Below are 51,595 nucleotides of genomic sequence, written 5' to 3' on the forward strand. Positions count from 1 at the left end.
CGCCCTAGGCTCGCCGGCATGGGACTGAGCCTCGCAAAAGCCACGCCGGTGGAGCGCCGCGCCCGCCGCCAGCCGCGCCGGCGCCACCGCTCCGGCGATCAACTATTCGATCGCCGGCCAGCTGGGGCATCTGTTGCAGCCGCTCCTGCAGCCCATAGGGTTCAATTGGCAAATGACCGTGGCCCTGATCCCGGGCTTCGCCGCGCGCGAGGTGGCCGTCGCCGCCCTCGGCACCGTCTACGCGATCGGCAACGCCGACGCTGCGCCCGGCACGCTGGCCACCCTGCTCGCCCACCACTGGTCGATCGCCACCGGCCTGTCGTTCCTGGCCTGGTACGTCTTCGCGCCCCAATGCGCCTCCACCCTGGGGGTCGTGAAACGCGAGACCAACAGCTGGCTTTGGCCGCTGGTCATGCTGGTCTACATGACGGGCCTGGCCTACCTCGCGGCCTTCATCGTCTACCAGGCGGCGGTCGCCCTGGGCGGAGGCTCTTAACCCCGTCGTAAATTCCGGCGCCCTAGGCTCGCCGGCATGGGACTGAGCCTCGCAAAAGCCACGCCGGTGGAGCGCCGCGCCCGCCGCCAGCCGCGCCGGCGCCACGACCTCGCCAAATGCATCCGCGAGACCCTGCTGGCCCTGGGCGGCGAGGCGCACCGCAAGACGGTGATCGAGCAGCTCGCCCGCGAGTTCGGCCTCGACCCGCGCCACGCGCCGGCGGAGCTCGAGATCTCGGTGATCCGCGCCTACGAGGCCGTCCTGCACGACGAGGTCCAGCGCGCGGCTTTCGGTTTCCACCTGCCCTTCGGCGCCGGCTCCCACCGCTGGGGCGTCAAGCTCGGCGAGGTCGAGCTACCGAACTGAGGACCCAGCCTGCGGAAAGCCGTCAGGGGGCGGCGCCCTACTGCAGCCCCGCTTCCCCCGCGAGCCCCGTCGCCGCCGCCTGCAGCCGCCCGAGCAGCCGCTTCAGCAACGCCACTTCGTCCGGCGCGAGGCCGGCGATCAGCGCCGCCTCGTAGGCCAGCGCCAGGGGCGCGATCTCGCCGTGCAGCCGCCGGCCCTCCGCCGTCAGCGTCAGGAGGTGGCTGCGCCCGTCCGCCTCATGGTCCGAACGCCGCGCCAGCCTGCGCCGCACCAGCCCCTGCGCCGCCCGGCTGACCGTCACCTTGTCCATCACCGTGCGCGCCACCACGCCCGCCTGGGCGGCCGCCCCGTCCTCGGCCAGCACGCACATCACCCGCCACTCCGGCACCGTCAGGCCGAAGCGGTCGTCATAGGCCCGGGCGATCAGCCGGCTCACCGCATTGGAGGCGGTCGACAGGCGATAGGGCAGATAGGCGTCCAGCACGAGGCCCGAGGCGGGCGCGTCGTCCTGCGGCGGCTGCAGGTTCATGAGTCCGCGACATCCTGTTCGATGGCCCCGAAGATCGAGTGGCGGCGCCCGTCGCGCATTTCAATGCGCACCCGGTCGCCGGCCTTGAGGAAGCCCGTCCTGGGCGCCCCGTAGGCAAGCGTCTCGACGGTGCGCAACTCAGCGAGGCAGGAATAGCCCACGCCGCCCTCGGCCACCGGCCTGCCGGGCCCGCCGTCGTCGCCGCGATTCGAGACCGTGCCGGAGCCCACGATCGTCCCGGCCGACAGCGCCCGGGTCCTGGCGGCATGTGCGATCAGCGTCCCGAAGTCGAAGGTCATGTCGACACCGGCGTCGGCGCAGCCCAGCTCCGTCCCGTTCAGCTCCATCTCCAGCGCCCCGTGCAGCTTGCCGTCGCGCCAGCCCTCCAGCTCGTCCGGCGTCACCGCCACCGGCGAGAAGGCCGAGGCGGGCTTGGACTGGAAGAAGCCGAAGCCCTTGCCGAGCTCCTCGGGAATCAGGTTCCGGAGCGACACGTCGTTGGCCAGCATCACTAGCCGCACCGCCGCCAGCGCCGTCTGCCGGTCCGCCCCCTGCGGCACGTCGCCGACGATCACCGCCACCTCGCCCTCCAGGTCGCAGCCCCAGGCGGGATCGGCCAGCGGGATCGGGTCGCGCGGCCCCAGGAAGCCGTCGGAGCCGCCCTGGTACATCAGCGGCTCGGTCCAGAACGAGGCCGGCGTCTCCGCCCCTCGCGCCCGGCGCACCAGCTGCACGTGGTTCACATAGGCCGAGCCGTCCGCCCACTGGTAGGCCCGCGGCAGCGGGCTCGCCGCGTCGTGCTCGTGGAACCGCCGGCGGGGCGCGCCGCCGGTCTCCAGGCTGACGGCCAGCGCCCGCAGTTGCGGCTCGTAGGCCGCCCAGTCGTCCAGCGCCGCCTGCAAGGTGGCCACGATCGGCTGGGCCTCCACGCACCAGGCCAGGTCGTGGGAAACCACCGCCAGCCGTCCGTCGCGGCCGCCCTTCAGCGAGGCCAGCTTCATTCACATCCTCCCATGTCCGCCGGGTCAGTGGACCGCGCGCGGCAGCTCCCGCATCAGTCGCACGCCCTGCTCGTAGTCGCGCGGCTCATACACCACCACCTCGACCACGATGTCGTAGCCGGGCTCGTCCTTCCACAGGTAGTTGCGTTCGAAGCAGACGTCGCGCCCTGCCGGCGTGTAACCCTCGTAGATGTCGCCCCAGGGCGTCACCGCCGCGATCCGCGCCCAGCCCAGGTCGCAGGCCCGCTCCATCTCCTCCAGGGCGGCTTCCTCGAGATCGGCCTGCAGGTCGGCCTGGGCCATCTCAGGCAGCCTCCATCGCCGCCTCTTTCCTCCCCTGTCCCGCAGAGGACGGGGGAGGTGGCGCGCCCCGCAGAGGGCGTGACGGAGGGGACGAGCCAAGGCGCAGAACCCGCGCCGCCTCCACCACTCGCTCTTCGGCGAGTGGTCCACCTCCCCCGTCCTCTCCGGGACGTGGGAGGAAAGAGAACACTGGCGACCTCAGGCTCACGCCGGGCCTCTCCAGCTGTCCACATAGCCCGCGTCTTCCACGCCCAGGGCCGCCTCCCCCACCTCCAGCGGGTCACGGGCGTCGACCATCACCGCATATTCGTCGGTAGCGGGCTTGGGCTGGTGCAGCATGCTCTTCAGCGCCTTCGGATGTGGGCCATGGGTGAAGCCGGAGGGATGGAAGGTGAGCATTCCGGCCTCAATGTGGTCGCGGCTGAAGAAGTCGCCGGCGTGGTAGAACAGCACCTCGTCATAGTCGTCGTTGTTGTGGAAGAACGGAACCTTCAGCGCGCCGGGGTCGGTCTCGAAGGGCCTGGGCGTGAACGTGCAGACCACGAAACGGTCGGAGACGAAGGTCGTGTGCACCGATGGCGGCAGGTGGTAGCGGTGGCTGGCCACTGGCCGGAAGGCCGACACGTTGATCCGCACCGGCGCCAGGTCCCCGTGCCAGCCCACGGCGTCGAGCGGATTGTAGCCGTAGGTCGCCCACGAGACCTGGCCGCGTTTCTTGATCTCCACGGTGAACTCGCCGGCCTCGTCCTGGTGGGCGCGGAACGCCGCGTCCATTTCAGGCACGTCCAGCATCGCCGGATCGAACAACGCCTGGCCGCCCAGCAGGCCCTTGTCCGGCAGGCTGAAGTGGGCGTTGGTCGCCTCGATCGTCAGCAGCGACGTGCGCGCCGCAGGCCGCAGCCGCCACATCTCGCCCCGCGGCAGGTAGAGGTAGTCGCCGGTCGCATAGGCGATCCGGCCGTGGTCGCAGAACAGCTCGCCCGCGCCCTGGTGCACGAAGAGCAACAGGTCGCCGTCCGCATTGCGCGCCAGGTCGGGCATGGGCGCGGCCAGCGTCCAGAAGCCGATCTCAACCGCCGCATTGTGCAGCACCACGCCGGCGCCCCAGGGCGATGCGGACGGCGCTGCGAGCTTCTTCAGGTCAAAGGCGCGCGGCCTGAGCGGCCCCTCGAACTTCGTCCAGCCGGTGGGCGGCCGCTGATGATAGAAGAAGGTCGCGGGCCCGAAGAACCCCTCCTTGGACATCTCGCGCTCGTAGGCGCCCTCGGGCAAATCGGCGTGCGCCTGGCGCGAATGGCGGCCTTGGGCGGCGCGCACGGGGATGAAGTTGTGGCGGGTCATCAGGGTTCGTCCTTGTAGATCGCCACGCTCGCGGCCTCCCCCTCGGCGGCGCGCGCCCGGTACATGCCGGTGGTGTTGAAGCTCCAGGCTGTCCGCCCGTCCGGCCCCACGACGATCACCCCGCCGTCGCCGCCCAGGGCCGTCAGTTCCTGCTGCACCACCTGGTCGGCGGCGGCCTGCAGGCTGAGGCCCTTGTACTGCACCAGCGCGCAGATCTCCCGGGCCGCCGTCAGCCGGATGAAGTACTCACCCGTCCCCGTGGCCGAGACCGCGCAGGAGGCGTTGGACGCATAGGTGCCGGCTCCGATGATCGGCGAGTCCCCCACCCGGCCCCAGCGCTTGGCGTTGATCCCGCCGGTGGAGGTGCCGGCCGCCAGGTTCCCGCGCCGGTCGAGGGCCACGACCCCCACGGTGCCGTGCTTGCCCTCGTCGTGGGCCAGCGCCGCCGCCGCGGCCGCCGCGGCCGCCGCGGCCGCCGCGGCCGGCGCGCCCTGGGGCCTGGGCGGGATCGGCAGCTTCTCGGCCTGCAGCGTCTTGACCAGCGCCCGCCAGCGGGCTTCGGTGAAGAAATAGGCAGGGTCGGCCTGCTCCAGGCCCTGGGCCTTGCCGAACGCCTCGGCGCCCTCGCCGACCAGCATGACGTGGCCGGAATGTTCCATCACCGCCCGGGCCAGCGCGATCGGGTGCCTGGTGTGCGTCACCCCCGCCACCGAGCCCGCCGCCAGGGTCGATCCGTCCATGATCGCCGCGTCCAGTTCGTTGCGGCCCTCGGCGGTGAACACCGCCCCGCGGCCGGCGTTGAACAGCGGGTCGTCCTCCAGCAGCCGGATCGCCGCCTCCACCGCGTCCAGGGCCCCGCCCCCGCCGTCCAGCACCTTGCTTCCAGCCTGCACCGCCCGGGTGAGGCCCGCCCGGTAGGCGGCCTCCTGCGCGGGGGACAGGTCGCTGCGGCTGATCGCGCCCGCCCCGCCATGCACGACGATCGTCCAGGCCGGCCTGGACGCCGCCTGGGCCTGGGCGTGCTGCGCCAATCCCGTCAACAGAACCGCCGCCGCCAAGCCCGCCAGTCCACGCATCAACCCTCCTTCGCCGGCAGCACCCCGCGGCGAATCTGGTCGAGTTCGATCGACTCGAACAGCGCTTTGAAGTTGCCCTCCCCGAAACCCTCGTTGCCCTTGCGCTGGATCAGCTCGAAGAAGATCGGCCCGACCATGTTCTCGGTGAAGATCTGCAGCAGCAGCCCCTGGCCCTGGGTCGGCGCCCCGTCCAGCAGCACCTTGTCGGCCCGCAGCCGCTGCAGGTTCTCGCCGTGTCCCGGGACCCGGGCGTCAAGCTGCTCGTAATAGGCGTCCGGCGTGTCCTGGAAGCGCACGCCCCCCGCCTGCATCGTCTCCACCGCCGCGAAGATGTCGTCGGTCCCCAGCGCCACGTGCTGGATCCCCTCGCCGCGGTAGTCCTTCAGGAACTCCTCGATCTGCGAATGGGCGTCCCGGCTCTCGTTCAGCGGGATGCGGATCTTGCCGCAGGGGCTGGTCATCGCCTTGGAGACCAGGCCGGTCTGCCGGCCCTCGATGTCGAAGTAGCGGATCTCGCGGAAATTGAAGATCCGCTCGTAGAACTCCGCCCACTTGCCCATGGCGCCGCGGAACACGTTGTGGGTCAGGTGGTCGATGTAGGTCAGGCCCGCGTTGCGCCGCGCCAGCTCCGCCCCCGGGATCGGCACGAAGTCGACGTCGTAGATCTCCTGCGCCCCATAGCGGTCGACCAAGTAGAGGTTCGAGCCGCCGATCCCCTCGATGGCCGGGATGTTCAGCTCCATCGGCCCCGCCGGACCGCTCACCGCCTTGGCGCCGCGTTCCACCGCCAGCTTCAGCGCCAGGGCTGCGTCCTTCACCCGGAACGCCATGGCGTTGGCCGAGGGCCCGTGGACCTGGCGGAACTCCGCGGCCTGGCCGGCCGGCTCCATGTTGAGGATGAAGTTGATGTCGCCTTGCCGGAAGCGCAGCACGGTCTTCGACCGGTGACGGGCCACCGCAGTGAATCCCATCAGCTCGAAAAGGCCCTTCAGCCGCTCCGGCTCCGGCGAGGTGAACTCCACGAACTCGAAGCCATCGGTGCCCAGGGGGTTCTCGAACAGGTCTTCGCGGCGGGCGGCGGGTGCAGCGGCGGTCATGGCGGCGGTCTCCATTCCCCCAGGATATGGTAACGGATGAAACTATTTTCCGGAAGGCGGCGGGCGAGACAAACCGCCGCCCGGCCTGCTAGCAGAACGTCCAACCCGCCGCCGCTGGATCGCCGATGCTCCGCAAACTCTACGACTGGGTGCTGGCGCTGGCCGCCTCGCCCCGGGCGCCCTGGGCGCTGGCCGCCGTCTCCTTCGCCGAGAGCTCGTTCTTCCCGATCCCGCCGGACGTGATGCTGGCGCCGATGGTGGCCGCCCGGCCGCAGCGCGCCTTCATGTTCGCCGGGATCTGCACCGCCGCCTCGGTGCTGGGCGGGCTGCTGGGCTACGCCATCGGCGTTTTCCTGGAACCGCTCGGGCAGGCGATCCTGGCCGTGTTCGGCCACCCCGAGGGCGCCCGGGAGTTCCAGGCCTGGTTCGCCAAGTACGGGCTGGGCGTGATCCTGATCAAGGGCCTGACGCCGATCCCCTACAAGCTGGTGACCATCTCCGCGGGCCTAGCGCGCTTCGACTTCTTCACCTTCGTCTGGGCCTCGGCCCTGACCCGCGGGGTGCGCTTCTTCGTCGAGGCCGCCATCCTGAAGGTCTACGGCCCGGCCATCCTGGCGGAGGTGGAGAAGCGCCTGACCTTCTACGTCCTGCTGCTCGTGGCGGTGCTGGTCGGCGTGGTCGTGCTTCTGAAGGTCTTGGGCTGAGGGGGCTTTTCGGGTCAAATCGCCGCCGATGGACCAACTCGCGCGCAATCCGCCCGCCGACAACCTGCTGCTCGCGCGCTGGCGGCTCTGGGCCCTGGCCGCCTCGGCGGCCATGCTGGCGATCGCCCACGGCTTCCAGACCTTCGGCGGCTACGCGCCCTGCACCCTCTGCCTGCGCCAGCGCGAGGTCTACTGGCTCGCGGCGGCCGTCGCCGCGGCCTCAATGGTCGTCGTCCGCCTGTCGGGCGGGTGGCGCTGGCGCACGCCCTCCGGCTGGCTGCTGGCCCTGGTGTTCCTGGCCGGCGCCGGCGTCGCCGTCTACCACGCCGGCGCGGAGTGGAAGTTCTGGCCCGGCCCCACCGCCTGCTCCAGCGCGGGCGGACCTGTCAGCGCCGCCGACCTCAAGGCGCTGATGGTCGGCGCGAGGATCCACGGCCCCGCCTGCGACCAGGCCCCCTGGGTGTTCGCCGGCCTCTCGATGGCGGGCTGGAACGCGGTGATCTCCCTGGGCCTCGCGGCGCTCAGCGTCGCCGCGGCCTTGTACGAGCAGGCTCGGCGATGATCGAAAAGCCCGCCCCCCCCCGCCCCGGCCAGGGCGCCGCCGCAGCAAGGCTGGCGGAGATCCTGCGGGTCGACCACGCCGGGGAGTTGGGCGCCGTCGCCATCTATCGCGGCCAGCGCGCCGTCCTCGGCGAGGCCCGTGGCCATGAGCGCCTCGCCGGCCAGCTCGCCGACATGGAGGCGCATGAGGCCGCCCACCTCGCCCGCTTCGAAGCCCTGCTCGCCGCCCGCAAGGTGCGGCCCACCGCGCTCACCCCGCTCTGGCGTCTCGCCGGCTTCGCGCTGGGCGCCGGCACGGCGCTGATGGGCGACAAGGCGGCGCACGCCTGCACCGAGGCTGTCGAGACGGTGATCGAGGAGCACTACGCCGGCCAGATCGCGGAGCTGGCGGGCCGCGAGCCCGAGCTCGCCGCCGAGCTGTCCGCCTTCCGCGACGACGAACTGGCCCACCGCGACATCGCGCTGGCCGAAGGCGCCCGCGACGCCGTCGCCTACCCCGTCCTCTCCAGGCTCATCCGCCTCGGCTGCCGCGCCGCGATCCGCCTCAGCGAACGGATCTGATCGGAGCCTAGCCGCCCTCTCTAAGGGGGAATTTCAACCTGCTCCGCAGGCGAACGGGCCGCCAGCCGCTCGGCGACAGATTGCAGCACCGGCGACGCCGGGCAAGTCCGCAGCATCCGGCGAAGCGCCTCGTCCAGGGCGGACATTCTCGCAAGCCGGCGGTCGTTCTGATGCATCACCGCTCCAGGACCAGGCCGGCCTGAACGCCGGACCCGATAAAAAACCCGCTCGATAAGGCCGCTTCGGCCGGTCGATGGTGCGCAGAACTCGGCAGTGTGCGGAAAAGTTCGGTTTCCCGGCGTGATCGAACGACGGTTTTTGCACCGGCCGCGCTTCGCTCTCGCTGCGAGTCCCGCGCACCTGAACCGCCGGGCCGCGTCCGCGACCGCGCGATCCTGTTAAGCCGTTCGCCTGTGGCGCGAGTCTTGCCCGACTTTCCTGCGACGGCGGTCTCGCCGTCTCAATGGGAGACAGATCATGGGCATGTCCCTCAAGGAAGCGAACACTCGCGCCGTCAAGGAGGCCGAGGAGCGCGTCAAGCGCCACGGCCGCCGCGCGCCGGACCAGTGCATCGATGAGTACCTGTCGCTGTCCGCCGGCCATCCGCGGCGTCAGGAGCTCACCCGGGTGATCGCCGTCCTCAGCATGATGTAGCGCCCGCGAGCCCGACAGCCGCCCGGTCGGGACAGGCGCCGCGGAAATCGCCGCCCGCGCCGAAAAATCGGGCCCCCGCTCCCCGCGGGGCGGGGAGGGGCGTCCGACCCTGGACAGGGGGCCCCGCGGCGGCCACGCTCGCGGGGTGATCCAGGACTCGAGCCCCGCACTCCTTCCCGCGCCGCCGCGGCTGCAGCGCGCCCGGGGCCAGGGCCGCTTGGCGGTGGCCGCGGCCGAGGGTCCGACCCGGCTCGCCCGTCTCTATCAGGACGGCTGCGCCAAGATCCGCCTGCCGCGCGACGCCGCCGCCCGCGGCCTGGAGGCGGTGCTGATCAACACCGCCGGCGGCCTCACCGGCGGCGACCGCCTCGACTGGCGGGTGGAAGCCGGCTCCGGCGCCGTCCTGACCGTCACCACGCCCGCCTGCGAGAAGGTCTACCGCGCCCGCGACGGCCGCGCCGAGGTCTCCGTGTCGCTGCAGGCCGCCGCCGGCGCCGACCTCGCCTGGCTGCCGCAGGAGACCATTCTCTTCGATGGCGGCGCCCTGTCCCGCCGGCTGGAGGCGGATCTCGCCGCCGACGCCCGCCTGCTGGTGGTGGAGGCCGCCATCCTTGGGCGCACCGCCATGGCCGAGACCGTGCGAACGGGCCTTCTGCGCGACCGCTGGCGCATCCGGCGCGAGGGCCGCCTGGTCTTCGCCGACGACCTGCGCTTCGAGGGCCCGGTGGCGGCGATCGCCGACCTCGCCCCCATGCTCGGCGGAGGCCGCGCCTTCGCCTCGATCCTGTTGGCTGCGCCCGACGCCGCGGCGCTGCTCGAGCCCCTGCGCCGGGCCGTCGGCCCACAGGGCGGCGCCAGCGCCTTCGACGGCAAGCTGTTCTGCCGCCTGGCCGCCGCCGACGGCCTGGTCCTGCGCCGCGCCCTGGTCCGCGCCCTGGCGGCCCTGCGCCACGGCGATCCCCCGCCGCGCGTCTGGCGGACCTGAGAGACCCCGAATGAACCTCACGCCCCGCGAAAAGGACAAGCTGCTCATCGCCATGGCCGCCCAGGTGGCGCGCCGGCGGCTGGAGCGCGGCGTCAGGCTCAACCATCCCGAAGCCGTCGCCCTGATCACCGACTTCGTGGTCGAGGGCGCCCGCGACGGCCGCACCGTCGCCGAGCTGATGGAGGCCGGCGCCCACGTGGTCGCCCGCGCCCAGGTGATGGAAGGCGTCGCCGAGATGATCCACGACGTGCAGGTCGAGGCCACCTTCCCCGACGGGACCAAGCTGGTCACCGTCCACGAACCGATCCGCTGAGGAGCCGACTCGATGCCAAAGCCGCTGCGCCGACTGAGGGGGTTCCTCGCCACCCTCTTCGTCCTCGCCCCCGCGACCGCCTTCGCCCACCCGGATCATCCCGGCCACGAGGCCCTGGGCTTGGACGCCGGCTTCCTCCACCCCTTCACCGGCTCGGACCATATCCTGGCCATGGTCGCCGTGGGCCTCTGGGCGGCGCTGCGCGGCGGCCCCGCGCTCTGGGCCTGGCCGGCGGCCTTCGTCTCGGCGATGGCGGTGGGCTTCGCCTTCGGCCAGGCCGAGGCCCTGGCCTTCTCCGTGGAGCCGGCGATGCTGGCCTCGGTGATCGTGCTGGGTGCGCTCACCGCCGCCCAGGCGCAGGTCCCGCTGGTCTGGGGCGCGATCCTGATCGGAGCCTTCGGTGCGGCGCACGGCTACGCCCACGGGACAGAGGCGCCGGGGGCCGGTGTCGGCTACCCCGCAGGCTTCGCCCTGGCCACCGCCAGCCTGCACCTGGCGGGCCTCGCCGCCGGCCTGGCCCTGCGCCGCTTCGGCAAGCCCGAGGTGATCCGGCTGCTGGGCGCCGGCGCCGCGGCGGGCGGCCTCATCCTGGCGGTCGCCGCATGATCCCCGGGGAAGTCATCCCCGCAGCCGGCGAGATCGAGCTCAACGCCGGCCAGCCGGTGGTCACCCTGGTCGTGGCCAACACCGGCGACCGGCCGATCCAGGTGGGCAGCCACTACCACTTCGCCGAGACCAACCCGGCGCTGGCCTTCGACCGCGCCGCCGCCCGCGGCCTCAGGCTGGACATCGCCGCCGGCACGGCCGTGCGTTTCGAACCCGGCCAGTCCCGCGAGGTCGCGCTCGTGCCGCTGATGGGGGCGCGCCGGGTGTTCGGCTTCCGCCAGGCGGTGATGGGAGACCTCTGATGGCGCGCATCTCCCGGGCGGCCTACGCCGACATGTTCGGTCCCACCGTCGGCGACCGGGTGCGGCTGGCCGACACCGAGCTGTTCATCGAGGTGGAGCGCGACCTCACCACCTACGGCGAGGAGGTGAAGTTCGGCGGTGGCAAGGTGATCCGCGACGGCATGGGCCAGTCGCAGGCCTCCCGCGCCGAGGGCGCCGTGGACACCGTCGTCACCAACGCCCTGATCGTCGACTGGTGGGGGATCGTGAAGGCCGACGTCGGCCTGCGCGACGGCCTGATCTTCCGCGTCGGCAAGGCCGGCAACCCGGACACCCAGGCCGGCGTCGACATCGTCATAGGTCCCGGCACCGAGGTGATCGCCGGCGAGGGCAAGATCCTCACCGCCGGCGGCATGGACGCCCACATCCACTTCATCTGCCCCCAGCAGATCGAGGAGGCTCTGATGAGCGGCGTGACCTGCATGCTGGGCGGCGGCACGGGGCCGGCCACCGGCACCAACGCCACCACCTGCACGCCGGGCCCCTGGCACCTGCAGCGGATGCTGGAGGCGGCCGAGGCCTTCCCCATGAACCTGGCCTTCGCCGGCAAGGGCAACGCCAGCCTGCCCGCCGCCCTGGTGGAGCAGGTGGCCGCCGGCGCCTGCGCGCTGAAGCTGCACGAGGACTGGGGCACCACGCCGGCCGCCATCGACTGCTGCCTGGACGTGGCCGACCAGCACGACGTCCAGGTGATGATCCACACCGACACCCTCAACGAGAGCGGCTTCGTCGAGGACACTATCGCCGCCTTCAAGGGGCGCACCATCCACGCCTTCCACACGGAGGGCGCCGGCGGTGGGCATGCGCCGGACATCATCAAGCTGGCCGGGCTGGCCAACGTCATCCCCTCCTCCACCAACCCGACCCGGCCCTACACCCGCAACACCCTGGCCGAGCATCTCGACATGCTGATGGTCTGCCACCATCTGGACCCCTCGATCCCCGAGGACGTGGCCTTCGCCGAGAGCCGCATCCGCCGCGAGACCATCGCCGCCGAGGACATCCTCCACGACCTGGGCGCCTTCTCGATCATCTCCTCCGACAGCCAGGCCATGGGCCGGGTGGGCGAGGTGCTGATCCGCACCTGGCAGACCGCCGACAAGATGAAGCGCCAGCGCGGCGCCCTGCCCGGCGACGGCGCGGCCGACAACGCCCGGGTCAAGCGCTACATCGCCAAATATACGATCAACCCCGCCATCGCCCACGGCATGGCCGGCCACATCGGCAGCGTCGAGCCCGGCAAGCGCGCCGACCTGGTGCTCTGGTCGCCGGCCTTCTTCGGGGTGAAACCCGACCTCGTCCTGTTGGGCGGGACCATCGCAGCCGCCCCCATGGGCGACCCCAACGCCTCGATCCCGACGCCGCAACCGGTTCACTACCGCCCGATGTTCGCCGCCTACGGCCGGTCGGTGACCCGCTCGGCCGCCGTCTTCGTCTCGAAGCTTTCCCTGGACCGGGGGATCGGCGAGCGCCTCGGCCTGCAGAAGACCCTGCTGCCCGTCGAGAACACCCGCGGCGGCCTCTCCAAGGCCTCGATGATCCACAACTCGGCCACCCCGGTGATAGAAGTGGACCCCGAAACCTACGAAGTCCGCGCCGACGGCCAGCTGCTCACCTGCGAACCAGCTGAGGTGCTGCCGATGGCCCAAAGGTATTTCCTGTTTTGATGAGCCGCCCTCTCTTTAACGTCATGGCCGGGCCTGTCCCACGGCTGTCCGGCCATGACGTTTGGGAATGTTGAATCCATGAGCCGCATCGCCGAAGTCCTGCCTGCCGGCGCCTGGGGCGAGGCGCCCGCCGACCGCGTGGTGCTGGACTATGACGGCCGCCACCGCCGCCGCATCATGCTCACCGGCGCCTCCGGCCGCGAGTACCTGCTTGACCTGGCCGAAGCCCGCCACCTCAGAGACGGCGACGGGCTGAAGCTCGCCGAGGGCGGCGTCGTGCAGGTGGTGGCCCGTCCCGAGCCCCTGCTGGAGATCCGCGCGGCCAGCCCCGAGGCCCTCGTCCGCCTGGCCTGGCACATCGGCAACCGCCACCTGGCCGCCGCCGTCCGCCGCGACCACATCCTGATCCGCCGCGACCACGTCATCGCCCACATGCTCGAGCACCTGGGCGCCCGGGTCGCCGAGGTCGACGCCCCCTTCGACCCTGAGGGCGGCGCCTACGACGACCATGCTCACTAAAAAACCCGCTCATCCCCACGAAAGCCGGGACCCAAGCCGACTTCCCAAACCTACTCAACCCTCAGCTTGGGCCCCGACTTTCACCGGGGTGAGCGGGGATGGAAACACCCACCTCCTGCGCCTGCTCACCTGGCTGTCCCCCGCCTTCCCGGTCGGCGCCTTCGCCTATTCCCACGGCCTGGAGCAGGCGATCCGCGACGGCGCGGCAGCCGACGCCGGCCGGCTGCGCGCCTGGATCGCCGCCCTGGTCGAGTACGGCTCCGGCTGGACCGACGCAGTGCTGTTCAAGGCCGCCTGGACGGCCGCGGCGAGCCAGGACGACCTCGCCCTGGCCGACGTCGCCGAACTCGCCGCCGCCCTCCCGGCCTCCCTGGAACGCCGCCGCGAGACCCTGGCCCAGGGCGAAGGCTTCCTCGCCGCCGCAAGGCCATGGACCACCGTCCCGCCGCCCCTCGCCTACCCCGTCGCCGTCGGCGTGGTGGCCGGCCGCCTGGCCGTTCCCCTGGAACCGGCCCTTACCGCCTGGCTGCACGCTTTCTGCGCCAGCCAGGTCAGCGTCGCCGTCCGCGCCGTGCCGCTCGGCCAGACGGACGGCGTCGCGGTGATCGCGGCCCTCGAGCCGGTGATCCTCGCCGCCGCGGTCCGCGGCGCCCTCTCCACGCTGGACGACCTGGGCTCGGCGGCCATTATCTCCGACATCGCCGCCATGCGGCACGAGACCCTGCAACCGAGGCTCTTCATCTCATGAACAGGCACGGACCATTGCGCGTCGGCGTCGGCGGCCCTGTCGGCTCCGGCAAGACCACCCTGGTGGAAAAGCTCTGCAAGGCCATGCGCGACCGCTGGAGCGTGGCCGTCGTCACCAACGACATCTACACCCAGGAGGACGCCCTGATCCTCACCCGCCTGCAGGCCCTGCCCGAGGACCGCATCCTGGGCGTCGAGACCGGCGGCTGCCCGCACACCGCCATCCGCGAGGACGCCTCCATCAACCTGGCCGCGGTGGCCGAGATGAACCGCCGCTTCCCCGACCTGGACGTGATCTTCATCGAAAGCGGCGGCGACAACCTGGCCGCCACCTTCTCGCCCGACCTCGCCGACCTGACGCTCTATGTGATCAGTGTCTGCCAGGGCGAGAAGATCCCCCGCAAAGGCGGCCCGGCCATCACCCGCTCCGACCTGCTGGTGATCAACAAGACCGACCTCGCCCCCTACGTCGGCGCCGACCTTTCCGTCATGCAGTCCGACGCCGCCAGGGCCCGCGGCGAGCGCCCCTTCGTGTTCTCCGACCTCACCCGGCTGAAGGGCGTCGACGACATCGCCCGCTTCATCGCCAAGGCCGGCGGCCTGGCCGAGCCGATGGGCGAGGTGGCTTAGCGGATCACGCGCCCCATCAGCCTCAGCCGGCTCACCCCGCCGTCGGGGATGATGTTCAGCCGCACGAAGCGCACCGGCCCGATCTGCGCCAGGTCGCGGAACGCATGGATCTGGTCGGCCGAAAGCTTCGCCTCCGGCAGCAACATCGGCCAGGCCTCGGATTGGGCGGCCATCTCCTCCGGCGTCCCGTGCGCCCGGGCCGTCGCCTGAAGGAAGCAGCGGTCGGGATAGTTGCCCTTGAAGTGGGCCGTATCCACCACGGCCTCCTCGATCCGCCCGAAGGCGCCCAGTTCCAGCACCGCCCAGTCATGGCCCGGCTCACGCCGGCGCCGCGTCTCCCAGCCGTCGCCCATGTCGGCTCCGCGGCCCGGTGCGGTCAGGTTCTCCACCCGCCCGAAGTGCTCGTCGTTGGCGATGACCCCCCGCCCGCCGTTGGCCATGGCCAGCAGGTCGACCACCTCGTCCACACCCACCTGCGACCAGTCCTTGGCCACCCGCCCCCAGACCCGCAGGCGCGCGACGCCGCCGTCCGGGAAGATGTGCAGCCGCACGTGGGTGACCGGCTGGTCGTGCTCGATGGGGACGTAGACCCGGTCGTCGCCCTTCAGCTCCAGCCGAGACGTCAGCCTGGTCCAGGCGGCGTCCTCGGCGGGAACCATGTCGTCCGAGACGCAGGCCTCCAGTTCGGCGCCAGGCGGGTAGTTGCCGGTGAAGTGGCGGGTGTCGATCTCGAACCCCGCCACCACGCCCGGGACCCCCAGCCGCACCACGCACCAGTCGTGGCCGGGGACCCGCTTGCGCCGGCTCTCCCAGCCGTCCATCCACTTGCCGTTCTCGTCGTACTTGCCGGGGACGAACACCGGCTCGGCCGGCGAGATCAGCCGCGCCTTGTCGGCGAAGAAATCGTCGGTGGCGTAGACCACCTCCGAGCCCAGCCGCAGCTGGGCCAGGTCCACGAAGCGGCGGCGCAGGTCGTCGAACATCATCCCTCCGCAAACAGGTCGGCGATGCGGAAGCCCGCTATTCTGTGGATCTCGGCCATCGCCGTCTCGAACTCGGTCCCGGGATCGTTGGCCAGCCTGGCCTCGAAGGCGGCCAGGATGTCGGCCCGGGCCGTCCCCTTCACCGCCACGATGAAGGGGTGGCCAAAGCGGGCGCCATAGGCGGCGTTCAGCCGCTGGAAAGCCGCGAACTCCGCCGGCGTGCACTGGTCGAGGCCGGCGCCGGCCTGCTCCTTCACCGAGGCCTCGGCCATCCGCGTCCGGCCGGCCAGCTCCGGGTGGGCGCGGACCAGCGCCAGCCGCAACTCCGGCGGCGCGGCGTCCACCGCCGCCCGCATCGCCGCCGCCAGCGCCGTCCGGTCGTCCAGCGCCCCGGCCTCCACCTGCGGCCACACGGCCTCCGCCGCCCAGGGCGAGCCCTCGTAGACCGGGCCGAAGCGGGCGAGGAAGGCGGGGTGCGAGAGCGCGCTGGGGATCATGCGCCCCCCCTTTCCTCCCCTGTCCCGAAGAGGACGGGGGACCGCCCGCCGAAGAGCGGGTGGTGGAGGGGGCGCGGACCTGGCGCGGTGCATTGGCTCGCCCCCTTCGACACGCCCTCGGAGTTCATCCTCGGGCCGGCCACAGGCCGGACCCGGGGAGGGCGCGCCACCTCCCCCGTCCTCTGCGGGACAGGGGAGGAAAAGGCGCCGCCGCTACGCATGCGGATGCCGCGCGCGCCAGTGCCGGGCGATGTCGATCCGCCGGCAGAACCAGACATCGTCGTGGCCGAGCGCATAACGGATGAACCGCTCCAGCCCGGCCATCTTTCCCGGCCGCCCGACGATCCGGCAGTGCAGTCCCACCGACATCATCTTCGGCCGCTCCGCCCCCTCGGCGTACAGCACGTCGAAGGCGTCCTTCAGGTAGGAATAGAACTGCTCGCCGGTGTTCAGCCCCGTGCCGGCGAAGCGCATGTCGTTGGCCTCCAGCGTATAGGGCACGATCAGCTGCGGCTTTCCCTCCACCTCCGTCCAGAACGGCAGGTCGTCCGAATAGTCGTCGGCGTCGTAGAGGAAGCCCCCCGCCTCGGCCACCAGCCGGCGGGTGTTGGCGCTGGTGCGGCCCGTGTACCAGCCCAGCGGCCGCTCGCCGGTCACCCGGGCGTGGACCTCGATCGCCTTCTGCAGGTGCGCCCGCTCCTCGGCCTCGGGGACGTTCTGGTAGTTGATCCAGCGCCAGCCGTGCGAGGCGATCTCGTGGCCGGCCTTCAGGAAGGCCTCCACCACGGCGGGATTACGCTCCAGCGCCATCGCCACGCCGAACACCGTCGCCGGCACATGGTGGCGCTCGAACAGCCGCAACAGCCGCCAGACCCCGGCGCGGGAGCCGTACTCGTAGACCTGTTCCATGCTCATGTGCCGCGCGCCTGGGACCGGCGCGGGGTTGATCAGGTCGGAGAGGAAGGTCTCGGCCCCGCCGTCGCCGTGCAGCACGCAGGCCTCCCCGCCCTCCTCGTAGTTCAGCACCATCTGGACGGCGATGCGGGCGCCGCCCGGCCAGTCGGCATGGGGCGGGTTGCGGCCGTAGCCAATCAGGTCGCGGGGATAGTCGCCGGTCATCGATGATCGCTTATCAGGCTTGCGGCCGGCCCCAGCCTCGCAGCCGGCCGGTCAGGTTGCAATTCCCCAGGCTTGGGCGGACTCTGGGCGCATCGTAGCCGATGGAGCCTCATGAGCGGCCTGACGACCCACGTCCTCGACACCATGCACGGCCGGCCGGCTGCGGGGATCGCCCTGCGCCTCCTCAAGGGCGGGGTGGTGGTCGCGGAGGCCCGCACCAACGCCGACGGCCGCTGCGACGCGCCGCTGCTCGACGCAGAAACCCTGACCCAGGGCCGCTACCGCCTGGAGTTCGAGGTGGGCGCCTACTACCGCGCCCTCTCCGTCGCCCTGCCCGCCACGGCCTTCCTGGAGACCGTGGCCATCGAATTCGGCGTCGACGACCCGGCCGGGCGCCACCACGTGCCGCTGCTGGTCAGCCCCTACGCCTACTCCACCTACCGGGGGAGCTGAGGTGGCCCGCGGCGTCATCCGCTTCCTGCTGGACGGCGAGGTGCGCGAGCTCGTCGGCGTCGACCCGACGCTGACGGTGCTGGACCTGCTGCGCCACCACCTGCGCCGCACCGGGACCAAGGAAGGCTGCGCCGAGGGCGACTGCGGCGCCTGCACCGTGGCGCTGGCCGAGCTAGGGGGCGAGAAGGTCCGCATCCGCGCGGTCAACGCCTGCCTCCTCTTCACCCCCATGCTGGACGGCCGCGCCCTCTTTACGGTGGAGAGCCTGGGCCGGCCGGCCGCCCTGCACCCGGTGCAGCAGGCGATGGTGGACCACCACGGGTCGCAGTGCGGCTTCTGCACTCCGGGCTTCGTCATGTCGCTCTACGCCCACCAGCGGTCGAGCGGCCCGACCGACCAGGCCGGCCTCAAGGAAGCGCTGGCCGGCAACCTCTGCCGCTGCACCGGCTACGGGCCGATCCTGGCCGCCGGCCGGACGATGGGTCCCGATCCCGACGCCGCCGCCCTTCCCGAGCTCGCCGCCGCCCTGCGCGCGGTCCGGCCCACGGAGCCGCTGGAGCTCGACCACCGCGGCCGCCGCTTCCTCGCCCCCCGCACGGCCGACGCCTTCGCCGCCGCCTTCGCCGCCCATCCCGACGCGACCATCCTGGCCGGCGGCACCGACGTGGGCCTGTGGGTCACCAGGCAGCATCGCACCCTGCCCACCGTCATCTCGCTGGGCGAGGTCTCCGACCTGCGCGCCGTGGCCGACGACGGCGCGTCCCTGCGCATCGAGGCCGGCGCCCGCTACGCCGACGCGGCCCCGGCGCTCGCCGCCCTGCACCCGCAGTTCGCGGGCTTCCTCGCCCGGCTGGGCGCGGTCCAGGTGAGGAACCTCGGCACGGTCTGCGGCAACATCGCCAACGGCTCGCCCATCGGCGACATGCCCCCGGCCCTGATCGCGCTGGGGGCCACACTGCACCTGCGCCGCGGCGGCGAACGCCGCACCCTTCCGCTGGAGTCCTACTTCCTGGCCTATGGCCGCCAGGACCGCCGCCCGGGCGAGTTCGTCGAGGCTGTGACCATTCCCCGCCCCGCGCCCGAACGGATCGTGCGGCTCTACAAGCTTTCCAAGCGCTTCGACCAGGACATCTCCGCCGTCTGCGCCGGGATCTCCGTCGCCTTGCAGGACGGCCGGGTGGACGACGCCCGCATCGCCTTCAGCGGCATGGCCGCGACGCCGAGGCGCGCCCACGCCTGCGAGGCGGCGCTGATCGGCCGACCCTGGACCGAGGCCGCCGTCCGCCTCGCCGCCCGGTCCCTCGCACTGGACTACCAGCCGATCTCCGACATGCGCGCCTCGGCCGCCTACCGCCTGCAGGCCGCGCAGAACCTGCTGGTCCGCGCGGTCCTGGAAAGCGGCGACGCCCCTGTCCAGGTGGGCCACCTGGAGCCGGTCGATGGCTGACTCCGGCGCCCCTGTCCGCGCGGGCCCCACGGTCCACGTCCCCATCGCCCACGACAGCGCCGAAAAGCACGTGGCCGGCGAAGCGCGCTACATCGACGACCTGCCCGAGCCCGCCGGCCTGCTGCACGTCTTCGTGGCCCAGAGCGCCCGCGCCCACGCCCGGATCGTCCGCCTGGACCTGTCCGCCGTCCGAGCCGCCCCCGGGGTCGCCTGCGTCCTGGCCGCCGCCGACGTGCCGGGCAAGAACGACATCAGCCCCATCGCCGGCGACGACCCGATGTTCCCGGTGGAGGAAGTCCGCTACGCAGGCCAACCCCTGTTCGCCGTCGCCGCCGAGAGCCTGCCCAAGGCCCGCGCCGCCGCGGCCCTGGCGGTGGTGGAGTACGAGGATCTCCCCGCCCTCCTCGACATCGCCGCCGCCCGCGCGGCCGGCTCCACCATCGAGGCCAGCCAGACCATGCGCCTGGGCGACGCCCGCGCCGCCATCGCCGCTGCGCCCCATACGGTCTCGGGGACGCTGGCCATCGGCGGCCAGGACCACTTCTACCTGGAGGGCCAGGTGGCTCTGGCGGTCCCCGGCGAGGACGGCGACCTCTTCGTCTGGTCCTCCACCCAGAACCCCACCGAGACCCAGCACATCGTCGCCCGGGCGCTGGACCTGCGCGACCATGCGGTGACGGTGGAGGTCCGCCGGATGGGCGGCGGCTTCGGCGGCAAGGAGACCCAGTCGGTCCACTATGCGGCCATCGCCGCCCTGGCGGCCGCGAAGACCCGTCGCCCCGCCAAGCTGCGCCTCGACCGCGACGACGACATGGTGATGACCGGCAAGCGCCACGACTTCCAGGTGGACTGGCAGGTGGGCTTCGACGGCGAGGGCCGGCTGGCCGGCGCGGCCTTCGACTTCGCCTCCCGCTGCGGCCATTCGGCGGACCTGTCCGTGGCGATCAACGACCGGGCGATGTTCCACGCCGACAACGCCTACTGCCTGCAGGCGGCCGAGATCGTCTCCCACCGCCTGCGCACCCACACGGTCTCCAACACCGCCTTCCGTGGCTTCGGGGGTCCGCAGGGGATGATGGCCGTCGAGCGGGCGATGGACGCCATCGCCCTCAGCCTCGGCCGCGACCCCCTCGACGTGCGCCTGGCCAACCTCTACGGCGTCGCCGGCGACCGGACCCCCTACGGCCAGACCGTCACCGACAGCGTCGCCCACGAGCTGATGACCGAGCTGGCCGACGCCTGCGCCTACCGCGCTCGCCGCGCCGCCGTCACCCGTTGGAACGCGGAGAACCATTGGCTGAAGCGGGGCCTGGCGCTGACGCCGGTGAAGTTCGGCATCTCCTTCACCGCCACCCACCTGAACCAGGCCGGCGCCCTGATCCATATCTACACCGACGGCTCGATCCACCTGAACCACGGCGGAACCGAGATGGGCCAGGGGTTGATGGTCAAGGTGGCCCAGGTGGTCGCCGACGCCTTCGCCGTCCCCCTCGCCCAGGTGAAGGTCAGCGCCGCCCGCACCGACAAGGTGCCCAACACCTCGGCCACCGCCGCCTCGGCCGGCAGCGACCTGAACGGCATGGCGGCCCGGAACGCCGCCGACGCGATCAAGGCCCGGCTCGCCGCCCTCGCCGCCCAGGTGTTCGACTGCGCCATCGAAGACGTGGCCTTCACCCCCGATGGCGTGCGGGCCGGCGCGCAGGTGGTCGGCTTCACCGAGCTGGTCCGCCGCGCCTATTTCGAGCGGGTGTCGCTGTCGGCCACCGGCTTCTACCGCACGCCAGACATCCACTACGACCGGGCGACCCACCAGGGCCGGCCGTTCTACTACTACGCCTATGGGGCCGCGGCCTCCGAGGTGGCGGTGGATGCGCTCACCGGCGAGAACCGTGTGCTGCGGGTGGACATCCTCCACGACGCCGGCCGCTCGCTGAACCCGGCGGTGGACCTGGGGCAGGTGGAGGGCGGCTTCATCCAGGGCATGGGCTGGCTCACCACCGAGGAACTGGTGTTCGACGCCGCCGGCCGCCTGGCCACCCACGCCCCCTCCACCTACAAGATCCCCGCCGCGGGCGACCGGCCGCCGATGTTCAACATCCGCCTGTGGGACAAGGGCGAGAACCGCCAGCCGACCATCGGCCGTTCCAAGGCGGTGGGCGAGCCGCCGCTGATGCTGGCGATCTCGGTGTTCTCGGCGCTCACCGACGCGGTCGCCAGCGTCGGCGGGCGCCAGGTGATGCCGAACCTCGACGCGCCGGCCACGCCGGAACGGGTGCTGGCCGCCATCGAAGACCTGCGCCGGAGGGCCGGCGATGTCTGAGCGGACGGCGCGCGCCGGAAGGAACGGGGATGCACACATTCCACTGCGGCGACCGCACCCTTTTTCCTCTCCTGTCCCGAAGAAGACGGGGCAGGTGGCGCGCCCTCCTCCATCCACTCTCCTGCGGATGGTCCCCCTCCCCCGTCTTCTTCGGGACAGGGGAGGAAAGAAGCGCGGCAAGATATATGAACCCGCTGGCCCGCCTCCCCTCCAGGGGGAAGAGAGCTACGCCGCGGACGCTCGCCATGTCTGAGTGGATCGCCCAGGCCGTGCGCGCCGTGCGCCGGGGCGAAACCCTGGTTATGACCGCCGTGGTCGGCGTGCAGGGCTCCACCCCCCGGGAGGCGGGCGCGCGGATGCTGGTCTGGCCGGACAGGTTCAGCGGCACGATCGGCGGCGGCGCGCTGGAGCGCCAGGCCCTGGACCAGGCCCGCCGGCTGCTGGCGCAGGACGAACGACGCCACGCCCTGCAGGACTATCCGCTGGGCCCGCTGCTCGGCCAGTGCTGCGGCGGCCATATGCGGCTGCTGGTGGAGCGGCTGGACGCTTCCAGCCTGCCCTGGCTGGAACAGGCGCTGGCCGCCTGCCAGGGTGGCGCGCCCTTCCGCCTGCAGGCCGAGCTGCGGGATGGCGAACTCCGCCGCTCCGTCGCGGCGGCCGAAGGCGGCGCGCCGCCCGACGGCCCGCGCACCCCCATCGGCGAGGTGCGCCTGCTGGCCGAGACGATCATGCCCGTCCGGCCGCGCCTGGCCATCTTCGGCGCCGGCCACGTCGGCCAGGCCACAGCGCGAGCCTTCGCCCCCCTGCCCTTCGACCTCGCCTGGCTGGCCAGCCGCGAGGACCTGCGCCCGGAGACCGGCGCCGCCCGCGCCCAGCTGATGGACGAGGACGCCCTGGAAGCCTGGGTGGCGACCGCGCCCGCCGGCGGCCTCTACGCCATCTTCACCCACAGCCACGACCTGGACTACCGGCTGGCCCGGGCGGTGCTGCGGCGCGGCGACTTCGCCTATCTCGGCCTGATCGGCTCGGCCACCAAGCGGGCGCGCTTCGAGCGGCGCCTGCGGGTGGAGGGCTTCGGCGACGCGGACTTCGCCCGGCTGACCTGCCCGTTGGGCTTGCCGGGCCTGAAGAGCAAGGCGCCGGCGGTGATCGCCGTGGCGCTGGCCGCCCAGCTCCTGCAACTCACGGCCCCGGACGCGGAGGCCCGATGAGCTTCGACTTCGGGGGCTGGGCCAATCTGGCGATCCGCTGGCTGCACCTGACGGCGGGGATCGCCTGGATCGGCTCGTCCTTCTACTTCATGTGGCTGGACAGCCATCTCAGGCCCGCCGCCGCCGTGCGCCAGGGTGTGGCCGGGGAGCTTTGGGCGGTCCATTCCGGCGGCTTCTACCAGTCGCAGAAGTTCATGCTGGCCCCGCCGGAAATGCCGGCGGAGCTGCACTGGTTCAAGTGGGAGGCCTACACCACCTGGATCTCCGGCTTCCTGTTGCTGTCGCTGATCTTCTACGTCGGCGCCGACCTCAACCTGATCGACAAGGCCCGCCTGCCGATGGCGCCCTGGCAGGCGATCGCCCTGGGGCTCGCTGTCCTGGCCGGCGGCTGGCTGGTCTACGACGCCCTCTGCCGCTCGCCGCTCGGAAGTAGCCTCAGGGCCTTCGGCCTCGTCTGGTTCCTGGTGCTGACGGCGGCGGCCTTCGGCCTCACCCGCGTCTTCTCCGACCTGGGCGCGGTGATGCACCTGGGCGCGATCATCGGCACGGTGATGGCGGCGAACGTCTTCATGATCATCATCCCCAACCAGAAGAAGCTGGTGGCCCAGATGCTGGCCGGGGAGACGCCGGACGCGCGGCTGGGGAAGATGTCCAAGCAGCGGTCGGTCCACAACAATTACATGACCCTGCCGGTGCTGTTCATCATGATCAGCAACCACTACCCCATGGTCTACGCCGCCCCCCTGAACTGGCTGTGGCTGGCCGGGCTGGGGGTCGCCGGCTGGACCATCCGCCACTTCTTCAACCTCAGGAACGCCGGGCGGATGCATCCCGAGGTGCTGGCCTGGGGCGCCCTGGCCTTCGTCTCCGTCGCCGTCCTGTCGGAAGCCGCCAGGCCGAAGCCGCCGGCCTCCGTCCCCGTGCCGCCCTTCGCCCAGGTGCGCGCGATGGTCGACCGCCACTGCGTCATGTGCCACGCGGCCCGCCCCACCCACCGCGGGATCGCGGCCCCGCCCAACGGCGCGGCCTTCGACACCGACGAGGCCCTGCATCGCTACGCCTCGAAGATCTACGAGCGCGCCGTGGCCACCCACGCCATGCCGCAGGGCGACGAGACCGGCATGACCGAGGCCGAGCGGCAGTCCCTGGGCGCCTGGATCAGGGCCGGCGCCAAGGTCGGGGGAGCGTGATGCGCCTGGTCGTCCCCCAGCCGCTCACCCCCGAGGCCTTCGCCCCGTTCGGCGACGTGATCGAAGCGTCGGACCAGGCCCTGCCGCAAGTGATCAACCACGGTCATACCCGGCGCTACCACGACCTGGCGGGCCTCGACGTGGCGGAGGGCGGCGGCCGGCCCATCGTCAGCATCTTCCGCGGCCGGCCGCTGGCGGCGCCGATCCTGAAAGTCGTCGAGCGCCACCCCCTGGGCAGCCAGGCCTTCATCCCCCTGCAGCACCGCGACTGGCTCGCAGCGGTCGCCCCGCCCGGCGACTTCGACCCGAAAGCGTTGACGGTGTTCCGCGCCACCGGCCGTCAGGGCGTCAACTACCGCCGCGGCGTCTGGCACCACTTCCTACTGGCGCTGCAGCCGGACAGCGATTTCCTGGTCATCGAGCGCGACGGCCCGGGCGACAACTGCGACGAGATCCTGCTGGACACCGCCGACCAGCTGGAGGTGCTTCTGTGAGCCGCCAGGCCTACCGTGCCGCCCTGCTCCACACGCTGGACGACCCCAGCCGCGCGCCCGCCGAGGCCGCCTGCGCCTATCATCCCGACGGCCTGCTGGTGGTGGAGGACGGGCACGTCGCCGCCTTCGGCGCCTACGCCGACCTCGCCCCGACCTTGCCCGACGACACGCCGGTGGAGATCCTGGCCGGCCGGCTGATCACCCCGGGCTTCGTCGACGCCCACGTCCACTATCCGCAGATCGACATCATCGGCTCCTGGAGCGGCCAGCTGCTGCAGTGGCTGGACGAACGCGCCTTCCCGGCCGAGCTGGCCTTCGCCGACCGGATGCACGCAGACCAGGCGGCCGAGGCCTTCCTGGGCGAGCTGCTGCGCAACGGCACGACCAGCGCCCTGGTGTTCGCCACGGTGCACAAGGGCTCGGTGGAGGCGCTGTTCGAGGCCGCCCTGGCCCGCGACATGCGGCTGGTCGCCGGCAAGGTGCTGATGGACCGCAACGCCCCGGCCGGCCTGCTCGACACCGTGGAGAGCGGCCGCGCCGACAGCGAGGCGCTGATCCGCGCCTGGCGGGGCCGCGGGCGCCTGGGCTATGCGGTCACCCCCCGCTTCGTCGTCACCTCGTCGGAGGCCCAGCTCGCCACGGCGGGGGCGCTCGCCGCGGCCCATCCGGAGGTGTTGGTCCACAGCCACCTGTCGGAGAACACCGCCGAGATCGCCGAGGTGGCGCGGCTGTTCCCCGAGCGCCGCGACTACCTGGACGTCTTCGCCCACTACGGCCTGGTCGGCGACCGCTCGGTGTTCGCCCACGGCGTCCATTCCCCGCCGGACGCGCTCGCCCGCATGGCGACGGCGGGCTCGACGATCGCCTTCTGCCCCGCCTCCAACCTGATGCTGGGCAGCGGCCTCTTCGACCTGCAGCAGGCCTGCGGCTGCGGGGTGCAGGTGGCGTTGGCCACCGACGTAGGCGGCGGGCCGAGCTTTTCCATCCTGGGCGCCATGGGCGAGGCCTACAAGGTGGGCCAGCTGCGCGGCCAGGCGCTTCCACCGCTGCACGCCTTCTACCTGGCCACCCTGGCCGGCGCATGCGCCCTGAAGATCGACGACCGGGTGGGCAATCTCGCGCCCGGCAAGGAGGCCGACTTCTTGGTCCTCGACCCCGCCGCCACGCCGCTGCTGGCGCGCCGCCTGGCCGGCGTCACCGACATCGCCGAGATCGTCTTCGCCCTCAGCTGCCTCGGCGACGACCGGGTGGTGGAGCGCACCTATCTCGCCGGCCGGCTCGCCCATGCGCGCCGCCCCGCCGCCCCGCCCGCCTCACCGGAGATCCCCGCCCATGGATGACCTGGACGCCTTCATCCGCGGCCTGCCCAAGGCCGAGCTGCACCTGCACATCGAGGGCAGCCTCGAGCCGGAGCAGATGTTCGAGTTCGCGCGGCGCAACAAGGTGAGCCTGCCGTTCCCGACGGTGGAGGCGGTACGGGCGGCCTATGCCTTCTCCAACCTGCAGGACTTCCTCGACATCTACTACCAGGGCGCCGACGTGCTGCGCACCGAGGCCGATTTCCACGACCTGGCGCTGGCCTACTTCCGGCGGGCGGCGGCGGACGGGACCCGCCACGTGGAGCTGTTCTTCGATCCGCAGACCCACACCGACCGCGGCCTGCCGTTCTCGGTCGCCGCCGACGGCCTGCTGTCCGGCATGGCCGCGGCGAAGGCGGAGCTGGGCGTCACCTCCGGCCTGATCCTCTGCTTCCTACGCCACCTTTCCGAAGACGCCGCCTTCGGGACCCTCGGTATGGCCGAGCCCTACCTCGACCGCCTGCTGGGCGTGGGCCTGGACTCCTCCGAGCTTGGCCACCCGCCGGCGAAGTTCCAGCGCGTGTTCGCCGCCGCCCGCGAACGCGGCCTGAAGCTGGTCGCCCATGCCGGCGAGGAAGGGCCGCCGGAGTATGTGCGCGAGGCGCTCGACCTGTTGCACGTCGACCGCGTCGACCACGGCAACCGCGCCCTGGAGGACCCGACCCTGGTCCGCCGGCTGGTCGACTCGCAGATGACCCTCACGGTCTGCCCGCTCTCCAACCTCAAGCTCTGCGGCGTGCCCGACCTCGCCGTCCATCCCCTGAAGCGAATGCTGCACCTCGGCCTGAAGGCCACCGTCAACTCCGACGACCCGGCCTATTTCGGCGGCTACGTCGGCGAGAACTGGCGGGCGATCACCGCCGCCCTGGGACTGTCCGAGCGGGAGCTGGTCACCCTGGCGAAGAACAGCTTCACCGGCTCCTTCCTGCCACAAGCCGAGGCCGCCCGGCACATGACGTCGATCGACGCCTATGTTGCGGCCCGGGGCCGCGGCGTCTGACCCCTTGTGGGTCGCGAGCGGCGCCGGACGGCGACGCGGCGGCGAAGCAGGGCCTTATCGGCTGGGGGCCGGGCTGGGCCGCCACTTCGAACGGTCGCAGGCTTGGTCCTTGTCCGGCGCCCGATTCACCGTCGCTGTGGCGCAGGTCGTGGCCGGGAGCAGGTAAAGGTCCTCGCTGACCGGCGCCGTCGGCATCGGGCAGTGGTGCGTCTGCATCAGGTCGATATTGATGCCGATCATCGCGATTTCAGTCGCGGAGTCGGTGGCGGCCTGGGCCGCCTGCGTGGCGAGGCGCGCGACGGTTCGCTCGGCTTGGTGTTCGCCCAGCCTCTTGAGCCCGAGATCCACCGCGCGGCCGAGCGCGGCGCACACGCCCGCGGCCGGCGCCGCCGGTTTTGCGGATTGCGCCATTGCCGGTCCCGCCAGGAACACGAGCGCCGCGCTCGCTGAAACCATCAATCGCATCTTCAACTCCCCAGCGTTCGCGCGAAGGTAGGGCCAAGCTGTCCGGATGGAAAGGAACGCCAGGGCGGGCCTCCACGTCCGCGGCGAAACCGACCGCGGCCTCGGGAGTTGCGGAGGGGAACGGAGACCTCCGATGAAACTCTACTACGCTCCAGGCGCCTGCAGCCTCGCCGGCCATATCGCCCTGCACGAGGCGGGGCTCGCGTTCGACCGGGTGAAGGTCGATCTGAAGACCCACCTCACCGAGGACGGGCGGCCGTTCATGGAGATCAATCCGAAGGGTTACGTCCCGGCCCTGGCTTTCGACGACGACCAGGTGCTCACCGAGAACGTCGCCATCCTGAGCTGGATCGCCGACCGCGCCCCGGCGCTTGCGCCAAACGGCCCGATGGGCCGCTACCGGCTGCTGGAAACGCTCGCCTACATCTCCACCGAGGTCCACAAGGCCTTCAAGCCGTTCTTCAAGCCGGGCGCCACGGACCAGGAGAAGTCCGAGGCCGGCCAGCAGGTCGAGAAGCGCCTGGGCCTGTTGGAGGGCCGCCTGGGCGGCGGCTACCTGTTCGGCGAGCAGGCCACCGTCGCCGACGCCTATCTCTTCGTGATGCTGCGCTGGGCCGGGGCCAACGACCTGAAGATCCCCGAGCGGCTGGCGGCCTTCATGGGGCGCATGGGCGATCGCCCGGCGGTGCGGCTGGCCCTGCGGCACGAGGGCCTGAGCTGAGGTCGCCGTTCAGGTGCTCCGTCCCCAGTGCTCGGCCACGAAACGGCTGACCTCGGCGGCCAGCTCCGCGTCCTCCGGCGCGCCCATGAAGCCGCCGTGCGGCATGCCCTCGAAGACGTGCAGCTCCACCGGCACGCCGGCCCGGCGCAGGGCGCGGTGCATGCGCACGGCGTTGGAGAGGAACTGGTCCCGCGTACCGGCCTGCAGGAAGGTCGGCGGAAAGCCCTTGGCGAAGTCGCCGAACAGCGGCGAGAGATAGGGATGCGCCAGGTCGTGGCCGGCCGCATAGATCAGGTTGGTCGCCGTCAGCCGGTCGGGCAGCACGACGTCGATGGCGCGGTTGGTCTCGAAGCTGTCGCCGGATTCGGTCAGGTCCAGCTCCGGGGTCCGCAGCACCAGGGCGGCCGGCAGGGGCAGCCCCTCGTCCCGCGCCCGCAGCGCCAGGGCGGCGGCCAGGTTGCCGCCGGCCGAGCCTCCGCCCACGATGATGTTCTCCGGCGCATGGCGTTTCAGCAGCGCCCGGTAGACCGCGACGCAGTCGTCGAGCGGCGCCGGATAGGGGTGCTCCGGCGGCATGCGGTAGTCGACCGAATAGCAGCGCACGCCGTGCTGGTCGGCGGCGGCGCTGGCCCCCAGCCGGCAGGGCTCGCCGCCCCCATACACCAGGGCGCCGCCATGGAGGTCGAGGTAGGCGCGCGCATCGGTCTGCGCGCCGGCCGGCGTCGCCAGGTGGACGACCGCCCCGCCCATCTCGAGCGTCTCGACCGGCGCCGAGGTCGCGCCGGTCCTCAGGGCGAACATCTGCATCAGGCGTTCGGTCACCGCCGCCTTGGCCTGGGCCCAGCCGGCGAAGTCGTCGGCCGCCGGCGTCACCGACCTGTTGAGCGGCAAACCGTCCGGGCTCACCATCCGCGCCAGGCTGGCGCGGGCCTGCGGGCTGATCGACTGCGGAAACGGCACGACGCGGCCCTCGACCCTCACGCCGGAAACGGCGTCCTCGCCCTTGGCCATGCGGCCCTCCCTCACGCTGTTCTCCGCCAGCCTATCGCGAGATTGCGCGCGCGGCCTAGGGCCGATTACCCGGCTTCCCCAAAGGCCTGAAGAAGATCGACCTCCCTGTCCTCCTGATGCAAAGCGATGATGGCCAGGTCGTGCCGATCAAGGATTCGGCCGGGCCGACTTGCCTCGCTCGCGTTTTCGCAGGATTCGATGTCGCCTTTCGGTCTTTGCCTTGGGGCCGAACGCGACAACGATAGGCGCCGGAACAGTATCATAGGGCTCGTCGGCGACCCGTAAAAGCGCCATGGCGCGAGCAGCCTGCCTCTGCGGGACAGGACGACTGGCCGCTTCGCGCTGTGAATAGAAACGCGCGACATTGAATTTAAGGGAAGGAAAAAATGAGAATAGGCCTGAATATAGTGGGCATCGCGGATCTGTACGATGGCGATGTCTCTGGCGTGCTGGAGGTTATCGCCCTGGCGGACCGTAAAGGCATCGGCCAGATCTCGATGGGAGACCACATGGGTTTCGCCAAATCGGCGCATGCGGCGCGGTTGGTGTCTCACAAATTCCCGTACACCCTCGAATATCCCTGGCACGAACCGATCTCGCTGCTTTCGGCAGCCGCGGCGATCACCACCCAGGTGCGGCTGTCCACCTTCGTGTTGATCGCGCCCCTCCGCCCGACCCTGTTGCTCGCCAAGCAGCTCGCCACCCTGGACGTCATCTCCAAGGGTCGTGTGATGGTCGGGCTCGGCGTCGGCTGGCAGGAGGCGGAGTACCGCGCCGCGGGCATGGCGTTCGACACCCGGTTCAGCGACCTGGAGGACATGGTCGGCGGCATGCGCGCCCTCTGGGGTTCGGCGCCCGCCACCTTCAAGGGCCGAAGCTTCGGGTTCGAGGACTTCTACGCCTATCCGCAGCCCGTCCAGGGGCGGGACCTCGGCGTGCTGTTCGGCCTCAACCCCACCAGCAAGAACCTCGACCGTATGGCTCGGCTGTCCCAAGGTTGGGCGATGGACCCGGCGTACCGGCCGATCCTCGCAGAGCGGGCGAAGGAACTTCGCAGGCTGTTCGCGAAATACGGGCGCGACCCCGACAAGATCGAGATCCACGTCGGCCAGCGGGCCATCCGCACGGCCGACGGCTCCGTCGATTGGGCCGCGGTCGAGGCGGGCGCCAAGGAGTCGGAGGCTGACGGCGCCACGACGGTGAGCTTCCGGGTCTCGGATTTCTGTCGAAGCCGCGAGGAAATCGAAGGGTTCTTCGAGCGCGTCGTGAGCCTCGGCAAATAGGGCTCGTGGATGGGGCGTCGTGGCGGCGCCCCCGCTTTGCGCCGGGACGCCGCTGGAATCGCGGTGGGGCCTCGGCCCCGTGGGCCATCCCGTTGCGGGACCGCACCCCTACGCCTCCAGTTCGATGTCCCAGTAGAGGTAGTCGAGCCAGCTCTGGTGCAGGTGATTGGGCGGGAAGCGGCGACCGCGATCCTGCAGTTCGAAGGCGCTGGGGCGGCGGGGACGGCCGTGCGGGTGCATGCCGGCCTCCCGCGGGGTGCGGCCGCCCTTCATCAGGTTGCAGCGGGCGCAGGCGGTGACGATGTTCTCCCAGGTGGTGCGCCCGCCGCGGGAGCGCGGCACCACATGGTCGAAGGTCAGGTCCTCGCCCGCCGAACAGTACTGGCAGCTGAAGGAATCCCGCAGGAAGAGGTTGAAGCGCGTGAAGGCCGGTGGCCGGTCCTGCGGCACGTAGTGCTTCAGCGAGACCACGCTGGGCAGCTTCATCTCGAAGGAGGGGGAATGCACCACTTGGTCGTAGGTGGAGACCACGTCCACCCGGTCCAGGAATACGGCCTTGATCACGTCCTGCCAGGGCCACAGGGACAGGGGATAATAGCTGAGCGGCCGGAAGTCGGCGTTCAGCACGAGGGCCGGCCAACCGGAAGGCGGGCGGCTAAGCACCTGCACGGGCGGACCCCTGGCGGCGCAGCGCGCCTATGTCATACGGACGCCGACTGAAGACGAAACCCTCGTTCGCGAGCGCTTGCCGGCGAATCGACGCGGACGATCCCCGACACGGCGGACATCATAGATCAGCCCGCGCGACATCTCCATGACCGCCGGCCGGAAAAACCTTCCGGCCGCGGCGACGGATCGCGCAAGCTCGGCATTTAGGCGCCGACGAGCCCGGCGGTGGCCACCGCGATGGCCACGGCGGCGAGGGTGAACAGGACCGACGAGGCCGTGTCGGCGATACGGCCGGTCCTGCGCAGGGTCTGGACGGACATGGTTGAAATTCCTTTCTGGCGCCCGGAAAATGCCGGGCTTAGATCTGTACGCTGCTTAGATAGGGTGCCATCTAAACGATGTCAAGATATCGTCTGCGCGACGGCCGGATGCGCCAAAAAGAAGGGGGCCCGCGGGCCCCCTTCGCACTTCGCCTGACCCTGGGGTCAGGCGCCGATCAGCGCCACCGCAGCGGCGACCATCAGGCCGATGCCGAGAAGGATGGTCGGAGCGGCCCGGTCGAGGAACCGTTCGAGTCGCGGGGCTGTTGCGAGAAACATGACACACACCTTGAGTTGGACCCCCGGGGGAGCGGGAGCGTTTGTTATTTGAACAACGCTAAGATGGAGCCTATCTGATCATTGTCAAGATAATGTTTACGGCGACAAGATTAAGATTTAGGGTGATGCGCATGAGACACGCTGCCGCCGCCGAACCCCGCCCCTACCACCACGGCGACCTCAGCCGCGCCCTCGTCGACGCCGCCCTGCGCCTGCTGGAGCGGGACGGCCCGAGCGCGCTTTCGCTGCGGGCGGTGGCGCGGGAGGCGGGTGTCAGCCCGGCGGCCCCCTACCACCACTTCAAGGACAAGGGCGAACTGCTCGACGCCGTCGCCCAGCAGGGGTGGCAGATGCTGAACGAATCCCTGGCAAGGACCCGCGCCGAGCAGGCGGACGCGGAGCTGAACTCCGGCCTGGGCGTGACCTATGTGCGCTTCGCCCGCGAGCACCCGGCCCTCTACCGGGTGATGTACGACTGCTCCCGCGACCGGGAGGCCCTCCCCGACCACTCCAACGACAAGGACAGCGCCTTCTGCCGCGTCCGCGACTCGCTGATCCGCGCCGGCGCCGATCCCGACGACCAGATCGGGCTGGAGCTCTCCGCCGTCGCCGCCTGGTGCGCCGCCCACGGCCTGGCGGAAATGGCCGCCTTCAAGCAGTTCCAGTCGCTCAAGGATGCGCTCGGCGGGGAAGAGGCCTTCCTCCGCGGCGTCTTCAACCACATGGGCGCCATCACCCGGGCCATGCCGGGCTCGCCGGACGAGACCTGATCGCCTAAACCGGGCGGGTGGCCCGCCGCTTCGTCACACGCTTCGCCCCGTCGCCCACCGGACGCCTGCACCGGGGGCACGCCTATTCCGCCCTTACCGCCTTCGAGGCCGCCCGCGTCGCCGGCGGCCGTTTCCTGCTGCGCCTGGAAGACATCGACCTGACCCGCCGCCGGCCGGAGTTCGACGCGGACATCCTGGCGGACCTCGCCTGGCTGGGCCTGGATTGGGAGGAGCCGGTGCGCCGCCAGTCGCAGCATATGGCCGACTACCACGCCGCGCTGGGGACCTTGCGCCAGCGCGGCCTCGTCTACCGCTGCTTCCGCACCCGCCGCGAGATCGCCGCCGCCATCGAGAGCGCGCCGCACGGCGCCATGGAGGCCTGGCGCGGCGCGCCCCTTCCGCCGTCCGAGGAGGCCCGCCGCGTCGCCCAGGGCGACCCCTACGCCTGGCGCCTGGCGCTGGACGCCGCCCGCCGCGCCCTGGGCGGTTTCGGCGCGCTGACCTTCGAGGAGGAGGGCGCGGGCCCCGACGGCCAGACCGGCCGCATCGCCGTCCGGTCCGAGCTGGGCGGCGACGTGGTGCTGGCGCGCAAGGACGTGGGCGTGGCCTACCACCTGGCGGTCACGGTGGACGACGCCCTGCAGGGGGTGACCCACGTCATCCGCGGCCAGGACCTGTTCGAAGCCGCCCACGTCCAGCGCCTGCTGCAGGCGCTGCTGGGCCTGCCGGCGCCCGTCTACCGCCATCACCGCCTGATCGCCGGGCCGGACGGGCGCCGCTACGCCAAGCGCGACCAGGCCGAGACCCTGGCCGAAATCCGCCGCCGGGGCGTGACGCCGCAGGCCCTGCGCCGCGAGCTGGGCTTTGACTGAGCCCGCCGACCGCCGGGCGCTGGCGGCGCTGGTGTTCGGCGCCGCCGTCATCGGCCTGGCCCCCATCCTGGTGCGGCTGACCGCAACCGGGCCGGCCGCGGCCGGCTTCTGGCGGCTGGCCTTCGCCCTGCCGCTGCTGGCGCTGATCGCCGGGCGCGCCGACCGGGGACCACCGGGCGCGCCGCCGCGCGCGGCCCTGCTGGCCGGGGCGATGTTCGCCCTCGACATCGGCTTCTGGCACTACGGCCTGCACTACACCTCGGTGGCCAACGCCACGGTGCTGACCAACCTGACGCCGGTGGTGGTGACCCTGGTCGCCTGGCTGGCGTTCCGTCAGCGGCCCCGCCTGGGCTTCGTGGCCGCCGTGCTGCTGGCGGTGGCCGGCGCCTGGCTGATGGCTGCGGCGCGCGGCGGCAGGCCCGGGCCCGACCCGCCGCTCGGTGACGCCCTGTCGCTCGTCACGGCCCTCTGGTACGCCCTCTATCTGGTGTCGGTCGGCGTCGCCCGCCGGCGGGCCGGCGCTGCGCGGGTGATGTTCTGGTCGACGCTGCTCAGCGCGCCCCTGCTGCTCGTCGCGGCGCTGGCGATGGACGAGCGGCTGATCCCCGCCTCCGCGGCGGGTTGGGCGGCCTGCGCCGGCCTGGGGCTGGTGCACGTCGCCGGCCAGGGGACCATCGCCTGGTCGCTGGGCCGGCTGCCGGCGACGCTGGCCTCCGTGGTGGTGCTGGTGCAGCCGGTGGTGGCCGCGGTCCTGGGCTGGCTGCTGTTCGCGGAAAGCCTCAGCCCGCTGCAGGCGCTGGGCGGCGCGGTCGCGCTGGCCGGCGCGGTCCTGGCTCAGAGGGCCGGCGGAAATCCAGCTCAGCCGGCCGCCAAGCCGTAGGCCTTCCGCGCCGTCTCGATGGCGGCCAGCTTGGCGTGGAAGGCGCTCCAGTCGTCGGCTTCGGCGATGGACGCCCAGATGGCCTCGATCTCCTCGTAGATCAGCTCCTGCGGCTCGGGGCCCTCGAAATAAGGGTCGGCCAGCCGCTCCGGCCGCTCGGCCTCGTAAGACCCCAGCCGCCGGCGCAACTCCGCGAAGCCCTCGTCGGCGTAGAGTCCCGCCCGCGGACCGGCCAGGGCGCGGGCTTCGCCGTTACCGAACCAGTCGAAGAACAGCGGCTCCCAGCGCAACGCCGTCCCGCCCCCGGCGAAGGCCTGGAAGGTCGCCTTGGCGAGCTCCACGTCCTCCGCCTCCGAGCGGCTGCGGACCCCCAGCCTTCGCAGGACCGCCGCGGTCAGCGCCCGATGGTATTCGCCCGCGAAGGTGTTCAGCGCCGCGATCAGCGCGTCCTGGTCGCCCACCAGCGCCAGGCAGGCGGCGAGCTGCTGCAGGTTCCAGAACACCGTCTCCGGCTGCCGGCCGAAGGCGTAGAGGCCGGTGGAATCAAAATAGGCGGCCGTAAAGTTGGGGTCGTTGTAGGGCAGGAACCGGTAGGGGCCGTAGTCGAAGCTCTCGCCGGTGATGTTCATGTTGTCGGTGTTGAGCACCCCGTGCACGAAGCCCGCCGCCATCCAGGCGGCCGCCAGCGCCGCGGCCTTCGCGGTCACCGCGCGCAACAGGGCGCCCGGCCGGTCGGCCTCGTCCGCCAGCTCCGGGTAGTAGAGCTCGATCACATGGTCGGTCAGGCGGGTGATCCGCTGCGGCGCCTGCAGGTAGGCGTGGCGCTGGAAGCTGCCGAAGCGGATGTGGCTGTGCGACAGCCGCACCATCGCCGCCCCCCGCGTCGGGCTGGGCTCGTCGTTGCGCATCAGCGCCTCGCCGGTTTCCACCAGGGACAAGGTCCGCGAGGTCGGGACGCCCAGGGCCTCCAGCATCGCCGTGGCCAGCGCCTCGCGCACGCCGCCCTTCAGGGTCAACCGCCCGTCCCCCTGCCGCGACCAGGGCGTCTGGCCGGTGCCCTTGGTCCCGAGGTCCATCAGCCGGCCGGTCCCGGTCTCCCGCAGCTGGGCGAAGGTGAAGCCGCGGCCGTCGCCGAGGTCGGGATTGTAAACCCGGAACTGGTGGCCGTGGTAGCGCATGGCCAGCGGCGTCGGCAGGTTTCCCGGCAGCGGCTCGAAGCGTCCGAAATGGGCGATCCACTCCGCGTCGGTCAGGGTGTCCAGCCCCACCGTGCGCGCGGCGCGGTCGTTGCGGAACCGCAGGATCGTCTCCGGAAACGCCGCCGCGGCCACCGGATCGGCGAACTCGCCCCCCAGCTCGGAGACACGCGGATCGGGGCGGTAGAGCGGGCTTGCGGGCATATGTCTTTTGAGCGCCTGCGCGCGGCCGGCGCAATGGCCTCGGCCCGAAGCCCTTGAAGCGCGGCGACGGGACGGCCGTCGCAAGCCTGTGTTAGGCAGGCCCGATGTCCACCCGATCGACCCTGGAATTCCTGAAGACCGAGACTGGCTCGGGCCTGCTGCTGGTGCTGGCCGCCGCCGTGGCGATCTTCTGGGCCAACACGCCGCTTTCGCCCAGCTACTTCGCCCTGGTGAACCATGAGGTCACGGTCACGCTCGGCGGCTTCACCGAGACCCTGTCGGTGCTGAAGTGGGTGAAGAACGGCCTGATGGCCGTCTACTTCTTCGTCGTCGGCCTGGAGATCAAGTACGAGATCCTGCGCGGCGAGCTGTCGAACCCCCGCCGCCTGGCGCTGCCCGTGCTGGCGGCGCTGGGCGGCGTGGCCGCGCCGGCCTTGCTCTACCTCCTGGTCAATGCGGGGCCCGGCGGCCACCCGGCGGGCTGGCCGATCCCGGCCGCCACCGACATCGCCTTCGCCCTCGCCGCCCTGTCGATCGCCGGGCCGAAGCTGCCGACCTCGCTCAGGGTGTTCCTGCTCACCCTCGCCATCGCCGACGACCTGGCGGCGGTGGCGCTGATCGCCATCCTCTACACCCAGGAGTTCCGGCCCTGGATGCTGGGCGGGGCGGCGGCGGCGCTGGCGGTGATGGCGGCCATGTCGCAGTGGAACAAGGCGCCCTATTTCTTCTACGCGGTCGCCTTCGCCGTGCTCTGGGGGTTCACGCTCAAGTCGGGGGTGAACACCTCGCTCGCGGGTGTCGCCGCCGCCCTCACCGTGCCCATCGAGCCTCGGCGGCCCGGCGCGCCCGGCGTGCTGCACGCCTTCATGCAGGGACTGCACCCCTATGTGGCCTTCCTGATCCTGCCGCTGTTCGCCTTCGTCGCCGCCGGCTTCTCCCTGGCTGGCGAAGGCCTGCAGCGGGCGCTGCTTCCCCTGCCGCTGGGCGTGGCCCTGGGCCTCCTGGTCGGCAAGCAGGTGGGGGTGTTCGGAGCCGCCGCCCTGGCCATCGGCCTGAAGCTGGCCCGCCGGCCGACCGGGACCCGGTGGCTGGAGCTCTACGGCGTCTCCATCCTCTGCGGCATCGGCTTCACCATGAGCCTGTTTATCGGCGGCCTGGCCTTCGACGCCCAGCCCGCGCTCCAGGCCGACCTGCGCCTGGGCGTGGTGACGGGCTCGGTGCTCTCGGCCCTGCTCGGCGCCGGCGTCCTGGCCTGGGCCCAGGCCAGCCGCAACCGCGCGGAGGCGGCGTGACCGGCCCGTGTCACCGGCGCCACATTTTAACACACTCAGCACCCGAATGGCCCACAGCCTTGTAGATGCTCCGTAAGCTGCGAAGCTGGCGCAACCCGCCAAGCGGCTCACGAACGTCGCGGGGAGGAAACAGCTCGGAGCGACCATGCGCATTTTCAGAATGCTTCACGGTTCGGCGTCCCTCGCCGTACTGTCGGCCCTGACGTGCGGCGCGACCCACGCCCAGGACCAGACCCCCACGGTCGACGAGATCATCGTCACCGCCCAGAAGCGCGAGCAGAGCCTGCAGGACGTGCCGATCGTGGTGACGGCGGTCGCCGGCAAGCTGGCGCAGGACGCCGGCGTCCACGACATCAAGGACCTGCAGATCCTCACCCCCGGCCTGGTGGTCACCTCGACCAGCAACGAGACCGTGACCACCGCCCGCATCCGCGGCGTGGGCACGGTGGGCGACAACGCCGGCCTGGAATCCTCCGTCGGCGTGGTGATCGACGGCGTCTATCGGCCGCGCAACGGCGTGGGTTTCGGCGACCTGGGCGAGCTGGAACGCATCGAGGTGCTGAAGGGCCCGCAAGGCACCCTGTTCGGCAAGAACGCCACCGCAGGCGTGATAAACATCCTCTCGCAGGCGCCCCAGCGCGAGTTCGGCGCCAACGCCGAGCTGACCGTGGGCAACTACGGGACGGTGGGCGGCTCGGCCTCCGTGACCGGCCCGATCACCGACACCCTGGCGGGGCGGCTGTTCTTCGCCGACCGCAAGCGCGACGGCTTCTATGACGTGGTCGCCGGCCAGGGCCCGCGCGCCCGCAAGGACGACGCCGACCAGGACTTCTACACCGTCCGCGGCCAGCTGCTCCTGCAGCCCAACGACAACGTCAACATCCGCTTCATCGCCGACTACACCAACCGCGACGAGTCCTGCTGCGTCGCCGTGCAGCTCAACCGCGCCGGCACGCAAGGGGCGCTGGACGCGGTCAACCCCGTTCCGCCGTCCACCCTCAACCCGCCGGATCCCTTCGCGCGCGTGGCCTACTCCAACCGCCCGACCGACCAGCAGATCGAGGACGGCGGCGGCTCGCTGCAGGCCGACGCGGACCTGGGCTGGGGCAGGCTCACCTCCATCACCGCGCTTCGCCGCTGGAAGAGCACCAACGCCCAGGACGCGGACTTCTCCACCGCCGACATCCTCTACCGGCAGGGTGGCGGTCCGTTCTCCAACCGTTTCGACACCGTCAGCCAGGAAATCCGCCTGGCCCGCCAGACCGAGCGGCTCGACTGGCTGGTCGGCGGCTTCTTCGCCTCCGAGAGCCTGGAATCCACCAACCAGCTGCTCTACGGGGCCCAGTACGAGCAGTACCTGGGCCGCCTGCTGTCCCGCAGCGCCGCCAATCCCAACGGCATTCCCAACTTCGTCTCCGTCCTGACCGGCCGCCCGGTGGGAACCAGTTACGCCGCCGGCCAGGGCACCCGCGACCGCTACGGCCAGGACACGCGCACCTACGCGCTGTTCACCAACGAGGCGCTCCACGTCACCGACAGGTTCGATATCACCGGCGGCCTTCGCTACACCTATGAGAAGAAGGACGCCGAGGCCCTGCAGGTCAACACCGACGGGGGGGTCGGCTGCGGCACGGCGCTCGCCCGCTCGGCGACGATCGCGGGTATCGTCGGCCCGGCCAACGCCGGCACGGTGCTCAGCACCATGTGCCTGTATTTCGAGAACCCGGGGTTCAACGACCGCGTCCTGGTGCAGACCCACAAGGACGAGAAGCTCTCCGGGACCATCAAGGCCGCCTACCGCTTCTCGCCGCAGGTGATGACCTACGCCTCGTTCGCCCGGGGCTTCAAGGGCGGCGGCTTCAACCTGGAGCGCGCCCAGGCGCCGACGGCGGCCAATCCCCTGCCGATCACGCCCACCGCCTCGACCGTGTTCCCGGCCGAGACCGCCGACAGCTACGAGCTGGGCGTGAAGTCGACCCTGCTCCACCGCACCCTGCTGTTGAACGCCACCGCGTTCTACCAGCGCTACAAGAACTTCCAGCTCAACACCTTCCTGGGCACCACCTTCGTGGTGACCGCGATCCCCAAGGTGACGTCGCAAGGCGTCGATGCGGACTTCGTCTGGTTCACCCCGGTCCACGGCCTGTCCGCCCAGGGCGGCCTGACCTATGCGGTGACCGAGTTCGGCTCGACCGTGCCTGCCGGCTTCGCTCAGCTCAAGGACGGCCGCCTGGCCTTCGCGCCGCTGTGGTCGCTTTCGACCGCCGTCACCTACGAGCAGCCGATCGGCCCGCTGGTCGCCCGCTTCAACGTCAGCGGCAAGTACATGTCCGGCTACAACACCGGCTCGGACCTCAACACCCTGAAGTACCAGAACGGCTACGCCCTGGTGAACGCCCGGGTGGGGATCGGCCCGCAGAACCAGCGCTGGTCGGTGGAGGCGTGGGCCTCCAACCTCACCAACAAGGACTATCGCCAGGTGGCCTTCGACGCGACCCTGCAGACCGGCACGGTCGACATGTTCCTGGGCCAGCCGCGCACCTACGGCATGACCCTGCGGCTGAAGTACTGAGCGGCGGCGCGAGCGTGACGACGGCCCGGATCGCTCCGGGCCGTCTGCGGTTGCCGGGCCGGGGCCCCGCCTATTCCGCCGCCGCCTTGGGCGCGTAGCCCGGCATGGCCTTGGTCTCCAGGAACTCGTGGAAGGCGTAGTCGCCCCACTCGCGCCCGTTGCCGCTCATCTTATAGCCGCCGAACGGCGCGTTTTGGTCGTAGGCGCCGTTGATCGACACCTGGCCGGCGCGCAGCCGCCGGGCGACGGCGCGGGCCGTCTCCAGGTCCTCGCCGTTCACATAGGCCGCCAAGCCGTACTCGGTGTCGTTGCCCACCGCGATCGCCTGATCGAGGCTGTCGTAGCCCAGGATCGACAGGACCGGCCCGAAGATCTCCTCGCGGGCGATGGTCATCTGGTTGGTGACGTTGGCGAAGACGGTGGGCTTCACATAGTGGCCGGTCTCCAGCCCCTCGGGCCTGCCGGGCCCGCCGATCACCAGGGTCGCGCCCTCGTCGACGCCGACCTGGATCAGCCGCTGGATCTTGTCCCACTGGATCCTGGAGGCCACCGGCCCCAGCTTGGTGTTGCCGTTGGGGTCGCCCACCGTGATCTCGGCCGCCGCGGCGCGGGCCGCGGTGATCGCCTCGTCCATGCGGGCGGCGGGGACCAGCATGCGGGTGGGGGCGTTGCAGGACTGGCCGGAGTTGGTCATCATCGCGGTCACGCCGCGGGCCACGCTCTTCGCCAGCACGCTGTCGTCCAGGATGATGTTCGGGCTCTTGCCGCCCAGCTCCTGGTGCACGCGCTTCACCGTCGGGGCGGCGTTCTTCGCCACCTCGATCCCGGCCCGGGTGGAGCCGGTGAACGACACCATGTCCACCCCCGGATGGCTGGAGAGCGCCGCGCCCACCGTGGGGCCGTCCCCGTGCACCAGGTTGAACACGCCGGCCGGGACCCCGGCCGCATGCATGATCTCGGCGAAGATCTGGCCCGAGAACGGCGCCACCTCCGAGGGCTTCAGCACCATGGTGCAGCCGGTGGCGATGGCCGGCGCCACCTTGCAGACAATCTGGTTGAGCGGCCAGTTCCAGGGGGTGATGAAGCCGCAGACGCCGACCGGCTCCTTGACGATCATCGTCGAGCCGCGGTCGTCCTCGAACTTGAAGTCCTTCAGCACGTCGATCGCGGCGGACAGGTGGCCCAGCCCCGTGGGCGCCTGCGCCCGCTGGGCGAGGTAGGCCGGCGCGCCCATCTCCTCGGTCACCGCCTCGGCCAGGTCGCCGAGCCGCTTCTGGTATTCCGCCAGCATGCGGTTCATCAGCTCGATGCGCTCTTCGCGGGTGGTCTGCGACCAAGCCGGAAAGGCCTTGCGGGCGGCCGTCACCGCCTTGTCCACGTCGGCGGCCGAGCCGAGGGCGATCCGGCCCGCCACCGTCTCCGTGGCCGGGTTCTCCACGTCCAGGGTTTTCAGCGCCACAGGGTCGACCCACTGGCCGTCGATGTAGAACTTCAGGTACTCGCGCATCTCACGTCTCCTGGATCTCGGCCGCGCCCGGCTTCGCCGCCAATCTAGTCATCGAGTGCGCGCAGGGAAGCCCCCGCTCCGGCCGCCGCAGAGATTCATCCGACGCAATCGCTTCGCGCGGGTGTTGCAGCCGGCGGTCAGGCCCGCTAAAGCCGGGCCTGGGAATCTGGAGCCGTTCATGGTTGGCATTGGGATCATCGTCGTCTTCCTCATCGTGATCGGCGCGCTGAACTTTTATGAGTTCGGCCGGCTCGACTGACCCGGCGGTGAGGTCCCGCCGTGGTTGAAGCCGCGCGCGGCGCGGCCCTGGTCACCGGCGGCGCGCGGCGCATCGGCCTCGCCCTGGTCCAGGCCTGCGCCGAGGCGGGCTTCGACGTGGCCATCCACTGCCGCCAGGTGGACGACGACGCGCAATCGGCGGCGGCTCATGTCCGCGCCAAGGGCCGCCGCGCCACCCTGCTCCCCTGCGACCTGCGCCGCGAGTCCGCCAGCGTGGCCCTGGTGGGCGACGCCGAGGCCGAGCTTGGGCCGGTCACCCTGCTGGTCAACTGCGCCAGCGTCTTCGAGGACGACGCCTTCGCCACCCAGAACCGCGCCTCCTGGGACGCCCACATGGAGACCAACCTGCGCGCGCCCCTGGTGCTATCGCAGGTCTTCGCGCGGCGCCTGCCGGCCGACCGCCAGGGCCAGATCGTCAACATCCTCGACCAGCGCGTCTGGAACCCCACGCCCCACTTCTTCAGCTATTCGCTCAGCAAGGCGGCCCTGTGGGACGCCACCCGGATGATGGCCCTGGCGCTGGCTCCCCGCATCCGGGTCAACGGCATCGGCCCGGGGCCTACCTTGGCCAACATCCACCAGACGGCCGAGGATTTCGCGCGCGAAGCCGACAGCGTCCCGCTGCGCCGGGCGGCGACGCCCGCCGAGATCGGCCAGGCCCTGCGCTATCTGATTGACGCCTCCTCGGTGACCGGACAGATGATCGCCGTCGACGGCGGCCAGCACCTGTCCGACCCGTCCCCAGCCTCGGAGCGCCCGTGACCGCGCCCTCGCCCAGCGAACCCGCCGCCGCGCCGCAGCCCGCCGCGCCGCGGATCGTCATGACCAAGGTCTTCGTCAACGGCCTGAAGCTGGAGGCCGAGATCGGCGTCCACCCCCACGAACGGGGCCGCGCCCAGCCTCTGGTGGTGGACGTGGAGCTCGACGTCCCCAGCGCCGGCGCCGCGCGGCTGCGCGACACGGTCAATTACGAGATGGTCGCCAGGGCCGCCCGCGAGGTGGCCTCGGAGGGCCACATCGTGCTGGTGGAGGCCTTCGCCGAGCGCCTGGCCCGCGCCTGCCTCGCCGACGACCGCGTCACCCGCGCCCGGGTGCGGGTGGAAAAGCCTCTGGCGCTGGCCCCCGAGGCCGCCGGCGCCGGCGTGGAGGTCACCCTCGTCCGCGGCTGAGCCGCGGCATGGATGCGATTTAATCTGGCGCCGCGCCGCAGGGTCCCCACATCTTGGGGACGTTCCACGGAAGGACCGCCATGAGCGACCCTGCCTCCACCTCCGTCGGCCCCGTCGCCGACGACCGGACGATGCCGGCGGTGACCTACGGCCTCTACCTGCTGGGCTTCGCCACCGCCGGGGCCACCACCCTGATCGGCCTGGTCATCGCCTACGCCAACCGGGCGGCGGCCACCCCGGCCATGGCCACGCACTACACCTTGCTGATCCGCACCTTCTGGCTCGCGCTGGGCTGGGCGGTGATCGCCGGCGCCCTGGTGCTGATCGGGCTGCCGCTGTCGTTCGTCCTGATCGGCATCCCGATCCTGAAGCTCGGCTTCCTGATCTGGGCCCTGATCGGGGTCTGGTTCGCCGTCCGCTGCGTCCTGGGCGCCATCCACCTGGCGCGCGGCGAGGCCTACCCGCGGCCGCGGGCCTGGCTGATCTGAGGGAGAGCTTCCCCGTCCTGTCGAACGGGGAGGAAAGTCGTCAGGCCGAGACCAGCTCGCGCCGCACCATCCGGGCGTAGTCGTCCATCAGGCCGAGCGAGATGTTGCCCGGCTTGAACCGGTACTCGCCGATCTCCGCCACCGGCGTCACCTCGGCGGCGGTGCCGACCACGAAGCATTCGGAGAAGCCCGCCAGCTCCTCCGGCCTGATGTGCCGCTCGATCACCTCGAAGCCCTTGGACCTCGCCAGCCTGATCACCGACTGGCGGGTGATGCCGTTCAGGAAGCAGTCGGGGGTGGGGGTGTGCAGCACCCCGTCCCTCACGAAGAACACGTTGGAGCCGGTCGATTCCGCGATATAGCCGCGGTAGTCGAGCATCATCGCGTCGGTGTAGCCGGCCTTCTCCGCAGCGTGCTTGGAGATGGTGCAAATCATGTAGAGGCCGGTGGCCTTGGCGTGCACCGGCTCGGTTTCCGGCGACGGGCGCTTGTACTTGGCCCAGCACATCCGGATGCCGCGCGCCTTGACCTCGGGTTCGAAGTAGCTCGGCCAGTCCCACACGGCGATGGCCACGTGGATCCTGGTGTCCTGGGCGGACACGCCGATCATCTCCGAGCCGCGCCAGGCGATCGGCCGGATGTAGCAGTCGTCCAGGCCGTTCTTGGCGCAGGCGTCCTTGCAGGCCTGGTCGATCTGGGCCACCGTGAACGGAATTTCGAAGTCGAGGATCTCGGCCGATTTGAACAGCCGCTCGGTATGCGCCGTCAGCTCGTAGATCTCGCCGCCGTACATCCGCTCGCCCTCGAACACCGCCGAGGCGTAGTGGAGGCCATGGGTCAGTACGTGCACCTTCGCCTCGCGCCAGGGCACGAACTGGCCGTCCAGCCAGATCCAACCGTCGCGATCGTCGAAGGGAACGAGAGACATAGGCCAAAAGCCTCCTTTCAATGCGCCTTCCTTGAAGACCCCGCAGGCGGCGGCGTCAAACGAAATGGGCGTGCGCCATGACCGCCGAACCCCGTGACGCGCCCCGGGGGCGGCACCTGCTGGTGGTCGACGACGACGACCGCATCCGCGAGCTTCTCAAGGAATACCTGGCCCGGGCCGGCTTCCGTGTGACCACCGCCTCGGGCGGGGCCGCGGCGCGCCGGCTGATGCGGACGCTGGATTTCGACCTGGCGGTGTTCGACGTGATGATGCCGGGCGAGGACGGCTTCTCCCTCACCCGCTGGCTGCGCGAGGCGGGCGGGCCCTCGGCGCGCACGCCGGTGCTGATGCTCACCGCGCGCGGCCTGGCCGAGGACCGCATCGAGGGCCTGAGGCTGGGCGCCGACGACTACCTCTCCAAGCCCTTCGAGCCGGAGGAGCTGCTGCTCCGCATCGAGGCCATCCTGCGCCGCGCCCATAGACGGCCCGCCAACGGCGCGGTCCTGCTCGGCCGCTGCAGCTTCGACCCGGAGCGCGGCGAGCTGGTCTGCGACGGCCAGCCGGTGCGCCTCACCGAGGCCGAGGCGGGCCTGCTGCGCCGCCTGGCCCGCACCCCGCATGAGCCGGTGGACCGCATCGAGCTGGCCCACGATTCCGTCGATCCCTCCGGCCGGGCGGTGGACGTCCAGGTCACCCGCCTGCGCCGCAAGATCGAGCCCGACCCCAAGGCCCCCCGCTACCTGCAGACCCTGCGCGGCGTGGGCTACATGCTGGCGCCGGACTGATGGAAGCGCCGACCTTTTCCTCCCTTGTCCCGCAGAGGACGGGGGAGGACAGAGCGTCCCGGGCCGCTCGCCTCCCGGGGAGCCGCTCCCGATGAACCTGCGCCTCGGATTGCGTGTCGCGGGGCGGTGGCTGAAGCGCCGGCTGCCCACCACCCTGTTCGGACGCTCGCTGCTGATCATCGTCCTGCCGGTCGTGGTCATGCAGATCGCCGTGACCTACATCTTCTTCGACGCTCACTGGCAGACGGTCACCAGCCGGCTCTCCGAGGGCCTGGCCGGCGACGTGGCCTGGGCGGTTGAAAGCTACCGCGACGACCCTTCGCCCCAGGCCTTCGCCAGGCTCGCCGGGCGGGCCGAGGCGTCCATGAGCCTGTCCATCGCCCTGCAGCCCGGCCGCGAGCTGCCGCTGAAGCGCCGCTTCTCCCCGTTCGCCCCTGTCGACCGCTCGCTGCAGAAGGCGCTGTCGGAGCGGCTGGACGATCCCTTCTGGTTCGACACCACCCGCTACCCGGCCTACGTCGACATCCGGGTGAAGGTCCCGGGCGGGGTGATGCGCATCCTGGCGCCGCGCGACCGGGCCTTCGCCACGCAGGGCCACATCTTCGTGCTCTGGATGGCGGTGGCGACCCTCCTGCTCACCGCCGTCTCCATCCTGTTCATCCGCAACCAGGTGCGCGCCATCGAGCACCTGGCCGAGGCCGCCGACGCCTTCGGCCGCGGCCTCGACGCGCCCGCCTTCAAGCCGCACGGCGCCCGCGAGGTGCGGCTGGCGGCCTCCGCCTTCCTGGCCATGCGCCTGCGCATCCAGCGCCACATCGACCAGCGCACCGCGCTCCTGGCCTCGGTCAGCCACGACCTGCGCACCCCGCTCACCCGCCTGAAGCTGGAGCTGGCGCTGGCCGAGCCCGGCAAGCGCACCGCCGGGATGAAACGCGACCTGGCCGAGATGGAGCACATGATCGACGAATACCTGGCCTTCGCCCGCGGCGAGGGCGGCGAGGCGGTGGAGACCGCGCCGCTCCGCGCCCTGGTCGACGAGGTGGTGGAAGGCGCCCGGCGCGCCGGCGCCCAGGTCGCCGTCGAGATCGACCCCGAGCTCACCGCCCGCGTGCGGCCCAATGCGCTGAAGCGGGCCCTCTCCAACCTGGTAATGAACGCCGCCGCCCACGCCGAGCGCATCGTCGTCGCCGCCGCTCCGCGCCCCCAGGGCGGTGTGGAGATCACCATCGACGACGACGGCCCCGGCATTCCCGAGGCCCAGTACGAGGAGGCCTTCAAGGCCTTCGCCCGCCTCGACGAGGCCCGCAACCAGAACGCCAAGGGCGTCGGCCTCGGCCTCGCCATCGCCCGCGACGTGGCCCGCGGCCACGGCGGCGAGGTGACGCTCGACCGTTCCCCGCTAGGCGGCCTGCGCGCGGTGGTGCGGCTGCCGGGGTAGACATCCCGGTCCGCGTTTCGGCTATGGGGACGCCCGTCGTACACCCAATGCCAATCGCCCCGCTCGGTCCCGCCCGGCGCAAGCCCGTTGGCCGATGAACACGGACCAATGGGCGCCCGTGCCTGGCACGGCCAGGGCTTCGTTCCGCGCGGATGGGTAGTCTGGACGTAGCCTGCCCGGGCGGGCCGCGCCGTGGGCGCGACTTGAGGCCTGGCTATGACCGTGTCTTTTGGACCTGAGAGCGAATCAAAACCTGGGCCGATGCGCTTCAGCCGTTCGCGCATCGTCTTCAGGCGCTTGTCGATCTCGGCCACGGTGCGGTTGAGCGCGCCCTCGAGTTGCTGTGAGACTGTAGGAAATTGGCGTAACGTCGGCCGAGTGTTGGCGGAGCGCGTGGAAGCGCCTCGAGCCGTGTCCAGCGGACGATCCAGTTCGACTCAGGAGTCGGGCGAAATTCCTGCGATCCGCGACTCGATCCAGACGCGCGCGTGATCGGCTTCCACCGCCAACAGGCCCAGGGCTCGCGAGGCGGACTCGATGTCGTGCACGATCAGCGGATTGGACAGATAGTCGGGATCGGTGGCAGCAATCACGCGCCAGACCGCCAGGAGCGGGTCGTTGAACTTGGAGTTCGAGGCCAGCGTCATCCTGAACTCACCTTTGGCGGCCAAGCCGGCCACGACCGGTCTGAGCCGTTCGCGGAGCTCCAGGAGGCACGCCGCGTCCAGGTCCGAAAGATCGGCGCCCCGGTTGAAGTAGCTGATCCACCGACAGCCGAACTCCGGTCGGGACGGGTCGATCCTGCCTGGCATTGCCAGGGCTTCCGCTTTTGACACCCGGCCGATCCAGATCAAGCAGTTGACCTCAGTCTGCCCAATTCGATCGACGAGCACCGGCATGGGAGGCTCCCAGCAGCTTCGGATTGCGGCGCCCGCATGAACTCGCCGGTCGCCGCTATCCACACAATATCCCACTCGCACGCGGCGGGAGAGTCTGGTTGCGGCTGGCGACGATCAGGCGATCGGATAGCGTCACGACAGCCCACGAGCAGGAACTGCTGCCAAGCCACAGGCTGGGATGTGGCCGAGGCCCGGTGACAGCGCGTTTGTTGGCGCTGCCTGACGCTAAGCGCGGCGGCCGGCCGGCGTCGGCGCGGGCGCCGCCGGTCACCCGAACCGCGCGACCAGGAGGTCGATGGCGCTTCGGAGCATGGCAGTCGGGCGGCGATCCTGCGCGTAGACGAGGTGCATGGGCACCGGCCGGTACGACCAGTCCGGCAGAACCGGCTCGAGGCGGCCGCAGGCGAGGTCGTCCGCAAGCAGCAGTTCGGGCTGCAGGACGATGCCCGCACCGCATACGGCCGCCACGCGCAAGGCGGCGCCATGGTTGGCGCTGAAACGTCCGGTGACGGAAGCCTCCGCAACCTCGGCGTTCGGCCCGACCAGTCGCCAGAGGCCGCCCTGGGCGCCCCAGTAGGAGAGCGTGAGGCACGCATGGTCGCGCAGCTGCGCCGGATGCTCGGGGCGACCGTGCCTGGCCAGGTAAGAGGGCGCGGCGGCGAGAATGCGCCGGTACGGCTTCAGCGGCCGGGCCACCAGTGAGGGATCGCCGACCTCGCCGATGCAGATGCCCAGTTCGTAGCCATCGTTGATCAGGTCCGGCGCGCGATTGTCGAGGGTGAGTTCGACGCTCACGTCCAGGTTCGCGGCCAGGTACTCGGCGAGCACCGGCGCCAGGCTTTCGCTGCCGAAGCTGACGGGCGCGACCAGTCTCAGCCGGCCACGCGGGCTTTCGCGCAGTTCATTGGCGCTGGCCTCCGCGCGCGCCACCTCGGCGAGGGCGCTCCTGCAACGCTCGTAGTAGAGCCGCCCCACCTCCGTCAGCTGGTGGCGACGGGTGGTGCGATGGATGAGCCGCGCGCCGAGGCGCTGCTCGATGGCGCGCACGTGCTTGGCCACCATGGTCGCCGAGACGTCGCTGGCGTCGGCGGCGGCGGCGAAGCTGCCGGCCTCGACCACCCTGACGAACATCGCCATCCCGGCCAGCTTGTCCATGATTAAGAACCCCTGGGTTGGGATTGTTGCAATCTGGCGCCCATTTATCCGCAGGTCGAGCGGCGGCTATGCCTCGGGTCTGGCGCTGCTGCGCCGCACAAGGAGTGTGACAATGACCGCCTACGTCGTCGTCGAGCTGACGGTTCAGGACCATGACGCGCGGGAGAAGTACTCCGCCGGCGCGGGACCCACGATCAAAGCGTTCGGGGGCGAGTTCCTCGTCGTCGGGCCCTGGTCGGTGCTGACCGGCGATGCCGCGTTCACAGCCGGCGCGATCATCAGCTTCGCGGACCGGGAAACCGCGATGCGCTGGTACAATTCACCCGAGTATCAGGCGTTGATACCGCTGCGCGACGCGGCGCTCCAATCGCGTTTCCGCGTCCTGGGCGCTTAGCGTCGGCGCGCGGGGGCCTTCCCGGTTGGAGAGCCTCGCAGCGAGCCAGTTTCCTGCTGTCTCAGCCGGACTTGACCGCAATCTGCGGGGCGTCGTCCCGCCGGTAGCGACCCCCGCGGACGAAGTCGCCGATGAGGTCTGCCGTCTGCTGCGGCCGTTCCAGCTGCAGGGCGTGTCCGGCGCCGGCCACCACGAGCCGCTTGGCGTTCGGGATCAGCGCCTGCGCCGAGAGGGTGTTCGCCAGAATGTCCGGAAAGTCCTGGTCGCCGACCACGAGCAGCATCGGAACCCGCAGGCCCGGCAGTCGCGGCAAGGCGGGCGGGCTCGGGCGGGCCGGGTCCACCGGCAGGTGGCGGATATTCTGCGGATGGGACCGCCAGATGGCCAAGGCCTTGGCCTTGGCCGCGTCGTCGCCCCGGCTGATGTACCAGGGGTCTTTCGCCCAGTTGGCGGCCACGCCCTGAACATTGCCGAACAGGATCGGCAAGAAATTGCGATTTTCGCGCCGGGTGGCGGCGGCGGATGGAGATGCGCCGCCTGGCGCGGCCCCGACGAGGATCAGCCGCTCTACCGACTGCGGGTGATCCAGCGCGTAGTCGAGGGCGATGGCGCCGCCGGCGGAAAAGCCGACCAGGCTGAAGCGCTCGAGGTTCGCCGAGGCGATCACGGCCGCCAGATCGTCGATCTGCGAATACGGCCCCCTGGCGGCCGGCGACTTGCCGTAGCCGCGGCGGTCGTAGCGCACGACGCGGAAGTCCCTGCAGAGTCGCGGCCACATCGCGTCGAAGCCGGAGCCGTCGATCAGGCCGTCGTGCAGCAGCACGATCGCCTGCGGCCCCGCTCCGCCGGATTCGGCGAAAAGCTGGCCGCCATCGACATCGACGGCGTCGCCGTCGACCCGCGTAGGCCCGACGGGCTTCCCCAGGCCGAGGATGAAGGAGATCAATGGTCTGGCCACGTGGGTCGTCCTTCTGACTCGGAGCCGGTCTGCCGAACTCTGAAAGCGGATCTTCGACTAAAGGAGCGGGGTTATAAAAGAGAATTGCTCTTTTTCTGGCGCCGTCCTAGCCTCGAGTCAATGACTGCTGACGCGGAGCCTCAGTCGTCGCCCCGCCGGCGCCCCAAGGGCGACAAGCGCGCCCGCACCCGCGCCAAGCTCATCCAGGTCGCCGCCCAGCTCTCAGAGGAGAAGGGCTACGACGGGGTGACGATGCAGGAAGTGGCGCGCCGCGCCGGGATGAGTAACGGGGCCATCTACGGCAACTTCAAGAACCGCGAAGACCTGCTCGCCGCCATCGGACCGGCCTACTGGCCGCAGGTCCGGCCGCAAACGCGGCCGGGCGCGAGTGTCGCCGAGATCATGCGCGACGTGGCCGAAGCCCTGATCGCCGTCATGCCGCAGCGCAGGCGGATGGGCGCCGGCCGCCTGAGGGGCCTGGCCTACAGCCTCGCCAACGACGGCTTGCAGGCCCGGGCGGCCGAGCGCTCCGCCAGGCTGGTCGCCATCGCCGCCGCCTGGTGGCGCGAGCGGTTCCCTGACGAGACACAGCTGCCCATGCCGGCGGAGGATCTGGTCCGCGTGATCGGCGCTCTATCCGAGGGCCTCACCTTCCAGCGCCTGGTGACGCCGGAACTCATCCCCGACGCGGTCATCTATGCGGCGTTCGCCGCCCTGGCCGGCGAGCGGCGGGCGATCCCGGAGTCCGCGAGTGGGCGTCAGTGATCGTTTAACCGGGCGCGGCCCCTTCCCGGCGGCGCAGGGCCTCGATGTTCGCGGCGTGCTGGTCGTGGCCGAGGCGGAAGCGGCTCATCATGTAGAGGGCGAAGACGTTGCAGCCGGCGATCAGCGGCGCGGACGCCAGCACCAGGCCGTTCACCACGTGCGCCGGCAAGGCGCCGGGCACGGCCCTGGTCGGGAACGCCACCACCGCCAGCACCAGGCCGGCGCCCAGCGCCCCGATGCCCTGGCCCCACTTGTCCAGCACCCCGAAGGCGGCGAACAGGGTCCCCTCCGAGCGCCGCCCGGTCTTCACCGAGGCGTCGTCGGCCGCGTCCGACAGCATCGACTGCAGCACCGTGTGCACGCCGAACGCGCACACCAGCGCCGTCAGCGACAGGGCCGAGATCGCCACCACCAGCCCCGCCGTGCCGTTGGCCGGCATCGCGCCCACCCAGCGCAGCAGGTAGGGCGCCAGGAACAGCACCAGCCAGCCGACGTAGCAGGCGGCCATGTAGGGCCGCTTGCCGACCCGCGACGAGATCCTCGGCGTCACCCAGAGCGAGATCAGCGCCCCGGCCGGCGCCATCAGCCCGATCACCGCGTTGGCCTGCGGCTTCAGCTCCCAGAAGTAGCGCACGATGTAGATGTCGAGTCCGAACTGCAGCCCGCCGCCGAACCCGTTCAGCAGCGTCGCGAACATCAGGATCACCAGCCCCGGCTGGGCGAAGCTCAGCTTCAGCTCGCCCAGCGTCTGCCTCAGCGTCGGCCGCTGCAGGGGCGGCACGTGCAGGTGGCGGATGCGGTGGTGGGTGGCGGCCGTGGAGGCGACGATGGTGATGAACATCATCGCCGCGGCGAACGAGCCGAAGGCGACGTAGCGCTGCTGATTGAGAAGGCCCGCCGGGTTGCTCGCGTCCTCGCGCAGGAACACGTAGTAGAGCACCGCGTTCATCGCCGCCCCGCCGGCGATGCCGAACACGAACCGCCAGGCGATCAGGCCCGTGCGGTCGTGGTAGTCGGGCGCCAGCTCCGGGGCCAGCGCGCGGAGCGGGATGTCGAAGCAGCTGACCGCCAGCCGCACGAAGGTCAGCATCGCCACCATGAACGCCAGCATCCCAGCCGGCCCCCACGATCCGGGCGCATGCCACATCAGCAGCACGCCCAGCGACGCGGGCGCCGCCGAGGCGTACATCATCAGGTGCCGCCGGCCCCAGCGGGTGCGCAGGCCGTCCGAGAACCGGCCGATGAGCGGATCGATCACCGCGTCCAGGACAATGCTGACCATCACCGCCGCGCCGACCCAGGCCGCCGGCAGGCCGACCACCTGGTTGAAGTAGACCTGCAGCACCGAGCCGCCCAGCACCGTGCCGCTGATGCCGGCCGCGAGCGAGCCGAGGCCGTAACCCGCCCGCGTCGCCACCCCCAGCCGGTCCGCGCCGGGAAGCGCACCGGGCGGCGCCCCGTCGATCGGCGCCGCCGCTATCCCCGCCTGCTCCAACGCCGCCACGGAACCTCCGAAGTGAGTTCACTCAGGCAAGCGGTAACATGTTAGCAACAGGACGCAAGGGCGGAGACGTCAGCCGCCACGTCTGCCCCGCCACGCGCGCCATGCGCGCCGGGCAACTGAAGACGCTGGCGGCAGGAGATTGGCGGCGCGAAGCGCCTTCGTGTGCTTCGCGTCCTTATCTTCCTTCGTGTTGAAATGTTTCTTGCTTTTCCGGCCCGGCTTC

General features: G+C 71.2%; 55 protein-coding genes and 1 pseudogene. 37 read left to right on the forward strand and 19 right to left on the reverse strand.

The window, feature by feature from the left end:
- Nucleotides 1-79: 79 nt before the first annotated feature.
- Nucleotides 80-496 (forward strand): annotated as a pseudogene (locus VGL30_RS08990) (nucleoside recognition domain-containing protein); the annotation flags it as partial.
- 36 nt (nucleotides 497-532) lie between these two features.
- Nucleotides 533-862, forward strand: coding sequence for a hypothetical protein (locus VGL30_RS08995; RefSeq protein WP_331539053.1), 330 nt, complete (start codon nucleotides 533-535; stop codon nucleotides 860-862).
- Between the two features lie 37 nt (nucleotides 863-899).
- Here VGL30_RS08995 and VGL30_RS09000 read toward each other — a convergent pair whose 3' ends face one another.
- The 6 genes from VGL30_RS09000 to hppD all read right to left on the reverse strand — a co-directional run bounded on the left by VGL30_RS09000 (nucleotide 900) and on the right by hppD (nucleotide 6,209).
- A complete protein-coding gene (locus VGL30_RS09000) occupies nucleotides 900-1,391 on the reverse strand; it encodes a MarR family winged helix-turn-helix transcriptional regulator (protein WP_331539054.1) in 492 nt (163 codons plus the stop codon).
- Nucleotides 1,388-2,392 (reverse strand): fumarylacetoacetate hydrolase family protein, encoded by a 1,005-nt coding sequence (locus VGL30_RS09005; RefSeq protein WP_331539056.1) that lies wholly within the window; start codon nucleotides 2,390-2,392, stop codon nucleotides 1,388-1,390. The genes VGL30_RS09000 and VGL30_RS09005 overlap by 4 nt, the downstream gene beginning before the upstream one ends.
- Nucleotides 2,393-2,416: 24 nt before the next feature.
- On the reverse strand, nucleotides 2,417-2,695 hold the full coding sequence (locus tag VGL30_RS09010; protein WP_331539058.1) for a hypothetical protein: 279 nt from the start codon (nucleotides 2,693-2,695) through the stop codon (nucleotides 2,417-2,419).
- Nucleotides 2,696-2,899: 204 nt separating this feature from the next.
- Nucleotides 2,900-4,036: a homogentisate 1,2-dioxygenase gene (locus tag VGL30_RS09015; RefSeq protein ID WP_331539060.1), complete on the reverse strand. Its 1,137-nt coding sequence runs from the start codon at nucleotides 4,034-4,036 to the stop codon at nucleotides 2,900-2,902.
- Nucleotides 4,036-5,112: an isoaspartyl peptidase/L-asparaginase gene (locus VGL30_RS09020; RefSeq protein ID WP_331539062.1), complete on the reverse strand. Its 1,077-nt coding sequence runs from the start codon at nucleotides 5,110-5,112 to the stop codon at nucleotides 4,036-4,038. Before VGL30_RS09020 ends, VGL30_RS09015 begins: the two co-directional genes overlap by 1 nt.
- The gene (gene hppD / locus VGL30_RS09025; RefSeq protein ID WP_331539064.1) at nucleotides 5,112-6,209 is read right to left on the reverse strand and encodes a 4-hydroxyphenylpyruvate dioxygenase; all 1,098 of its coding nucleotides are present in this window, start codon (nucleotides 6,207-6,209) and stop codon (nucleotides 5,112-5,114) included. Before hppD ends, VGL30_RS09020 begins: the two co-directional genes overlap by 1 nt.
- Before the next feature lie 125 nt (nucleotides 6,210-6,334).
- Between hppD and VGL30_RS09030 the strand changes: the two genes are divergently transcribed.
- The 12 genes from VGL30_RS09030 (at nucleotide 6,335) to ureG (ending at nucleotide 14,497) form a co-directional block, all read left to right on the forward strand.
- A complete protein-coding gene (locus tag VGL30_RS09030) occupies nucleotides 6,335-6,913 on the forward strand; it encodes a YqaA family protein (RefSeq protein ID WP_331539066.1) in 579 nt (192 codons plus the stop codon).
- 28 nt (nucleotides 6,914-6,941) lie between these two features.
- Nucleotides 6,942-7,475, forward strand: coding sequence for a disulfide bond formation protein B (locus VGL30_RS09035; protein ID WP_331539068.1), 534 nt, complete (start codon nucleotides 6,942-6,944; stop codon nucleotides 7,473-7,475).
- Nucleotides 7,472-8,035 carry a demethoxyubiquinone hydroxylase family protein gene (locus tag VGL30_RS09040; protein WP_414694968.1) on the forward strand — a complete coding sequence of 188 codons (564 nt, stop codon included), beginning with the start codon at nucleotides 7,472-7,474 and terminating at the stop codon, nucleotides 8,033-8,035. The genes VGL30_RS09035 and VGL30_RS09040 overlap by 4 nt, the downstream gene beginning before the upstream one ends.
- Nucleotides 8,036-8,512: 477 nt before the next feature.
- Nucleotides 8,513-8,689 (forward strand): hypothetical protein, encoded by a 177-nt coding sequence (locus VGL30_RS09045; RefSeq protein WP_331539070.1) that lies wholly within the window; start codon nucleotides 8,513-8,515, stop codon nucleotides 8,687-8,689.
- 145 nt (nucleotides 8,690-8,834) lie between these two features.
- Nucleotides 8,835-9,674: an urease accessory protein UreD gene (locus VGL30_RS09050; RefSeq protein ID WP_331539072.1), complete on the forward strand. Its 840-nt coding sequence runs from the start codon at nucleotides 8,835-8,837 to the stop codon at nucleotides 9,672-9,674.
- A gap of 10 nt (nucleotides 9,675-9,684) precedes the next feature.
- Nucleotides 9,685-9,987, forward strand: a complete 303-nt coding sequence (locus VGL30_RS09055; protein ID WP_331539074.1) for an urease subunit gamma — start codon at nucleotides 9,685-9,687, stop codon at nucleotides 9,985-9,987.
- A gap of 12 nt (nucleotides 9,988-9,999) precedes the next feature.
- Complete coding sequence (locus VGL30_RS09060) at nucleotides 10,000-10,593, forward strand: HupE/UreJ family protein (protein ID WP_331539076.1); 594 nt, start codon at nucleotides 10,000-10,002, stop codon at nucleotides 10,591-10,593.
- Nucleotides 10,590-10,895, forward strand: coding sequence for an urease subunit beta (locus tag VGL30_RS09065; RefSeq protein WP_331539078.1), 306 nt, complete (start codon nucleotides 10,590-10,592; stop codon nucleotides 10,893-10,895). Before VGL30_RS09060 ends, VGL30_RS09065 begins: the two co-directional genes overlap by 4 nt.
- Nucleotides 10,895-12,601 (forward strand): urease subunit alpha, encoded by a 1,707-nt coding sequence (ureC, locus tag VGL30_RS09070; RefSeq protein WP_331539080.1) that lies wholly within the window; start codon nucleotides 10,895-10,897, stop codon nucleotides 12,599-12,601. The genes VGL30_RS09065 and ureC overlap by 1 nt, the downstream gene beginning before the upstream one ends.
- 78 nt (nucleotides 12,602-12,679) lie before the next feature.
- Nucleotides 12,680-13,120, forward strand: coding sequence for an urease accessory protein UreE (locus VGL30_RS09075; protein ID WP_331539082.1), 441 nt, complete (start codon nucleotides 12,680-12,682; stop codon nucleotides 13,118-13,120).
- A gap of 88 nt (nucleotides 13,121-13,208) precedes the next feature.
- Nucleotides 13,209-13,868, forward strand: a complete 660-nt coding sequence (locus VGL30_RS09080; protein WP_331539084.1) for an urease accessory protein UreF — start codon at nucleotides 13,209-13,211, stop codon at nucleotides 13,866-13,868.
- Nucleotides 13,865-14,497, forward strand: coding sequence for an urease accessory protein UreG (gene ureG, locus VGL30_RS09085; protein ID WP_331539086.1), 633 nt, complete (start codon nucleotides 13,865-13,867; stop codon nucleotides 14,495-14,497). Before VGL30_RS09080 ends, ureG begins: the two co-directional genes overlap by 4 nt.
- On the opposite strand, the gene alc is transcribed toward ureG, so the two are convergent.
- From alc to puuE, 3 genes are all read right to left on the reverse strand, one after another.
- On the reverse strand, nucleotides 14,494-15,480 hold the full coding sequence (gene alc / locus VGL30_RS09090; protein ID WP_331539088.1) for an allantoicase: 987 nt from the start codon (nucleotides 15,478-15,480) through the stop codon (nucleotides 14,494-14,496). The two genes, ureG and alc, sit on opposite strands and share 4 nt — an antisense overlap.
- Nucleotides 15,480-15,977 (reverse strand): 2-oxo-4-hydroxy-4-carboxy-5-ureidoimidazoline decarboxylase, encoded by a 498-nt coding sequence (gene uraD / locus VGL30_RS09095; protein ID WP_331539090.1) that lies wholly within the window; start codon nucleotides 15,975-15,977, stop codon nucleotides 15,480-15,482. Before uraD ends, alc begins: the two co-directional genes overlap by 1 nt.
- Nucleotides 15,978-16,190: 213 nt before the next feature.
- Entirely contained in the window at nucleotides 16,191-17,096 is a 906-nt protein-coding gene (puuE, locus tag VGL30_RS09100) for an allantoinase PuuE (RefSeq protein ID WP_331539092.1), read from the reverse strand.
- A gap of 111 nt (nucleotides 17,097-17,207) precedes the next feature.
- Here puuE and uraH point away from each other — a divergent pair, with 111 nt between their 5' ends.
- From uraH to VGL30_RS09140, 8 genes are all read left to right on the forward strand, one after another.
- Entirely contained in the window at nucleotides 17,208-17,549 is a 342-nt protein-coding gene (uraH, locus tag VGL30_RS09105; protein ID WP_331539094.1) for a hydroxyisourate hydrolase, read from the forward strand.
- A gap of 1 nt (nucleotide 17,550) precedes the next feature.
- Nucleotides 17,551-18,996: a xanthine dehydrogenase small subunit gene (gene xdhA, locus VGL30_RS09110; protein ID WP_331539096.1), complete on the forward strand. Its 1,446-nt coding sequence runs from the start codon at nucleotides 17,551-17,553 to the stop codon at nucleotides 18,994-18,996.
- The gene (gene xdhB / locus VGL30_RS09115) at nucleotides 18,989-21,316 is read left to right on the forward strand and encodes a xanthine dehydrogenase molybdopterin binding subunit (protein WP_331539098.1); all 2,328 of its coding nucleotides are present in this window, start codon (nucleotides 18,989-18,991) and stop codon (nucleotides 21,314-21,316) included. Before xdhA ends, xdhB begins: the two co-directional genes overlap by 8 nt.
- A gap of 245 nt (nucleotides 21,317-21,561) precedes the next feature.
- Nucleotides 21,562-22,527 carry a xanthine dehydrogenase accessory protein XdhC gene (gene xdhC, locus VGL30_RS09120; RefSeq protein ID WP_331539100.1) on the forward strand — a complete coding sequence of 322 codons (966 nt, stop codon included), beginning with the start codon at nucleotides 21,562-21,564 and terminating at the stop codon, nucleotides 22,525-22,527.
- Entirely contained in the window at nucleotides 22,524-23,717 is a 1,194-nt protein-coding gene (locus VGL30_RS09125) for a urate hydroxylase PuuD (RefSeq protein WP_331539102.1), read from the forward strand. Before xdhC ends, VGL30_RS09125 begins: the two co-directional genes overlap by 4 nt.
- Nucleotides 23,717-24,211 carry an ureidoglycolate lyase gene (locus VGL30_RS09130; RefSeq protein WP_331539104.1) on the forward strand — a complete coding sequence of 165 codons (495 nt, stop codon included), beginning with the start codon at nucleotides 23,717-23,719 and terminating at the stop codon, nucleotides 24,209-24,211. Before VGL30_RS09125 ends, VGL30_RS09130 begins: the two co-directional genes overlap by 1 nt.
- Nucleotides 24,208-25,551 carry a guanine deaminase gene (gene guaD, locus VGL30_RS09135; protein ID WP_331539106.1) on the forward strand — a complete coding sequence of 448 codons (1,344 nt, stop codon included), beginning with the start codon at nucleotides 24,208-24,210 and terminating at the stop codon, nucleotides 25,549-25,551. Before VGL30_RS09130 ends, guaD begins: the two co-directional genes overlap by 4 nt.
- Nucleotides 25,544-26,569, forward strand: a complete 1,026-nt coding sequence (locus tag VGL30_RS09140; protein WP_331539108.1) for an adenosine deaminase — start codon at nucleotides 25,544-25,546, stop codon at nucleotides 26,567-26,569. The genes guaD and VGL30_RS09140 overlap by 8 nt, the downstream gene beginning before the upstream one ends.
- Before the next feature lie 54 nt (nucleotides 26,570-26,623).
- On the opposite strand, the gene VGL30_RS09145 is transcribed toward VGL30_RS09140, so the two are convergent.
- Nucleotides 26,624-27,034 (reverse strand): hypothetical protein, encoded by a 411-nt coding sequence (locus VGL30_RS09145; RefSeq protein WP_331539110.1) that lies wholly within the window; start codon nucleotides 27,032-27,034, stop codon nucleotides 26,624-26,626.
- Nucleotides 27,035-27,167: 133 nt separating this feature from the next.
- Here VGL30_RS09145 and gstA point away from each other — a divergent pair, with 133 nt between their 5' ends.
- On the forward strand, nucleotides 27,168-27,755 hold the full coding sequence (gene gstA / locus VGL30_RS09150) for a glutathione transferase GstA (RefSeq protein WP_331539112.1): 588 nt from the start codon (nucleotides 27,168-27,170) through the stop codon (nucleotides 27,753-27,755).
- A 9-nt stretch (nucleotides 27,756-27,764) separates the two neighbouring features.
- Here the strand turns inward: gstA and VGL30_RS09155 are convergent, their stop codons facing one another.
- Nucleotides 27,765-28,766 (reverse strand): alpha/beta hydrolase, encoded by a 1,002-nt coding sequence (locus VGL30_RS09155; RefSeq protein WP_331539114.1) that lies wholly within the window; start codon nucleotides 28,764-28,766, stop codon nucleotides 27,765-27,767.
- A 407-nt stretch (nucleotides 28,767-29,173) separates the two neighbouring features.
- On the opposite strand from VGL30_RS09155, the gene VGL30_RS09160 reads away from it, so the two are divergent.
- The gene (locus VGL30_RS09160; protein ID WP_331539116.1) at nucleotides 29,174-30,049 is read left to right on the forward strand and encodes a TIGR03619 family F420-dependent LLM class oxidoreductase; all 876 of its coding nucleotides are present in this window, start codon (nucleotides 29,174-29,176) and stop codon (nucleotides 30,047-30,049) included.
- A 108-nt stretch (nucleotides 30,050-30,157) separates the two neighbouring features.
- Here the strand turns inward: VGL30_RS09160 and VGL30_RS09165 are convergent, their stop codons facing one another.
- Nucleotides 30,158-30,718 (reverse strand): HNH endonuclease, encoded by a 561-nt coding sequence (locus VGL30_RS09165; RefSeq protein WP_331539118.1) that lies wholly within the window; start codon nucleotides 30,716-30,718, stop codon nucleotides 30,158-30,160.
- A gap of 730 nt (nucleotides 30,719-31,448) precedes the next feature.
- On the opposite strand from VGL30_RS09165, the gene VGL30_RS09170 reads away from it, so the two are divergent.
- Genes VGL30_RS09170 through VGL30_RS09180 form a run of 3 tightly spaced genes read left to right on the forward strand, consistent with a single transcriptional unit; the run spans nucleotide 31,449 to nucleotide 33,839 of the window.
- Nucleotides 31,449-32,087, forward strand: a complete 639-nt coding sequence (locus VGL30_RS09170; RefSeq protein WP_331539120.1) for a TetR/AcrR family transcriptional regulator — start codon at nucleotides 31,449-31,451, stop codon at nucleotides 32,085-32,087.
- A gap of 17 nt (nucleotides 32,088-32,104) precedes the next feature.
- Nucleotides 32,105-32,959: a tRNA glutamyl-Q(34) synthetase GluQRS gene (gluQRS, locus tag VGL30_RS09175; RefSeq protein WP_331539122.1), complete on the forward strand. Its 855-nt coding sequence runs from the start codon at nucleotides 32,105-32,107 to the stop codon at nucleotides 32,957-32,959.
- Complete coding sequence (locus VGL30_RS09180) at nucleotides 32,952-33,839, forward strand: DMT family transporter (RefSeq protein ID WP_331539124.1); 888 nt, start codon at nucleotides 32,952-32,954, stop codon at nucleotides 33,837-33,839. Before gluQRS ends, VGL30_RS09180 begins: the two co-directional genes overlap by 8 nt.
- Here the strand turns inward: VGL30_RS09180 and VGL30_RS09185 are convergent.
- Nucleotides 33,818-35,239: a protein adenylyltransferase SelO family protein gene (locus VGL30_RS09185; protein ID WP_331539126.1), complete on the reverse strand. Its 1,422-nt coding sequence runs from the start codon at nucleotides 35,237-35,239 to the stop codon at nucleotides 33,818-33,820. The genes VGL30_RS09180 and VGL30_RS09185 overlap by 22 nt on opposite strands.
- 104 nt (nucleotides 35,240-35,343) lie before the next feature.
- Here VGL30_RS09185 and nhaA point away from each other — a divergent pair, with 104 nt between their 5' ends.
- Together nhaA and VGL30_RS09195 are read left to right on the forward strand one after the other, a co-directional pair.
- Nucleotides 35,344-36,531 carry a Na+/H+ antiporter NhaA gene (gene nhaA, locus VGL30_RS09190; RefSeq protein WP_331539128.1) on the forward strand — a complete coding sequence of 396 codons (1,188 nt, stop codon included), beginning with the start codon at nucleotides 35,344-35,346 and terminating at the stop codon, nucleotides 36,529-36,531.
- Nucleotides 36,532-36,676: 145 nt separating this feature from the next.
- Nucleotides 36,677-39,103: a TonB-dependent receptor gene (locus tag VGL30_RS09195; RefSeq protein WP_331539130.1), complete on the forward strand. Its 2,427-nt coding sequence runs from the start codon at nucleotides 36,677-36,679 to the stop codon at nucleotides 39,101-39,103.
- A gap of 70 nt (nucleotides 39,104-39,173) precedes the next feature.
- Here the strand turns inward: VGL30_RS09195 and VGL30_RS09200 are convergent, their stop codons facing one another.
- Nucleotides 39,174-40,610, reverse strand: coding sequence for an aldehyde dehydrogenase family protein (locus tag VGL30_RS09200; protein WP_331539132.1), 1,437 nt, complete (start codon nucleotides 40,608-40,610; stop codon nucleotides 39,174-39,176).
- 55 nt (nucleotides 40,611-40,665) lie between these two features.
- On the opposite strand from VGL30_RS09200, the gene VGL30_RS09205 reads away from it, so the two are divergent.
- The 4 genes from VGL30_RS09205 (at nucleotide 40,666) to VGL30_RS09220 (ending at nucleotide 42,546) form a co-directional block, all read left to right on the forward strand.
- Nucleotides 40,666-40,869, forward strand: coding sequence for a hypothetical protein (locus tag VGL30_RS09205; protein WP_331539134.1), 204 nt, complete (start codon nucleotides 40,666-40,668; stop codon nucleotides 40,867-40,869).
- 20 nt (nucleotides 40,870-40,889) lie between these two features.
- A complete protein-coding gene (locus VGL30_RS09210; protein ID WP_331539136.1) occupies nucleotides 40,890-41,651 on the forward strand; it encodes an SDR family oxidoreductase in 762 nt (253 codons plus the stop codon).
- Nucleotides 41,652-41,710: 59 nt separating this feature from the next.
- Nucleotides 41,711-42,058: a dihydroneopterin aldolase gene (folB, locus tag VGL30_RS09215; protein WP_331539160.1), complete on the forward strand. Its 348-nt coding sequence runs from the start codon at nucleotides 41,711-41,713 to the stop codon at nucleotides 42,056-42,058.
- A gap of 80 nt (nucleotides 42,059-42,138) precedes the next feature.
- The gene (locus tag VGL30_RS09220) at nucleotides 42,139-42,546 is read left to right on the forward strand and encodes a hypothetical protein (RefSeq protein WP_331539138.1); all 408 of its coding nucleotides are present in this window, start codon (nucleotides 42,139-42,141) and stop codon (nucleotides 42,544-42,546) included.
- A gap of 40 nt (nucleotides 42,547-42,586) precedes the next feature.
- Here VGL30_RS09220 and VGL30_RS09225 read toward each other — a convergent pair whose 3' ends face one another.
- Entirely contained in the window at nucleotides 42,587-43,474 is an 888-nt protein-coding gene (locus VGL30_RS09225) for a branched-chain amino acid aminotransferase (protein ID WP_331539140.1), read from the reverse strand.
- Between the two features lie 77 nt (nucleotides 43,475-43,551).
- Between VGL30_RS09225 and VGL30_RS09230 the strand changes: the two genes are divergently transcribed.
- Nucleotides 43,552-44,259, forward strand: coding sequence for a response regulator transcription factor (locus tag VGL30_RS09230; RefSeq protein WP_331539142.1), 708 nt, complete (start codon nucleotides 43,552-43,554; stop codon nucleotides 44,257-44,259).
- Nucleotides 44,260-44,350: 91 nt separating this feature from the next.
- Nucleotides 44,351-45,697, forward strand: coding sequence for an ATP-binding protein (locus VGL30_RS09235; RefSeq protein WP_331539144.1), 1,347 nt, complete (start codon nucleotides 44,351-44,353; stop codon nucleotides 45,695-45,697).
- Between the two features lie 437 nt (nucleotides 45,698-46,134).
- Here the strand turns inward: VGL30_RS09235 and VGL30_RS09240 are convergent, their stop codons facing one another.
- Nucleotides 46,135-46,596, reverse strand: a complete 462-nt coding sequence (locus VGL30_RS09240) for a hypothetical protein (protein ID WP_331539146.1) — start codon at nucleotides 46,594-46,596, stop codon at nucleotides 46,135-46,137.
- Nucleotides 46,597-46,863: 267 nt separating this feature from the next.
- Nucleotides 46,864-47,751: a LysR family transcriptional regulator gene (locus tag VGL30_RS09245; protein ID WP_331539148.1), complete on the reverse strand. Its 888-nt coding sequence runs from the start codon at nucleotides 47,749-47,751 to the stop codon at nucleotides 46,864-46,866.
- 112 nt (nucleotides 47,752-47,863) lie between these two features.
- Here VGL30_RS09245 and VGL30_RS09250 point away from each other — a divergent pair, with 112 nt between their 5' ends.
- Nucleotides 47,864-48,145 (forward strand): DUF1330 domain-containing protein, encoded by a 282-nt coding sequence (locus VGL30_RS09250; RefSeq protein ID WP_331539150.1) that lies wholly within the window; start codon nucleotides 47,864-47,866, stop codon nucleotides 48,143-48,145.
- 61 nt (nucleotides 48,146-48,206) lie between these two features.
- Here the strand turns inward: VGL30_RS09250 and VGL30_RS09255 are convergent, their stop codons facing one another.
- A complete protein-coding gene (locus tag VGL30_RS09255; RefSeq protein ID WP_331539152.1) occupies nucleotides 48,207-49,103 on the reverse strand; it encodes an alpha/beta hydrolase in 897 nt (298 codons plus the stop codon).
- A gap of 120 nt (nucleotides 49,104-49,223) precedes the next feature.
- On the opposite strand from VGL30_RS09255, the gene VGL30_RS09260 reads away from it, so the two are divergent.
- The gene (locus VGL30_RS09260) at nucleotides 49,224-49,868 is read left to right on the forward strand and encodes a helix-turn-helix domain-containing protein (protein ID WP_331539154.1); all 645 of its coding nucleotides are present in this window, start codon (nucleotides 49,224-49,226) and stop codon (nucleotides 49,866-49,868) included.
- Between the two features lie 4 nt (nucleotides 49,869-49,872).
- Here VGL30_RS09260 and VGL30_RS09265 read toward each other — a convergent pair whose 3' ends face one another.
- The gene (locus tag VGL30_RS09265; protein WP_331539156.1) at nucleotides 49,873-51,372 is read right to left on the reverse strand and encodes an MFS transporter; all 1,500 of its coding nucleotides are present in this window, start codon (nucleotides 51,370-51,372) and stop codon (nucleotides 49,873-49,875) included.
- Nucleotides 51,373-51,595: the final 223 nt, after the last annotated feature.

Source organism: Phenylobacterium sp., assembly GCF_036502675.1.
Lineage (GTDB): Bacteria > Pseudomonadota > Alphaproteobacteria > Caulobacterales > Caulobacteraceae > Phenylobacterium.

Bases quoted from the DNA above. Each gene is read 5' to 3' on its own strand.
- VGL30_RS08995 (WP_331539053.1), top strand. From the start codon at position 533: ATGGGACTGAGCCTCGCAAAAGCCACGCCGGTGGAGCGCCGCGCCCGC.
- VGL30_RS09000 (WP_331539054.1), bottom strand. From the start codon at position 1,391: ATGAACCTGCAGCCGCCGCAGGACGACGCGCCCGCCTCGGGCCTCGTG.
- VGL30_RS09005 (WP_331539056.1), bottom strand. From the start codon at position 2,392: ATGAAGCTGGCCTCGCTGAAGGGCGGCCGCGACGGACGGCTGGCGGTG.
- VGL30_RS09010 (WP_331539058.1), bottom strand. From the start codon at position 2,695: ATGGCCCAGGCCGACCTGCAGGCCGATCTCGAGGAAGCCGCCCTGGAG.
- VGL30_RS09015 (WP_331539060.1), bottom strand. From the start codon at position 4,036: ATGACCCGCCACAACTTCATCCCCGTGCGCGCCGCCCAAGGCCGCCAT.
- VGL30_RS09020 (WP_331539062.1), bottom strand. From the start codon at position 5,112: ATGCGTGGACTGGCGGGCTTGGCGGCGGCGGTTCTGTTGACGGGATTG.
- hppD (WP_331539064.1), bottom strand. From the start codon at position 6,209: ATGACCGCCGCTGCACCCGCCGCCCGCCGCGAAGACCTGTTCGAGAAC.
- VGL30_RS09030 (WP_331539066.1), top strand. From the start codon at position 6,335: ATGCTCCGCAAACTCTACGACTGGGTGCTGGCGCTGGCCGCCTCGCCC.
- VGL30_RS09035 (WP_331539068.1), top strand. From the start codon at position 6,942: ATGGACCAACTCGCGCGCAATCCGCCCGCCGACAACCTGCTGCTCGCG.
- VGL30_RS09040 (WP_414694968.1), top strand. From the start codon at position 7,472: ATGATCGAAAAGCCCGCCCCCCCCCGCCCCGGCCAGGGCGCCGCCGCA.
- VGL30_RS09045 (WP_331539070.1), top strand. From the start codon at position 8,513: ATGGGCATGTCCCTCAAGGAAGCGAACACTCGCGCCGTCAAGGAGGCC.
- VGL30_RS09055 (WP_331539074.1), top strand. From the start codon at position 9,685: ATGAACCTCACGCCCCGCGAAAAGGACAAGCTGCTCATCGCCATGGCC.
- VGL30_RS09060 (WP_331539076.1), top strand. From the start codon at position 10,000: ATGCCAAAGCCGCTGCGCCGACTGAGGGGGTTCCTCGCCACCCTCTTC.
- VGL30_RS09065 (WP_331539078.1), top strand. From the start codon at position 10,590: ATGATCCCCGGGGAAGTCATCCCCGCAGCCGGCGAGATCGAGCTCAAC.
- ureC (WP_331539080.1), top strand. From the start codon at position 10,895: ATGGCGCGCATCTCCCGGGCGGCCTACGCCGACATGTTCGGTCCCACC.
- VGL30_RS09075 (WP_331539082.1), top strand. From the start codon at position 12,680: ATGAGCCGCATCGCCGAAGTCCTGCCTGCCGGCGCCTGGGGCGAGGCG.
- ureG (WP_331539086.1), top strand. From the start codon at position 13,865: ATGAACAGGCACGGACCATTGCGCGTCGGCGTCGGCGGCCCTGTCGGC.
- alc (WP_331539088.1), bottom strand. From the start codon at position 15,480: ATGTTCGACGACCTGCGCCGCCGCTTCGTGGACCTGGCCCAGCTGCGG.
- uraD (WP_331539090.1), bottom strand. From the start codon at position 15,977: ATGATCCCCAGCGCGCTCTCGCACCCCGCCTTCCTCGCCCGCTTCGGC.
- puuE (WP_331539092.1), bottom strand. From the start codon at position 17,096: ATGACCGGCGACTATCCCCGCGACCTGATTGGCTACGGCCGCAACCCG.
- uraH (WP_331539094.1), top strand. From the start codon at position 17,208: ATGAGCGGCCTGACGACCCACGTCCTCGACACCATGCACGGCCGGCCG.
- xdhB (WP_331539098.1), top strand. From the start codon at position 18,989: ATGGCTGACTCCGGCGCCCCTGTCCGCGCGGGCCCCACGGTCCACGTC.
- xdhC (WP_331539100.1), top strand. From the start codon at position 21,562: ATGTCTGAGTGGATCGCCCAGGCCGTGCGCGCCGTGCGCCGGGGCGAA.
- VGL30_RS09125 (WP_331539102.1), top strand. From the start codon at position 22,524: ATGAGCTTCGACTTCGGGGGCTGGGCCAATCTGGCGATCCGCTGGCTG.
- VGL30_RS09130 (WP_331539104.1), top strand. From the start codon at position 23,717: ATGCGCCTGGTCGTCCCCCAGCCGCTCACCCCCGAGGCCTTCGCCCCG.
- VGL30_RS09140 (WP_331539108.1), top strand. From the start codon at position 25,544: ATGGATGACCTGGACGCCTTCATCCGCGGCCTGCCCAAGGCCGAGCTG.
- VGL30_RS09145 (WP_331539110.1), bottom strand. From the start codon at position 27,034: ATGCGATTGATGGTTTCAGCGAGCGCGGCGCTCGTGTTCCTGGCGGGA.
- gstA (WP_331539112.1), top strand. From the start codon at position 27,168: ATGAAACTCTACTACGCTCCAGGCGCCTGCAGCCTCGCCGGCCATATC.
- VGL30_RS09155 (WP_331539114.1), bottom strand. From the start codon at position 28,766: ATGGCCAAGGGCGAGGACGCCGTTTCCGGCGTGAGGGTCGAGGGCCGC.
- VGL30_RS09170 (WP_331539120.1), top strand. From the start codon at position 31,449: ATGAGACACGCTGCCGCCGCCGAACCCCGCCCCTACCACCACGGCGAC.
- VGL30_RS09185 (WP_331539126.1), bottom strand. From the start codon at position 35,239: ATGCCCGCAAGCCCGCTCTACCGCCCCGATCCGCGTGTCTCCGAGCTG.
- nhaA (WP_331539128.1), top strand. From the start codon at position 35,344: ATGTCCACCCGATCGACCCTGGAATTCCTGAAGACCGAGACTGGCTCG.
- VGL30_RS09195 (WP_331539130.1), top strand. From the start codon at position 36,677: ATGCGCATTTTCAGAATGCTTCACGGTTCGGCGTCCCTCGCCGTACTG.
- VGL30_RS09200 (WP_331539132.1), bottom strand. From the start codon at position 40,610: ATGCGCGAGTACCTGAAGTTCTACATCGACGGCCAGTGGGTCGACCCT.
- folB (WP_331539160.1), top strand. From the start codon at position 41,711: ATGACCAAGGTCTTCGTCAACGGCCTGAAGCTGGAGGCCGAGATCGGC.
- VGL30_RS09220 (WP_331539138.1), top strand. From the start codon at position 42,139: ATGAGCGACCCTGCCTCCACCTCCGTCGGCCCCGTCGCCGACGACCGG.
- VGL30_RS09225 (WP_331539140.1), bottom strand. From the start codon at position 43,474: ATGTCTCTCGTTCCCTTCGACGATCGCGACGGTTGGATCTGGCTGGAC.
- VGL30_RS09230 (WP_331539142.1), top strand. From the start codon at position 43,552: ATGACCGCCGAACCCCGTGACGCGCCCCGGGGGCGGCACCTGCTGGTG.
- VGL30_RS09235 (WP_331539144.1), top strand. From the start codon at position 44,351: ATGAACCTGCGCCTCGGATTGCGTGTCGCGGGGCGGTGGCTGAAGCGC.
- VGL30_RS09240 (WP_331539146.1), bottom strand. From the start codon at position 46,596: ATGCCGGTGCTCGTCGATCGAATTGGGCAGACTGAGGTCAACTGCTTG.
- VGL30_RS09245 (WP_331539148.1), bottom strand. From the start codon at position 47,751: ATGGACAAGCTGGCCGGGATGGCGATGTTCGTCAGGGTGGTCGAGGCC.
- VGL30_RS09250 (WP_331539150.1), top strand. From the start codon at position 47,864: ATGACCGCCTACGTCGTCGTCGAGCTGACGGTTCAGGACCATGACGCG.
- VGL30_RS09260 (WP_331539154.1), top strand. From the start codon at position 49,224: ATGACTGCTGACGCGGAGCCTCAGTCGTCGCCCCGCCGGCGCCCCAAG.